This window comes from Carboxylicivirga sp. (genome assembly GCF_982718395.1).
In genome coordinates this window covers 1-42,333 of sequence record NZ_CEXQWX010000036.1, presented here as the reverse complement: position 1 = coordinate 42,333, position 42,333 = coordinate 1, and the positions used below count along the sequence as shown (strand labels likewise).

Below are 42,333 nucleotides of genomic sequence, written 5' to 3'. Positions count from 1 at the left end.
AATTCTTGGCAGTCGAAGACGAAGTGTATGAAACGATCCTCAACTTTGAATACCTTGATATGAAATCAAGAAAGAATCTATACAAATTCGTATCAATTTTTTATAAGGAGATAAAGAGGTCGGAAGCATTTGTTCGTATGCTGCAAAATAATTGCCTCGATAGATACTAAACTTTGCATTAACATACTTGTTTTAGGATTATGATGAAAAAGACAGTTAGTGTATTGGGATGTGGCTGGTTGGGGCTACCATTGGCTACTCATTTGACTCAAAATGGCTGGCAGGTAAAGGGTTCAACAACAAGTGATAGTAAATTGAAATTGTTAAAAGAGAAGGAGATTGATCCCTATTTAATTGATTTAACTAAAGAAGCGGATTTGCCTAAAGACTTCTTTGATTCGGATTACCAGGTTCTCAATATTCCTCCATCCAAGTTGATGCGCAAAACCGAATCATATCAACCTTTAATTGAATGTTTATCCGAAGTAATAAGTTCTAAAGTGGTTTTTATTAGTTCAACTTCAGTGTATAAAGAAAACAATGGTATTGTTAATGAGGATAATACTGATGCAATCATCAAGAGTGAAAATACTTTATTGGATATTGAACGAATGTTTCAAAAAGCAATCCCAGAGATAACAATCCTAAGATTTGGAGGATTGGTTGGAGGAGTAAGATATCCCAGTCGTTTTTTCACTCCCGATACACGCCTTGATGGTTATAATCAGCCGGTGAATTTGATTCATCTGGATGATTGTATACAAATAATTGATCGGATTTTGACAAAGGATATTTTTGGAGAGGTATTTAATGGAGTTGCGGATACCCATCCCGATAGAAAAACATTTTACACAAAAGCTGCCCGATTAAAAGGGCAGGAACCTCCCTCTTTTTCAGATAGGAGTTTGTCCTACAAAATTGTCAGTAATCAAAAGGTAAAAGACGTATTGGGAATAAAATTTATGCATCCTGATTTATTGTCGATGCTTGAAGATGTAGATTTGTGGAGTTAAAAATGACTTTTCGCATCAGTTTGGTAGTTTAACACCAATCTCCTATGTTTGCACAATAATCTGTGTCGTTTGGATGCAGATGTTTGAGTTTATTAAGAAGAGGGGAGAGACAGGCTCTGAGAACCTCTGGCAACCACCAATGGCAGGTGCCAAAACCTGATTCCTTATGGGAAGATGATGAATTTAAACAATTAAGTATGATGCAAAAATTTCACTTTCGAATGCCCGGCTGGGCATAAATTTTCTACCTCAAGCTTATAAAAGGCTGACAATCTTGTCAGAAAACTGTTTTTAATAAACGGTGTGACGCTATTATTATATCCATTACCACTTAAAAGCAAAAATTAACCACATGAAACGACCACGTAAATTTTAATTAAAAAGTTGCACGCAAGTGCATGATTAAAATTTACTTGAGAGTTCCATCTGACAAATGAAAATAAAATTTAAACAGATGAAAAAAGTAGTAGCCAAATTTGGAGGCTCCAATCTGAAAAAGAAGGAAGATATTCAGAAACTGGTTCGTGTAATAAAGACCTACAATCGTCCAATGGTGATTGTAGTTTCGGCATTTTATGGAATAACCAACCACTTAATTCAATCAATGGATGATGTTAAAGCGGATGAATCAAATATTGAGAAACTAGTCCGTTTCCTACGGGAGTTAAAAGAAGAGGCAATTCTTGAGAACTTTAGTGATGTTGAATGGCAGGAGAAGACCTTAAACGCTGTTCAGTCAAGAATTAAAGAGTTGAGCCGCTATCTCACAGGGATTCATTATATTGGTGATGTCCCTGAATTTGTTGAAGATGTGATATTAAGCTATGGAGAGCGTTTAAGTTCATTAGTGTTGACACACATATTACAGAGTCATGGTATTAATGCTGAAGAAGCATTACCTGAACAAATGCCATTGGTGACAGATGGTGAGTTTGGTAACGCAACCGTTAATTTCGATGTCTCGACGGACAATGTTAAGAAACGTTTGTCGAGAGATAAAATATATGTTGTTCCCGGATTTTATGGAGTGTCGGAACAGGGAAAAGTGACCTTATTAGGAAGAGGGGGCAGTGATTATTCAGCAGCAGCAATTGCGCGATGTCTGGAAGCGGAATCTTTGGATGTATGGAAGGATGTCAATGGCTTTATGAGTGCCGATCCGAAATTGGTTGAATCACCCAAACGTATTAAATATCTATCGTATGCAGAGGCTGCTGAGTTATCTTATTTTGGCGCAAGTATCCTGCATCCTCGTACTGTAGAGCCGCTGAAAGAAGTTGGTATTCCTATCCACATAGGTAACATTGATGCATTTGAAGGAAGTGTTGACCCACGAACTATAGTTCATGGAACCGAAACAGTAACTGAATGCATTATTAAAAGTGTTACTTACAGCGATGATTTTGGTATATTAAAACTACGCGGAGCAGGCGTTGGACTAAAAAAGGGAGTATTGGCAAAAGCGACCGTAGCACTTGACAAAGCAGGAATTAACATCAAGTCCGTAATAACATCTCAAATTGTAATTAACCTGTTACTTTCTGCAAAAGATATCAAACGAGCTTATAAAGTGGTAGAAGATCTGGAGCTTTCTGCTATTACTGAACTGATTGCCACAGAACAGATATCAACTATTGCAGTTGTTGGCGAAGGACTGCTTGACAGACCTGGAGTTGCAGGACGTTTATTTATGTCTTTGGCAAAGAAAAGCATCAACGTACAAATGATTGTATCAGGAGCTTCAGCAGTGGCCAGTTATTTTATGGTTGCTAAAGATGACCGGGATTTAGCTATTGAATCGATTCATAATGAATTCTTCAGTTGATAAAAAAAAGAATGGTCTATACACCGTTCGTATAGACCATTACTTTTCAATATAAATAAAACAACGCAACTTGTTATATCAGATTGGGTATGCTGGAATGATTCATCAGAATACCCAGTAGTTTGATTAATAATTGTAAGAGCTTTGGCCGTGCTCGTGAATGTCAAGGCCATCTCTTTCTTCCTGTTCTGATACACGAAGACCCATTGTTGCTTTCAGTGTTCTGAAAAGAATCAATCCAACACCAAAGGCCCAGGCTCCAATTGATAATACACCGAGGGCTTGTACTCCGAGAAGAGAAAAACCACCACCATAGAAAACACCACCGTCTGTTGCAAATAATCCAACCAGTAAAGTACCTACTGCACCACAAACTCCGTGAACAGAAATAGCGCCTACAGGATCATCTACTTTTAGTTTTTTATCGATGAATTCAACGGAGAAGACAACAACTAATCCGGCAATGGCACCAATGGCAACAGCTCCTGCAGGTGTTACAATATCGCATCCGGCTGTAATTCCAACAAGTCCGGCTAACGCACCGTTTAAAGTCATTGATAAGTCTGGTTTTTTATAACGGAACCAGGTGACAAACATGGTTACAACTGCACCTGCGGCAGCAGCCAGGTTGGTAGTAATAACAATTAATGCAACTGCATTGGCATTATCTCCACTGATGGCTAATTGCGAACCCGGATTAAAACCGAACCATCCAAGCCATAGAATAAATACACCCAATGCTCCCAATACCATGTTGTGACCTGGGATAGCATTTGCCTGACCATTGTATTTACCAATTCGAGGACCAATTGTCCATGCACCAGCTAAAGCAGCCCATCCACCAACAGAATGAACAACTGTTGAACCTGCAAAGTCGTGAAAGCCCATACCGCTGAGCCAGCCACCGCCCCAAACCCAATGACCTGAGATAGGATAAATGACAACTGTAATAATTAACGAGAATAACAGGTATGTGCTAAACTTGGTACGCTCAGCCATTGCACCTGAAACGATAGTGGCAGCTGTTGCTGCAAACACCGTCTGGAAAAATAAGTTGTGAAGATCAGTACCATCATTATAAAAGAAGTCAAAAGCTCCCAAAAAAGCACCTTCACCTCCGTACATGATACTATAACCAATAATCCAGAACATCAATGAACCAATTGAAAAGTCCATGAAGTTCTTCATAATTATATTACCCACATTCTTTGCGCGTGTAAATCCCGCTTCCACCATGGCAAAGCCTGCCTGCATAAAAAATACTAAAATACCGGCCAGTAAGACCCATAATATATCTAAAGCACCATTTGCATCCATAATTCTGATTTTTTTGTAAGATTTCGATTCAATTATTTCTCATAAAGTGTTTCCGGCCCCGATTCACCAGTGCGAATACGATAGGTATCGGCCACATCGGAAATGAAGATTCTGCCATCTCCTATTTCACCAGTCTTGGCTGCATTAATAATGGCTTCAATAGTCTTGTCCATATTTTCATCACGAACAATTATTGAAAGAATACGTCTCTCAATGATGCTGGTATCATATAGTGTTCCACGATATAGGTGTCCTTCGCGAGCAACGCCGGTCCCTCTTACATCCCAGTAAGAGAAGAATGTAATATCTTGTTCTTCAAGTGCTTTTTTTACAGCTTCAAATCGAGATAATCGAATAATGGCTTCAATTTTCTTCATTGTCTTTGATGTTTGTTGTTAATATTTCTTTTCAGTAACCTTTGCAATAACATGCAGTTTGGTTACTCATAGGCTTCGTTTTAGTGAAAAATAAGAGTAGCCTGTGATGGCGATAAAGGTTTAAGTCAATAGGACATTACTTAATTATTGGTAGACTACTCTTATTTTCTTTTATAGATTTGGTTTGAGTGTGTTATTAAAATGAGACCCCGACAACGATGTCATAAAATTCACTGTTGGGATTGACGAATACCATCCCGAACATTGGAATAGAAAATGAATCAGTGATTTTGATCTCTTTTTCAGTACTAATGCCAATATTTACTATTTGAAAGTCTCCCTTCTCACCGCTGACTACATGCCAGCCGTCACCGCCTCCAATAAAGAAGCTGAAATTTTTTAAGGCATAACCGGCCTCAAAGTAAACGACTCCATTCTCCTCACCTGCACCTGCTCTTGAGTCGTTCAGTGCCATATTGCCCGCAAAACTGAAGTTCCCAATGTCGTAACCAGCGTTTAATTCAATAGCATGGCTTGATATTTCATCATCCAACTCAAACCAACTACTGCCCGGATAATAATAATCAGTAATTCCTAAGCTTAGTCCAAAGTCAAATGAATATGAAGCATATAAATCAGCTTCCTGAAAAGCATCGGCTCCGGAGGAAGAGCTTGAAAAAGCATAGCTTCCCCATGCTCCGATAGCGAACCCGCCATTTGAATATTCTATTGTTGGTTGAAATGCCGGCGAATTACCATAGTCAACTCCCCTGAAAACATACCTTGAAACAAGGTCAGCCGAAACATCAAAGCTTCCCTTTTTACTCTCTTGTGCATTTGTGGTGGTTAATGCCAAGCCTAATCCCAAAATCAAAAAAATCCTTTTCATCGAATAACGGTTAATAGTTAATATTTGCTCTTACATCTTGTTGATTGGGGGGGTCGACCTTAAAAAATGCATTTTATCAATTGGTACCCTCTGTTTTTTTATAGGTTGACGATACAAACATAGATAAAAAATAATTTAACCCCCAAATAAAATAGGGGTAAAGTTTAAAATGTGATGAAATTTAATATTTACACCCCATTTGAATAAGGGGTATTTTTGTGAAAAGTGAAAAAAATGAAAGTTATGGGTGGTCTCAATAAGGGGTGCAATTAAAATTACGTAGGATTGTAGTTAAGTGTCCAATAAAATAGTCCTACTCAGCTAATGTTGATGCATTAACCTGTCAAAAAGGAACGATGTGGGTGAAGGACTTTATTAATTCTAACCATTAATTGGGATAAGGGATTGAATAATGTGAAAAAGTGAAAAGCAAGATGATTAATTTGGTGTATGTATAAATATACCCCTAAGTAGTTGTGAAACAATTATTAATGAATAAATATGCATTCAATAGGAATAAATATGCGATAGTAAAAACATGTCAAAAGTCATAAAAAAGTACACCTTTCGTCATGATTACTTGGTATATATAATTGAAAATTCTATTTTTGCTTTCGAATTATAATGCAAAATACAAATAAGACTTTCAGATAGAAAGAAGATGTTGCAAGTAATTCATCCGATCCAGCAACGAGAATGAGAATCCTTACGAAGGGGGTAATATTAGATTTTTCTCTAAAACAAAACAGTATGACAAAACGATTTCCAAATCCTCAGGGGTTGTATGACCCTGCTAACGAACGTGACAATTGTGGGATAGGATTTGTAGCCAATATAAAGGGGCAACAGTCCAATGAGATAGTGATGAGAGGCTTGGAGGTGCTTACAAATATGACTCACCGTGGAGCCGAAAGTTCAGATAATAAATCCGGAGATGGTGCTGGTATTCTTATGCAGATACCTCATGAGTATTATACCACGTTTGGTTTTAATTTACCAATGGCTGGTAAATATGGTACGGGATTGGTGTTCTTACCTCAGGACGAGAAAGAGGCGGCTTTTTGTCAGCAAACGCTTGATAAGTTTTTTGTTACAGAAGGACTTGAGTTGATAGGTTACAGAGATGTGCCTGTTGATAGCGATGTGATTGGTGAGATAGCCAAAGGTACTGAACCGAAAATTATGCAGGTGTTTGTTAAGGGTAATTACGAACAGGATGCGCTTGAGCGTCGTTTGTATTTAGCACGTAAGCAAGCAGAAAACGCAATCAGAGAATCAGACTTGAAAGAGAAGGAAGCATTTTATCTTCCAAGTTTATCCTCTAAGATATTTATATATAAAGGTATGCTTACACCGGCACAGTTAGGTCAGTATTTTCTGGATCTTAAAGATAGCCGGGTGAAAAGTGCCATCTCGTTGGTGCACTCGCGTTTTAGTACCAATACATTCCCAACCTGGGATTTGGCACAGCCATTCCGTATTATGGCCCATAACGGGGAGATCAATACCATTAAAGGTAACCGTTTGTGGATGCAGGCAAGAGAGAGTCTCTTAGAATCAGATTTGTTTGGTGATGACTTAAAGAAATTATTCCCGGTTATCACACCTAATATGAGTGATTCGGCCTCTTTGGACAATGTATTGGAATTCTTGTTCCTAACAGGTCGTTCATTGCCACATGCCTTGAGTATGTTGGTTCCTGAATCGTGGAATAGTAAAAACCCGATACCAAAAAGTTTAAAGGCCTATTACGAGTATCACTCAACAATTATGGAGCCTTGGGATGGACCTGCATCAATTGTTTTCTCTGATGGACGTTATGTTGGAGGAACTCTTGATAGAAATGGTTTGCGTCCTTCACGTTATGTCATCACTAAGGATGATATGATTGTGATGGGTTCAGAGGTTGGATGTCAGGTTTTTCCTGCTGAAGAAATTAAAGAGAAAGGACGATTGAAGCCTGGTAAACTTCTCTTGGTAGATACCCAGTTAGGAGTAATAATTCCTGATGAAGAAATAAAATCACAACTGTCGAAGCGTCATCCATATGGCAACTGGTTGAATGAGAACCGTATTCGCATGCGCGAAATTGAAGTTCAGCAACGTGTGCCATCAGGATTGGGTGAAAAATACGATGCTTATTTAAAAGCCTTTGGTTACAACCGTGAGGATTTTGAGCAAATTATTGCGCCAATGGCCAAAACTGGTGGAGAGCCAATTGGTTCAATGGGCAATGATACGCCAATAGCGGTGTTATCTGACAAGCCTCAAAGGTTTTTCTCTTATTTCCGTCAGTTGTTTGCTCAGGTAACGAACCCGCCAATTGACCCGATTCGCGAAGGTTTGGTAATGGCATTAACTAATTATATTGGTTCTGTTTCTAAAAACCTGTTACGCGAAGAACCATCGCAGTGTCGTTCCATCAAGTTCGAGAGTCCTTTAATGACGAATACCGACCTTGGAAAGATTAAGGATTACATGCGTGAAGAATTTACGCACGTAAAGATTCCAATGATGTTTCCGGTTGATAAAGGTGGAGCTGGTTTAGAAGAAGCAATCGAAAATATCTGCAAGGCGGCTGAAAAAGCTGTAGATGATGGTATGAATTATATTATCCTGAGTGATCGTGATATAGATGAAAACCATGCACCTGTTCCTTCTTTACTGGCTGTTGCTGCAACGCATCACCACCTGATTAAGGCAAAAAAGCGTATGCAGGTTGGACTGGTTGTTGAAACCGGTGAAGCTCGTGAAGTGATGCACTTTGCCTTATTACTTGGTTTTGGTGCTAGTGTAATTAACCCTTATGTATGTTTTGCTGCCATCAATGAGATGGTGAAAGAAGGTAAAATTGATATGGATTATGCCTCTGCAAGGGAGAATTACATCAAAGCAGTGGATAAGGGCTTATTGAAAGTCTTATCAAAAATGGGTATTAGTACACTTCGTTCATACCATGGTGCTCAAATTTTTGAAGCCATCGGTGTGTCTGAGGATGTAGTGAATAAATATTTTATCGGAACACCAACTAAAATTGGTGGTGTTGGTTTGGAAGAAATTGCCAAAGAAAGTATTCTGGATCATAAAAAAGCCTTTAAGCCGGCTTTCCAAAGTAATCCATTTGATACAAAAGGTAGTTACTCGTACCGTAAATATGGTGAAAAACACGGTTGGAACCCCGAAACAATTGGATTGCTTCAATGGGCTACTTCAGAAGGAGATTATAATAAATATAAAGAATATAGTAGTCAGGTTAATAAGGATAACCAAACACCGTTGTTTATCCGTGGCTTGATGAAGCTTAAGAAACAGAAGCCAATTAATATCAGTGAGGTAGAGCCAGCTTCCGAAATTATGAAGCGTTTTGTTACCGGAGCGATGTCTTATGGTTCGATCTCGAAAGAAGCCCACGAGGCCATGGCCTTGGCGATGAATGCAGTTGGAGGCCGAAGCAATACCGGTGAAGGTGGTGAGGACGCTGAGCGTTTTAAGAGTCCGGCACGAAGCTCCATCAAGCAAATTGCTTCAGGGCGTTTTGGTGTAACCAATAATTACCTGACCAATGCAGATGAGCTGCAGATTAAAATAGCACAAGGAGCCAAGCCAGGTGAAGGTGGTCAGTTGCCAGGCTTTAAAGTAGATAAGATTATTGCGCGCCTGCGTAATTCAACGCCAGGTATTACTTTAATTTCACCACCGCCGCACCACGATATTTATTCGATTGAGGATTTGGCTCAGCTAATATATGATTTGAAGAGTACCAATCCTTCCGCACGTGTGAGTGTGAAGTTAGTATCGGAAAATGGAGTTGGTACAGTTGCTGCCGGTGTGGCTAAAGCACATGCCGATTTAATTGTAATCAGCGGTACTGAAGGTGGTACAGGTGCGAGCCCGACCAGCTCCATCAAGCATGCCGGATTACCGGTTGAGATTGGTTTATCTGAGACACAGCAGACACTAGTGATGAACAACCTTCGGGGGCGTGTGAAACTGCAAACAGATGGTCAGCTAAAGACAGGTCTCGATGTGATTAAAATGGCCTTATTAGGTGCTGAGGAATATGGTTTTGCTACTTCTGCATTGGTGACTCTTGGATGTGTGATGATGCGTAAGTGTCATTTGAATACGTGTCCGGCAGGTATAGCCACTCAAGACGAAGACTTAAGAAAGCGCTTTATAGGTAAATATAAATATGTGGTTAACTTCTTCAATTTTATCGCAGAGGAAGTACGTGAATATTTAGCTGAACTTGGATATAAATCATTGGATGAGATTATTGGTCGTACAGACCTGTTAGATCAAAATAAAGAAGTGGCCAATTGGAAGTCCACAGGTGTTGATTTGAGTCGCCTGTTATATTTCCCAAAAGAGGGTAAAAAATATCCGATTCGTAACACAACCGAGCAAGATCATAAGCTGGAAGAAGTGTTGGATCGTAGCCTGATCAAACAAGCGCAACCTGCGCTGATTAACCAGCAGAAAGTATGGATGGCCAGCGAGATAATTAACACAGACCGTACGGTAGGAGCTATGTTGTCGGGTGAAGTATCTAAGATATATGGCGAAGCTGGTTTACCGAAGAATACCATCAACTGTACCTTCCATGGTTCAGCGGGTCAGAGTTTCGGAGCTTTCTTAACAAAAGGTGTAAGTTTCCGCCTTGAAGGAGATGCTAACGATTACCTGGGCAAAGGTTTATCCGGTGGTAAAGTAATTGTTGTTCCACCATTGGGAACAACCTTTAAGCCGGAAGAAAATATCATTATTGGTAATACTGTGTTATACGGAGCAACCAGTGGATTCCTTTATGTCCGCGGAGTAGCAGGTGAACGTTTTGCAGTTCGTAACTCAGGAGCACATGCCGTTGTTGAGGGTGTAGGTGACCACTGTTGTGAATATATGACTGGAGGTCGGGTAGCTGTACTGGGGCCAACAGGTCGTAACTTCGCCGCTGGTATGAGTGGAGGTATTGCTTATGTACTGGACGAATCAGGTAACCTGGACTATTATTGCAACAAAGGACTGGTTGATTTAACACCAGTTGAAGATGCAGCAGATGTTCAGGAGCTTCAGTTCATGTTGAATAAGCACTTGTTGCATACTAATAGTAATAAGGCCCAGGAGATTTTGGTAAACTGGACTACCTATCTGCCGAAGTTTGTGAAAGTGATTCCGTTTGAATATAAGAAAGTGTTGCAGGAGCAGAAGATTAAAGAGTTGGAGCAAAAGCTTCGTGAAACAGAGGATGCACCACACCTTAGAGAGTAGGAATAACGAACATTGCGGGTCTGATGGTTATACCAGAAGACAGGCAGATATTATAGAGAAGAAAAAAATATTTGCCATTAGCTATAAGCCAAAAGCTAATGGCTTTAACAGAAAGAAAATCGGGGATTTAGGAGAATGAGTGAAAAAGGCTCAAAGGAGCCACCCCGGTTTCTTTAAAACTGAAGATTATGGCAGATCCAAAAGGTTTTATAAAATATGGGCGTAAAGAAGGAGGCTATCGCCCGGTGACTGAGCGTGTTGATGACTACGGTGAAGTAGAACAAACACTTAATGTTGCCGATCGTACCATCCAGGCGTCGCGTTGTATGGATTGCGGCATCCCGTTTTGTCACTGGGCATGTCCGGTCGGAAGTAAGATACCCGAATGGCAGGATGCTGTTTATAAAGGAGAGTGGAAGTTAGCCAGTGAAATATTACATTCAACCAATAGCTTCCCTGAATTTACAGGTCGTATTTGTCCGAATCCATGTGAGAAATCGTGTGTGTTGGCCATTCATGATGAGGCAGTAACCATTCGTGAAAATGAATGTTCGGTAGTTGAACGTGCCTTTAGTGAAGGGTATATTCAACCACGTGTTCCGGCACACCGAACAGGTAAAAAAGTAGCTGTAGTAGGTTCAGGTCCGGCAGGATTGTCGGTAGCTGATTTGCTGAATCAGGCAGGACATGAAGTAACTGTATTTGAAAAGGATGACGCCGTTGGCGGATTGTTACGTTATGGTATTCCTGATTTTAAACTGAATAAAAAGGTTATTGATCGTCGTATTATCATCTTCGAACAGGAAGGCATCATCTTTAAAACCAACGTAACCGTTGGTGAAGATGTAAAAGGTGAAGAGCTGATGAAAGAATACGATGCTGTGATCTTAACCATTGGAGCGATGAAGCCTCGTGACTTACCGGTTGAAGGTCGCGACTTACATGGAGTTCATTTTGCAATGGATTTTCTAAAGCAGCAGAATAAAATTAACCGGGGTGAAGTTTATACCAATGGTCAGCAAATATATGCCAAAGGTAAAAATGTATTAGTGATTGGTGGTGGAGATACAGGAAGCGACTGTGTAGGTACATCTAACCGTCAGAATGCAAAAAGTGTTACCCAGATAGAGATATTACCAAAGCCACCCGCCAAACGAGGAGCAGGTAACCCATGGCCTTACTGGCCCAATACCCTCAAAACTTCTACATCACACGCCGAAGGTTGTGAACGTAAGTGGAGTTTGAATACCAAGCGCTTTATTGGTGAAAAAGGTCAGTTAAAGCAAGTTGAGTTGGTTGAGGTTGAGTGGAACAAAGATGATAAGGGACAGTGGCAGATGACTGAGAAGCCAGAAACAACTTACATCATGGATGCTGAATTGGTTTTATTGTCGATGGGTTTTGTAAGCCCTGTGCATGAAGGCCTCGTAAACGAATTTGGTTTAGATCTGGACGCCCGTGGTAATATTAAAGTTGGTGATAACTATCAAACCAGCAAAGATAATGTGTTTGCGGCCGGAGATGCGGCCAGCGGAGCCAGTTTAGTTGTGACGGCCATAGCTAAAGGTCGCGAAGCGGCTAAAAATGTACATGAGTTCTTAATGGAAGATTAAAAACTATTATTTCAGCAGATGCTGAGTAAATAGGGTTGTTATAGATGAGAGTCATTCCGGTTGGAGTGACTTTTTTCTTTTGGGGCAAATACGGATCGCATCTTTATAACCGTAATGCAAATAAAGATGCGATCCGTAACAGAATGCTTTACCTTTTCCAAAGTTCCAAAACTTTGGAAAAGGTAATGTCTGTGTAGTCAGAGATTTGAATGCTTGTGGGTCTCTTTGAGCTTGCCCGGTGCACTGAGCACAATAGTTGGTTATTCTTTGAGTCACAGATTACAAATCTGAGATAACATTAGCAATGCCAAATTCTTTTCAATTTAACCGCTGATCTCAGAAAGAGTATTCAATTAGAATATTTTCGGGGGATTGAATTTTGTGTAATAACACACTTTCCGTTTTTACTGGAAAATACAAAACCTATCATGGTAGAGTTAAATCCAACTTAATTTGGAATTTCTATGGATTGCATCTTTAATATCCATAATGCAAATAAAGATGCATTCCATAACAGAATCTTTTATTTTTTTCCAAAGTTCTTTTGTATAAAGAGGCTTTCCCCCTTGGCGAAGGGGGCTACAAAAAGATTATTCAATAAGAGTGTTTTCGGGGGGATTGAATTTAAAAGAAAGGGCTGTCCTTAACCTCATAAAAGAACAGCCCCCACCTCATTTTCACAAAATGATGAACGAATCAAACTAATCAATCGTTAATTTCTTCTGACTCCTGGCGAGTCCTGCGTGCCTTCGCACTGGATGTAACACTTGTAATAACTTCGTTAATCGTTCCAATGGTATCATCTAATTCTACATTCGAATTAAATGATGCCTGGCTATCCATATAATTCAAAGTTGATTGTAGATCATTATATACTTTCTTGCGAGTTGATACAATAGTAGGTTTCTCTACGGCATCCAATTCTTCGCGTTGTACACTTATGGTTTGATATTCTTGCTGGCTTTGTATGAGTTGTGAAAGCCATTCTCCCGCGCCTGCTTTAGTTACATGCGTTGTTGCTGGCTCTTTCTGTAATTCACCAAATAATGAATTAAGGCTTGCTGATTGAGCCGTATTACCTTTGCGATGCAGCGACCAGCCATGACGACGGATGACCTCCAAAATAAAGTCGGCTGCGGCTTTTATCTCTTCATCCCAGTGATAGCTCATGGCTTCATTATAAGTTCTAAAACCAATAAATAGACCATCACGTTTTTGATCCAATTGGCCAGAGCGGACTGTTAAAGGATTAGTCTTTTGGTGATGGATTGCCTCATTGAAAGCTGAAAAATGTTGTTTGATTCGCGTAAGAATAGCAGTTTTAAAATTCTCTTCGAGCGAAGAGTTTTCAATTACCTCGATTATACGTTGACAGAGTGTGTAAAACTCTTCTGAGCTTAATAGCTGATACAAGATTGGTTTAATCATAGTGAAAGGTTAATTAATTTAGTTCACTGAAAATATATAAAATGAAACAAACAAAAAAATTGCTCTTCATCACTTAATCATAATAAATGAGTGTTTAATACTGTAAAGTATAACGTTTGTCTATTAAATACGGACTTTTGTCAATAATTATCAATTTTGTTTTCTGATAATAAGGCGTATGATTCACATGATTCAAGTTTGTGAAGCGTTTTTCTTATGGCATAATAATATTCCTAATAAATGTGGAGCCTCGATATGCTCCCATAATAGCACTCCGCCAAAGTGTGTAGTTGTATTATGCCTATATAGTGTCATTCCGCAGATTTGAGTAGTCAAATTATGCCACCATAATGACGCTCCGCAGAAGTGTGCAGCCAAATTATACCCTCATAATGATGCTCCCCAAAAGTGCGCGGTCAAATTATGCCCCTATAATATTATTACGCAGATATGTAAAGCCAAATTATGATTCCATAATGACACTCCGCCAAAGTGTGGAGTTAAATTGTGACCCTAAAATAATGCTCCGCCAAAGTGTGTAATCGTATTAAATCCACATAATTTAATTCCACAGAAATGTGTAGTCGAGGTATTGGACAATAATGGCACATCGTTGAATATCTTATGACAGATGTAGTTGCATTATGTCAATATTTCATTGAAATCATACTCGTTTTCCGGCTAAATAGATTTAATGTCTGATGGCAGGATGACCTGATGCTGTAATTCTGAATCATTGTACAAGTATAATCTCGGTATTACCCTGTTTTTTTATTAAGTATAAAAAATACGTGTAACCTTCCACTTCGTTGTCCCATATACAGGAAAGAAATTAGGTGGGTGTTCACCTGAAAGAAAATTGACGGATGAAGTATTTAGAATTAGTAGTAGTGTTGGTAATTGCTTCTATATCATTTGTATCGTGTACTAACGATGAGGCAGGTGATATGTATAGCAATCGTGGGGTTGAAGCAGATAAGGCGATTCTAAACTTAAGCATGCAAAAGGTTGATGAGGAAATTTTGCAATTAGGGCAAACCGATTTTGCACAAATCAGTCATTCTATGAGTCAGCAATTGAATGGACAAGTATTAGAAGGTAATGGCCGCTTTGTTGAAAAGGTTATTAAGGTAGGTGAATTAATGTATCAGGCCGAATGCTCAGATTGTTGCTTCGAAGAGCTGATAGACTTATCCTTTGCCAGTTCTTATTATTGTCAGCCTTTGTTAGATGAGGGTTATGGTGTTTGGAACTGGGATCAGGAAACGGGTATGTTTTTAAAGGATGAAGAACATGATTCAGAATACATCTTTAGATTTCCGGTTGAAAGGGATGCGACGGCAGATACCGCCGTGTTAGTGATTTATGATATTGTTGTATACGATGGTCAGTTTCCGGATAAGGGCAATGACCTGGAAGATGGGACAAAAGTTGAAAAGATCATCGAAAAGTTGAATTTTAATTTAAAATGGGGCGATCAGCTGGCGCTTTCCGGTAACATACAGGCAAATTTTTCTGAAGCCGGATATTATGAAGACTTGGCATTAACCTTTAATCCGCAGCCATATAATCTTAGTTACGATCTTGGAAAAAGTGAATCTATAGGATATTGGTTCTCCTCTTTTGGTCGTGATTCGTATGCAATTATTGATGAAATCATGGAGCTGGAAATTGATGAAAGCCAGGTGGATATGCCTGTAAGTAGTGTGGTGAATGAGTCCTTTATTCATGATATTGTTATTGAAACCAGAACACTCACAGGCTACCTATATAATGAATTGCTAAAGCTGGATGCTTTGGATGAAGGTTCTGAACAGTATGCCCGGGATTATGCTGCGGCCTTAAATTCGCATGCACTGATGACGGTTAAATATGCGGATGACAGGAGTATTATTGCAGAAGTTGAAGCAGTGCCCAAGAGGGATGATGAAGAGAATACCTGGTGGGTTGACCTGGAATTGGAGTTTAATGATGGATCGCGGGTAAGTTGCGATGAGTATTTTACTAACTTCCTGACAGAATTTAAAGTTAACCTTGAAGAATTAGTAAATCAATTTGAAAATAAGTTTGGTATTTGACTCTTGATGCCTGATTATATAATCTGATAAAGTAAAGAAGGTGCAGTAATTGCACCTTTTTTATTCTTCCTTCTCACCTGTTGACTATAAGCAGTGTGTAAATGTCAGCGTGTGAGTACAAAAGCAACCCAACTCCCTTTTCTTTTCCCGCTGATTCCTACAGATTTTCATTCACCTAAATGAATGAAACTAATTTCAGCGAAAATCTGCGCTATCTGCAGGCAGCAAAATTCCACTTACGGAATTAATGGATATCTTAAAACTCGTAATCAACGCAGGATCTTGACTCCAATACTTCTCTGATAATTTTTCCCACAGCTAAATGTTCAGGGTGTTTGGCATATGCTTCAAGTCCCTCCATACTCTCAAAGGTGGTTGTTAAAGCAATATCAAAGTCTTCATTAACGTTGCAGTTAAGACCAACTTTAATCGATATTAAAGATTCAACCGTATTACTCAAGGCCAATAATCCATTTTTTATCTCCAGAAGTTTTGTTTCTTTTTCTTCCTTATTTTCAAAGCTTTTTAACTTAAACAGAACAATGTGCTTAATCATTACCAAATTATTTCCTTATTTTAGACATAAAATTTTAGCAAAATTAATAAAATGCTCATAATAGGAATTGCAGGAGGAACAGGTTCGGGTAAAACCACGGTTGTAAGAAAGATAATCGAACAATTGCCACACGGAGAGGTGGCTGTGTTGCCTCAGGACTCATATTATAAAGATAGCAGACATTTGCCTTTGGAAGAGAGACAAAAAATAAACTTTGACCATCCTAATGCCATTGAATGGGAGTTGTTGACCCGTCATATTGAGCAGTTAAAAGCGGGAGAATCGGTTCGAATGCCACAATACTCATACCTTACCTGCACCCGCTCAGAAGAAACGGTTGAGATTATACCACGTGATGTTGTTATTATTGAGGGGATCTTAATATTAGGGCATCCACAGCTTCGTAGTCTGATGGATTTAAGGGTATTTGTCCATGCCGATGCTGATGATCGCTTATCAAGGGTTATACAACGGGATATTCAGGAGAGAGGGAGAACAGTTGAGAAAGTGTTGGAACGTTACAACGAAACGGTCAAGCCAAGTCATCTTCAATTTATAGAACCCACAAAGCGTTATGCTGATCTGATTGTACCACAGGGAGGTAATAATAAAATTGCTATTAATATTCTTACCCATTTTATCGAACGGAATTTGACCAGCCTAAATTAACCGCTATGCTTGATAATATTAAGGTAGAAGATATTTTGTTTCTTGATGTAGAAACTGTACCGCAAGAATCATGTTTCGATAATGTTAGTCCTGAAATTCAGTCCTTATGGGAGAAGAAGTCGGAGTACTTCAGGAAAGAAGAACAGACACCGGCAGATGTATATGGAAGGGCTGGTATTTATGCCGAATTTGGTAAGATTGTTTGTATTTCTGTTGGTATTATTTCAGCGAGAGGCGGACGAAGAATATTCAGACTTAAGTCCTTTGCAGGTGATAATGAAAAGGTATTACTCGAAGATTTTGGTCAGATGCTGAATCATTTTGCCCGTGATGTTCATAAAAACATATGCGGGCATAATGCTAAAGAATTCGACTTTCCATTTATTGCCCGTCGTATGTTGATAAATGGCGTGAAGCTGCCACTTATATTAGATGTGGCTGGCAAAAAACCTTGGGAAGTGAAGTTTCTGGATACAATGGATATGTGGAAGTTCGGTGACTATAAGCACTACACATCTCTTAACTTGTTAACGACTATTTTTAATATTCCGTCACCTAAAGACGATATTGACGGTAGCCAGGTGGCATCTGTTTTTTATGAAGAAAGAGACATTGAACGGATAGCGCGTTATTGTGAGAAAGATGTTTTGGCCACAGCCCAGTTATTTCTTCGTTTTAAGGGAGAAGAGTTGATAGATGAAGATGCGGTAGAATATGCGTAAAGTGTTGTTGATTTGCAGAATTGTTAATTTGTTGAACTGTAAATGGTTGTCAAGTCTCTTCATGCTGGCGCAGATTTGTAATCTGTGCTTATATTGACAAGAATGGTAATTCCCAAATATGCCAAAAAAATCAATCCAATAGAAAGTATGCCAATGTCTTGATCAAAAGCTCAGGTTGTTCGGCATGCAACCAGTGTCCTGCATTAGGGATACTTACTAATTCAGCATTCTTAAAGAACTTTCGAATGATAAGAGAATCCTCATCTATAATATAGCCCGAGTTCTCACCGCGAATAAAAATGGCTGGCAAGGTTGATCGATTCGTTTCAGGATTTAACATTGAGAAACCATCCATGACCAGTTCAAGCGTACTTTTTATGACTTCCAGATTCAGTCGCCAGCGGTAAGAGCCATTTTTTTGCCGTTCGACATTTTTAAGTAAAAATTGCCTTAGTTTATCATCAGGTAAGTTCTTCTCCAATTGTCTGTCAATATCTTGCCGGCTGGTAACTTTTTCAAACTGCACATTCAACATGGTGTTGATAATCAATTGATGATTGTTTGTAATCTGTGCATAGTTACTAAACGATGCATAAGATTTTGGAGCAATATCCAGAACAACCAGTTTGTTAATGCGCTTGGGATGTTCAAGGGCAAAGCGCATCGCCGTTTTACCCCCCATCGAATGTCCAACCAGATGTGCCCGGTCAATGCCTTGTTTGTTTAAGAATTCTAAAAGGTCTTTTGACATGCTTTCAAAATCGTGAACATTGCTGTGTGGCGACTGTCCATGATTGCGCTGATCGATCAGATAGATATGATAATCTTTTTCCAATTGACGCGCAATAGAAACCCAGTTATCCGAAGCACCATATAAGCCGTGCAGGATAATTAAGGCGGGACCATCGTTCCCATATTCACGATGAAAGAGTTGCATTTGATATTATTTAATCAGTTGCTGCTGATATATTTGTATTGTTTTTTCTAATCCAATGTATAAGGCATCACTAATTAAAGCATGTCCGATCGAAACTTCTTTTAAAAATGGGATTCGTTCGTTAAAGTATTTAAGGTTATCCAGGTTCAGATCATGACCGGCATTAATTTTTAAACCAATTTTATTGGCAAGGTTAGCCGCTTCAACAAATGGAGCTATGGCTTCCTCCCGATCTTTCGCAAAATTACTTGCATATGGTTCGGTATATAACTCAATGCGATCGGTGTTTGTTTTTACCGCTCCTTCAATATTTTTTAAGTCAGTATCAATAAATATAGATGTGCGAACACCTGCTTCACTAAAACGACCGATAACATCCTGAAGAAAGGTGAGATTATTAACCGTATCCCAACCTGCATTCGAAGTAAGCGCTTCAGGTGGATCGGGTACTAAGGTTACCTGATGTGGCTTCACAGCCAATACTAAATCAATAAACTCTTTTGAAGGATAGCCTTCGATATTAAATTCTGTTTTAATCACAGGACGGATATCATGTACATCTTTATAGCGTATATGTCTTTCGTCTGGTCGAGGATGCACTGTTACACCATCTCCGCCAAATTCCTGCACATCAATGGCTGCTTTTAATACATTAGGAGTATCTCCGCCTCTTGAATTTCGAAGCGTGGCAACCTTATTTATGTTAACACTAAGTTTTGTCATTTTTGATTAATTGATGAACACCCAATTATGAGTGATTAAATACAAAATAAACTATCCCTTATTTTTGTTTGTTATAATGTTTGACAGTAATTTTAATACTCAAACAATTACATTGACAAAGGGTTTTTATTGTCGCGCAAAATTATAAAGTATTTCCAAAAGTAATCTATGTTGGCAAAAGAATTAATATCAGAAGTGGTACCTACCTTAAAAACATCAGACACTGGTTTAGATGCGCTGAACTGGATGGAGGTGTTTCGGGTGTCACATTTGCCAATAGTCAACAATCAGTCGTTTTTAGGTTTGATCAGCGATGTGGATATCTATGATTTAAATAAAGCCGAAGAGGCTTTAGGTAACCATTCCTTGTCATTTTCAAGGCCATTCGTTTTTTCGCATCAGCATATTTTTGATGTGATTGAGGTTGCTTCCCGTCTTAAATTAACAGTTGTTCCAGTGCTGGATAAAGAAGAAAACTATTTGGGCTTGATTACGCAAAGTGATTTATTGCAAATATTTGCTGATTTAATAGCGGCGCATGCTCCTGGTGGAATTATTGAACTGGAACTTTTGCCGCAAGATTATTCTTTAGCTGAGATTTCGCGCATTGTAGAAGATGCAGATGCAAAGATATTAAGTTTGTATGTGTCACAACCGTCAGGTTCTGAGAGGTTATGTATTGCCATTAAATTGAACCGTACCGATGTCAGACCTGTATTGAATGCTTTTGATCGCTACGATTACTCGGTTAAAACAACATATGTTGGAGATGATTCCTACGATGATACTGTGAAAAAAAACTACGACGCCCTTATGCGGTATCTGAATATGTAGTAGTTAAAAGGTGTGTATGACGAAATCTTATGGGAGTGCCATCAAAATATTTTATTTGTGCATAGGCCTTTTGCTTTTTTACTTACAGGCTAATGCTTTAGTTCCATCTGATGAGGAGAATGCTCAATCTGTAGAGCACTATGTTGTGGTGCAGCAAATCGTTATATCCAATAATAAAATCACAAAGCCTCGGGTCATCCTTAATGAATTAATATTTAAGCAGGGAGATAAAATTCTGGTTGATAAACTGGGACAGGTGGTAAAACGAAGCCGGCACAACCTGCTGAATACCTCTTTGTTTAATTTTGTCTCCATACGATACACATTGCAATCTGATAATACAGTGATATTTCATATTCATGTTGATGAGCGATGGTATTGGTGGGTTTTTCCAATCTTTGAAGTAGCCGATCGTAATCTCAGTGCCTTCTTTAATAGTAGGGATTGGTCAAGGGTTAATTATGGGGTTTATCTTAAACGTGATAATTTTCGCGGACGGAATGAAAAGATAATTGCTCGAATTCGTCTGGGGTTTACAACACAGATACTACTTGGATATTCATCACCAGAGTATAATAAAAGAGGAGGTTGGGGAACATACTTTAACTTTAGCATGCAAGATCAATTGCCGTATATGACAATTGATAACCAACAAATTTTTAAAAGTCTTGAATCAGAGATGGCGCAGGTCAGTTATATAGGTTCATTGTATTATTCATTGCGATCCGGTTTGTATCAGCGACATCGGTTGGAAGTGATGTACAATCAATTTAGCGTCAGCGATTCAATTGTTGACTTAAACCCTAATTATCTTACGCCTGATGATGATAAGCTTAGGTTTTTGGAATTAAAATACGAGTATGTGTATGACAACCGGGATTCAAAAGTATATCCATTAAAGGGGACACGACTTAAAGCGGTTGCTTCACAAACTGGTTTTGGTATTTGGCAAGACGATCTCAACAATCTGAAGATTGGAGCGCAGTTGGATAAACATTTTCGTTTGAATGATCGATGGAATTGGGCAAGTCTGGTTTATGGTGAATACAATACAAGTAATCAGTTGCCTTATGTATTAAATGCCGGAAGTGGCTATAATCGGTTTCTTAATGGTTATGAACTATATGTAATTGACGGAACACGGCAAGCTTCTGTTAAAAATCAGGTGTTGTTTACCTTATTAAAGCCTCGTGTTAAAAACATCGGTTTTATGCCATTAACCCAGTTTGCAAAAGTTAATTATGCGTTATACCTCAAGTCCTATTATGATTTTGGTTATGTATGGCAAGATAATCCACCAATATCTAATACCTTTGTTAACGAATGGCAGTACGGTTATGGGTTGGGTGTAGACTTTGTTACATTTTATGACATGGTTTGGAGCTTTAACTATTCTGTTAATAAACAAAAAAAACATGGCTTTTTTGTACATTTCAATCTGGCCATATAGATATAAGGATATAGATTAACTGAATGTTATGCGGATAGCTGTTTTTGGAAAACAATTCGGAGAGGTTTTTTACAATGCTTGTAAAAGTCTGTTTCAAATACTGAAAGAGAATGATGTAGATGTGATCATTCATAAACCTTTTTACGATTTTCTGCTTACCAATGTGAAAGTGAAGCCTGAAATTAGTGCATTCTTTGAGCAAAAGTCGGAGTTAACAGATGTAGACTTAGTGTTTAGTATTGGAGGAGACGGAACATTTCTGGAAGCAGTCACATATGTGCAGGATAAAGGAATTCCAATTGTTGGGATTAATAGTGGTCGTTTAGGGTTCCTGGCAGATATTTCACAGGGAGAAATGCGGGCAGCTATTAATAAAATACTTGAAGGTAAGTATAGTGTGCGACAGTTAGATCTGTTAGCGCTGGAGACCATGGGTGATCATTTTGGTGGATGTAATTTTGCATTGAATGAATTGGCTGTGTCGAAACGAGATAGTTCTGCCATGATAACCGTACATACCTTTGTAAACGATGAGTTTCTGAATTCCTTTTGGGCCGATGGCCTGATTATATCAACTACTACAGGATCAACAGCTTATTCATTAAGTGTTGGTGGTCCGATTCTTCATCCTGATAGTAAGAGCTTCATTATAACACCAATTGCACCTCATAACCTGAATGTTCGTCCGATAGTGGTGCCCAATGACGTGGAAATAACCTTAAAAGTCAACGGACGTGATTCAAAGTTTTTAGCTTCCCTTGATTCTCGCAGCGAAGTATTTGAGAATAGTGTCAATCTAAAGGTCAAAAAGGCAGGGTTTAGCGTTAAGGTTATAGAGCTTGAAGGGCATTCTTTTTTCACAACATTACGTAATAAACTGATGTGGGGCGTTGATAAGCGCAATTAATCTTTATTTTAGTGCAATATTTTTTACGAATTGGTGTTTAAAAATGTATCACTTTGAATTGGGATAGTATACTTGCAGGTGCCATAAAAGACACATACTTTATAATGTTAAAATTAGCTCTGAAAAGATTTATCAATAGCAGCAAAAAGGCCTCAATAAGTTGTTTGTGCTTGTTGTTTGCAGTTGTAATCAGTAATTCAACTCAAGCTCAGGACCGATTGGAATTAGGTGGTTTTGTTGGTGCTTCCTATTATTTCGGAGATTTGGCAAAGGGGGTTCCTTTTGCTAATGCACATCCGGCGGTTGGTGGAATCGCAAGGTATGTATTTACAGACCGAATCGCTTTGAAAGGAATGGCGTTAATGGGTAATATCAGCGGGAGCTATCATGGACAGGATTTAAAATACCTTGAGTCAAGTACTGAAGATTATTCCTTTAGCCGGAATATAGGCGATATATCAGCTCAAGTCGAGTTTAATTTTCGATCATACGATCATAAATTTATATCAACAACTACATTTACCCCATACCTTTCAATTGGCCTTGCTACAACTATTTATAGCAGAATTGATACAGAATCTGAAAATTCTGCGGGCAAACCAAGTTTTATATTATCTTTGCCGTTCGGTATAGGTGCAAAGTACAAGATTAACAAATATATTCGAGTGGGTGCCGAGTGGACTTTTCGAAAAACATTTGTTGATGACTTGGACTATGTTGGAGATGGAAGTATTGACCCTTCTGACCCATACGGATTTGGAGAGAGCACTTTTACCCATAACAACGATTGGATATCGTTTGCTGGTGTGTACGTTACAATAAGTATGTTGAAACGGAAAACCAAATGTAATGATGGTATAAAAAAATAGACAGGTTGAAAGTATGTCGTTAAAAGACGAACTGATACAGGATAGACTACCAGCTCACGTGGCAATAATCATGGATGGTAATGGGCGCTGGGCTAAAAAAAGAGGTAATTCCCGTATGTTTGGACATAAACATGGTGTAACCGCAGTTCGGGAAGTTACTGAAGCAGCGGCTGAATTGGGAGTGAAATACCTGACACTTTACGCTTTTAGTACTGAAAATTGGAGCCGACCTAAAACAGAGGTGGATGCGTTAATGAGTTTGCTTGTTTCAACAATTAGTTCAGAAACAGCAACATTAATGAAAAACAATGTCAGGCTGAATGCCATTGGCTGTAAAGAGTCATTACCAAAAGGTGTACAAGCAAAATTAAATTCCTGTATCGAAAAAACCTCGTCAAATACCGGATTGACATTAACCTTGGCACTTAGTTACAGCTCAAGATGGGAGATCATTGAAGCTGTTAAGCAAGTTGCTCAAGATGTAAAAGATAACCAATTAGATATTGAAAACATCGATGCAGATGTTATATCTGGTAAAATGGCTACTGCCGGAATTCCTGATCCTGAACTAATGATCAGAACAAGCGGTGAACACCGAATAAGTAATTTTTTACTTTGGCAGTTAGCATATTCTGAGCTATATTTCTGCGATATTTTATGGCCCGACTTTAGGAGAGATGATTTTTACCGGGCTCTACTTGATTTTCAAGGGCGTGAGAGACGTTTTGGAAAAACAGGTGATCAAATAAAAAAATAAGGTTTTTGCATGAAGAGGGAGATGTGTGAGATGATAATGCAAACCAAAAAACGAACAAACTATTAAATTGCATGGAAGGTAATATGCGTTATAAGTTATTATTTGTTTTCGTATTTATATTATCCATTTTAAATATAAACGGACAAACGGCCGAAGTTCCTAATATATCCTATTCCGGTACACCACGTAAATACATTATTGCTGATATAGAAGTAACAGGTGTTCAGAATCTGGATCCAAAAATATTAGTGAACATCAGTGGATTAAAAGTCGGGCAGCAAATTACCGTACCTGGTGATGAGGTGTCAGAGGCTATCAGACGATATTGGCAACATGGACTTTTTTCTGATGCAAAGATTAAAGCTAAAAAGATTGAAGGGCGACAGATTTATTTAGAGATTTATCTTCAGGAACGACCCCGCTTATCGGAAATGTATTTCTCGGGTCTGAAGAAAAATGAAATCGAAACAGTTGAGGAAAAGGTTGCTATGATGAAAGGCTCTCAGGTGACGCCATTTATGGTAGACCGGGCCGAAAAGTACATTACTGATTATTTTGTAAGTAAAGGGTTTTATAATACTGAAGTTAATATTGTTCAGAAAGATGATCCTGCAAAACCAAATCATGTTACTCTTGATATCAATGTTGATAAAAAGGATAAAGTTAAAGTTAGCTCTTTAAGCTTTGAAGGGAACAGTGTTCTTAGTGACGGTAAATTAAACCGTACTATGAAAAAGACTAATGAGAAAGGTAAGATTCTCAACTTTTTCAGGACTAAAAAATTCGTTGTTGAAAAATATGAGGAAGATCTGGCTGCTGTTATTGGTAAGTACAATGAATTGGGATACCGTGATGCCCGGATTGTGAGTGAAGAAGTAAGTAAAAATCTTGAGGACAACACAGTTGATGTAAAACTGGTTGTAGAAGAAGGTAACAAATATTACTTCGGTGATATCACATGGGTTGGTAACACAATTTATCCATCCGAATTGCTGGCTTATGATTTACGCATCAAAAAAGGTGACATTTTTAATCAAACATATCTGGATGAAAGATTGATAAGCGACGAAGATGCTGTGCATAACAGGTATATGGATAATGGTTACCTGTTTTCAAATATTACACCTGTTGAAACAGGGGTTCGCGGTGATACGATTGATATCGAAATGCGAATATTTGAGGGCCAGCAAGCTACTATTAATAAAGTAATCATTCGCGGTAACACAAAAACGCACGAGCATGTCGTGCGTCGTGAAGTGCGAACAAAACCCGGACAGTTATTTAGTAAATCAGAATTGATCCGTACGGTTCGCGAGTTAGCGCAGTTAGGGCATTTTGACCCTGAAAATATTTCTCCCGATGTTCAACCAAATCAGGATAACGGAACGGTTGATCTTGTTTATCAACTAGAAGAAAAGGCAAATGACCAGATTGAGTTATCAGGAGGTTGGGGTGCAGGTATGTTTGTTGGTTCTTTAGGATTAAAGTTTACCAACTTCTCAATGCGTAACATCTTTAATAAAGAAGCTTGGCGTCCATTGCCAACAGGTGACGGACAAACACTGGCTTTAAGAGCACAAACCAATGGTAAATTTTATCAGTCATATAGTTTATCATTTACTGAGCCTTGGCTTGGTGGTAAAAAACCAAACTCTTTAAGTTTCTCAATCTATCACTCGATTCAAACAGGTGTGAGCTCAAGTTATTACGATCCACGCTTTGGTTATGGTGGTGGATATGGTTACGGTGGCGGATATGGCTACGGTGGTGGATATGGAGGAATAACAGATCCGGAGGCCATTGACCAGCATATGAAAATCACAGGTATGTCATTAGGTTTTGGTAAGCGTTTACGTTGGCCTGATGATTTCTTCTCACTTTACACTGAAGTAAGTTACCAACGATATAACCTTTTGGATTGGAACTATTTTATCATGCAGAATGGTATTTCCAACAACCTGAACTTTAAGGTAATGTTGAGTCGTCGTTCAATTGATAATCCAATTTATACCCGCCAGGGTTCAGATTTTTCTGTAGGTTTAGAATTTACACCGCCTTGGTCGATGTTCCAGGAAGATAAAGATTGGGCTAGTGCATCCGACGAAGAAAAGTACCAAAGGATTGAATATCATAAGTGGACATTCAAAGGAGCAGTCTATAAACCAATTGACAATGCCAGTAAATTGGTTGTGATGGGTAAAATGGAAATGGGTTTCTTAGGCTATTATAATAAAGATCTTCAATCGCCATTCGAGAAATTCGTATTAGGTGGTGATGGTATGGCTGGCTTTAGTATGTATGGTAGCGAAACAATCGGATTACGTGGTTACGAAAACTCATCGCTAACACCATTTAATGCGCAAGGTTCATATGATGGTAATATTTATAATAAGCTGACAATGGAAGTTCGCTATCCATTGGCACTGCAACCATCGGCCACTGTTTTTGCCTTGGCATTCCTTGAAGCCGGTAATGCATGGAGCCGATATGAAAATTATAATCCTTTTGAGCTGAAACGTTCGGCTGGTGTAGGTTTACGTATCTTCTTACCTATTTTCGGATTGATGGGTATTGATTGGGGATACGGATTTGATGAAAGTCTTTATAGAAGCAATGCGGGCGGTAGTCAATTCCACTTTGTTATCGGTCAAAGCTTCTAATTTACAGAGAGATAATTGTTTGGTTTGATTTTTGTTTAGGTTAGGTGTACTAAAAATTTGAGCTATGAGAAATATCGTATTATTATCATTGTTATTTGTTGGGCAACTTGCGTTTGCTCAAAAGTATGCCTTTGTTGATTCAGAATATATCTTGCGCAATGTACCTGCTTATGAAGCTGCCAATGAGCAACTGTCTCAGTTATCTGGGAAATGGCAGGAAGAAGTTGAACAGCGTTTTGAAGAGATTGCTCAGTTGTATAAGAATTATCAGGCGGAGAATGTATTTTTATCTAACGAGATGAAAGTTAAGCGTGAGAATGAAATTGTTGAAAAGGAAAAGCAAGCCAAACAATTACAACAGAATTATTTTGGACAGAATGGTGAATTATTCAAACGTCGTGAGGCCTTGGTAAAGCCAATTCAGGACGAAATATATAATGCAATTGCTGATATTGCAGCTGAAGAGAATATTGCTGCTGTTTTCGACAAAGCATCTGGCATGGGTATTATGTTTGTGGATACTAAATATGATATCAGTGATGACGTTTTAGTAGAATTGGGGTATAAAAGTGAATAACTAAAAAACTAGATATGAAAGTTTACTACTCGCTGTTAGCGATTATATTACTCGCTGTTGGGACAGTTAACGGCCAGCAGCCAATGAAATTCGGTCACGTTAATAGTGCTGAAATATTGCAAGCTATGCCTGAACTAAAGGCTGTAGAACAGCAAATGGAAGCTGAATTCGATGAGAAAGAAGCTCAGTTGGTAACAATGCAGGAAGAATTACAAAGTAAGCAGCAAGCTTATCAGGCAGAAGCTCCGGGGTTAAGTGCTGAAGCACGTACGGCTAAAGAAACTGAATTGATGGAGTTAAACCAGAAAGTGCAGAACTACTACTTACTTTCTCAACAACAAATTCAGGCCAAGCAAAATGAGTTGCAAGCTCCAATTATTCAGAAGTTAAAAGCTGCTATCCAAGAGGTTGGTGATGAAGAAGGTTTTTTGTATATCTTTGAAATGACAAGCAGAGTCCCTGTTTTTGCTTCAGAAAAGAGTATAGATGTGGGATCACTTGTTAAGGCTAAACTAGGAATTCAGTAAAAACGAAAATAAAGAAATAAGATATGAAATTTTTAAAAGTAATAGTTGTATTAGTTGTCTTCGCCTTTGTTGGAAAGGTAGAGGCGCAGGAATTAAAATTTGGTCATGTAAATATTCAGGAGCTTGTTGGTCAATTACCTGATAAAATTGCTGCAGATAAAGAGCTTCAGGACGAAGCAACTAAACTGCAGGAACAATTACAGGTTATGGAACAAGATTTGGCCAAAAAATATGAAGAATACATGGCACAACGTGATACTTTGCCTGATTTGATTCGTGCCACTAAAGAAAAGGAAATTCAGGATTACCAGCAACGTATGCAGCAATACAGCCAAATGGCGCAACAGTCGTTAGGAACAAAAGAGCAGCAATTATTACAGCCAATTATTACTAAAGTGCAGAAAGCTATCGATGAAGTTGGGCAAGAGCAAGGCTTGATTTATATCTTCGATATCAGCACTCAGGTTATTGTTTACCATTCAGATAAAAGTGTTGATTGTGCACCACTTGTAAAAACAAAATTAGGAGTACAATAAAGATATATTAGATTTTTTAAGCGGGTGACTAATAATTAGTCACCCGCTTTTGGATATTTAAAGGTCTGTAAAACATTAGTATGGAAAAGACTGGGCCAATTGCTGTTTTTGATTCAGGGTATGGCGGATTAACCGTTTTAAATAAAATTATTCAACACCTGCCCAACTATGATTATATCTATCTGGGAGATAATGCACGTACGCCATATGGTACACGCTCATTCGAAGTTGTATATGAGTACACACTCGAGGCAGTTAAGAAATTATTCGAAATGGGTGCACACTTGGTTATATTGGCCTGTAATACAGCCTCAGCTAAGGCCTTGAGAAATATACAGCAGAAAGATTTACCAGGAATTGATCCAGAGAGGCGTGTGTTAGGTGTTATTAGACCAAGTGTTGAAGTCATTGATCAAATTAGCCATACAAAGCATGTTGGCATATTCGGCACTATGGGGACTGTCCAATCAGAGTCTTATTCTATCGAGATTAATAAAATGTATCCTCATGTTAGTGTCACTCAGGAAGCATGTCCGATGTGGGTGCCCTTAGTAGAGAATAATGAGTTTACGAATATGGGAGCAGATTACTTTGTTAAGCAACATGTAAACAATCTATTAACTAAAGACCCCAATATTGATAGCTTGATTTTAGGATGTACCCATTACCCATTACTAAGTGATAAAATCAGGAAGTATTTGCCTAAAGGAATAAGATTAGTGGAGCAGGGCGATATTGTCGGTGATAGTTTAAAGGACTACTTGAAGCGGCACGTAGAAATGGAGCGAAAATGTTCAAAGGGAGGAAAGGTAAATTTCTACACCACTGAGCAGGTATCGAAATTTAAGCAAACGGCAGGAATCTTTTTCCAGGGTGATTTAAATGTTGCGCATATTAGTTTGTAATAAGCTATCAGCATAAAGCTGATAGCTCAAAGTTTACTTTTCTTTAAACCAACCTGCGTACATCAAATAATTGTCAGCTATTTTTTGTACCATTTCACGCGATTGTTCCGGTTCAATATCCTTTACCTTTTTAGCCGGTACTCCAGCGTAAATGCTATTGGGTTCAACTATAGTACCAGTAAGAACAAGCGAATTTGCTGCAATAATGGAGTTGCTTCCAATAACCGCATGATCTAATACGGTTGCTCCGATACCTATTAGTACATTGTCCTCGATCTTAGCACCGTGAATCGTTACATTATGGCCAACGGAGACATTATCGCCAATTTCAACGACCGATTTCTGATATAAGGTGTGCAAAACTGAACCATCCTGAATATTTACCTTATTACCTATTCGTATCGAATTAACATCTCCTCTTAGGACAGCATTAAACCAAATACTACAGTCATCTCCAATTTCAACATCACCTATTATGGTTGCATTCTCTGCCAGATATGCATTTTTACCAATCTTTGGGGTGAATCCCCTAACTGTTTTTATTAGCGCCATGTATTGATTTGTTATTTTATTGTGTCGATATTTATACAAGTACTTGAACCTAAATAATGTTTACGGTAATTCACTTTAAGGGAGCAAATTTACAATCATCTTTTCTAAGTTGGGATACCAAAATTGTTAATGTTAAGATATAATTAATCCAATACAGGTGAATTAATGAAATGTGTTGTATAACACAAGGTGTATATAGGCGGAACATGACAAATGTCAACAAGTCGATATAGTCATATCTCTACCTTTACTCCGTATTTCAGAGGAAATTAATGTTGATAGCAACGGGCTTATTTACATTGATTTCCTTTTTATTGATTGCTTAACTTTGTTTTAATATAGATACAAAATCAGAACCTTATCAATCATGGGTAAAAGGTCAAAAGTTATTGAAAGAGATGAAGTAGTAGTTAGGTTTTCTGGCGATTCTGGTGACGGGATGCAGTTAACAGGAACTCTCTTCTCTTACACCTCCGCTATTTTTGGAAACGATATATCAACGTTTCCCGATTATCCATCTGAAATTCGTGCTCCACAAGGTACTATTAGTGGGGTATCTGGTTTTCAGGTACATTTTGGACATACAGAAGTATTCACCCCTGGTGATTATTGTGATGTATTAGTTGCAATGAATCCGGCCGCACTAAAAGCGAACGCCAAATGGATGAAGCCGGGCGGAACAGTTATCTTAGATGTGGATAATTGTGATGAAAAAAATCTGCGTAAGGCAGGTTATGAAACTAACGATCCGATTACAGAAAGCAAGCTTGGAGATTATAATATTGTTAAAGCACCTATCACAACGCTCACAAAAGAGAGCTTAAAAGATATGGGACTTGATAATAAGAGTATTCTTCGAAGTAAGAATATGTATGCACTTGGATTGGTATATTGGTTGTTCGACAGACCTTTAGATCACACCAAGGACTATATAAAGAAGAAATTTGCGAAGAACCAATTGGTGGTTGAAGCCAATATTAAGGTTTTGGAAGATGGTTATAACTATGGTAACATCATTCAGGCATTAACACCTTCTTATCATATTCACCCAGCCGATATTAAGAAAGGAAAGTATCGGAATTTAAGTGGAAACGTTGCCGTAGCATGGGGATTTCTTGCTGCTGCTGAGAAAAGTGGATTGGAATTGTTCCTTGGATCATATCCTATTACACCTGCCACCGAAATACTTCAGGAACTTAGTGCCCGTAAAGATTTAGGTGTGAAGGTATTTCAGGCAGAGGATGAGATAGCAGGTATTTGTACTACAATAGGAGCAAGTTTTGCTGGTAGTTTAGCTGTAACTACCACTTCAGGCCCTGGTTTAGCATTAAAAGGTGAAGCTATCGGCCTTGCTGTGATTGCTGAATTGCCAATAGTTATTGTAAATGTTCAACGTGGAGGACCTTCAACCGGTTTGCCTACAAAAACGGAACAATCGGATCTTATGCAGGCGCTTTATGGCCGAAATGGAGAAAGTCCGGCTGTAGTTATTGCTGCAAGTTCACCAACCAACTGCTTTGATTACGCGTTTTACGCGGCTAAAATTGCTGTTGAACACATGACACCAGTTATTTTATTAACTGACGGTTTTTTGGCAAATGGTACACAGCCTTGGCGTTTGCCAGATATGGAAGAATGGCCAAAAATTGAAGTGCCAACGGCCGATGTAAATGAGAAAGACTGGCATCCGTATAAACGTGATTTAGAAAAAATGTCGCGTCAATGGGCTAAACCAGGTGTTGCTGGTTTAGAGCATCGTATTGGAGGCTTGGAAAAGGACGAGCACACTGGTGCTGTTTCACATGATGCCTTTAACCACCAGCGTATGGTTGAGATTCGTGAGGAAAAAGTACAGAAAATAGCTAATGTTGTACCTGAGTTAGAATTGTTAGGCGACGAAGACGCTGATACACTTATTGTTGGTTGGGGTGGAACTTTTGGCCATTTGTTTACAGCCGTTGATGAGTTGCATAACGAAGGACATAAGTTGGCTTTAGCACATTTTAACTACATTAAGCCATTGCCACGTAATACATACGATATATTAAAGCGCTACAAGAAAATTGTAGTGTGTGAATTAAACCTTGGTCAATTTGCCGATTACCTGACAATGAACTTCCCTGATATTCAAACTTTGCGTTTTAACAAAGTACAGGGACAACCATTTACGGTAGTAGAATTAAAAGAACACTTTAAAACATTGCTGGAGGAATAAATGATGGCTGAAAATTGTCAAGTAAAATTTACTGAATTTAAAAGCGACCAAAGTGTAAAGTGGTGTCCTGGTTGTGGAGACCACGCCATTCTTAATTCTGTGCAGAAAGCAATGGCGGCTTTGGGATATAAAAAGGAAGAAGTAGCAGTTATATCTGGTATTGGTTGTTCGTCACGTTTCCCATATTATATGGAAACTTATGGTTTTCATACCATTCATGGTCGTGGTTCAGCTGTAGCATCAGGTGTTAAGGTAGCTAATCCTGAGTTAAAGGTTTGGCAGATAACGGGTGATGGTGATGCGCTCGCAATTGGGGGTAATCATTTTATTCACTCCATTCGTCGTAATATTGATATTAATGTGATCCTTTTTAATAACCAGATTTATGGTTTAACAAAAGGTCAGTATTCACCAACCTCAAAACGAGGTTTTATTTCGAAAACTTCTCCATTTGGAACGGTTGAGGCACCATTCCGTCCGGGTGAGCTTTGTATTGGTGCTCGTGGTCAGTTTTTTGCTCGCTGTATCGATAAAGATGTGAAGCATTCGGTTGTGATGATGGAAGAAGCAGCTAAGCATGAAGGAACATCGATTGTGGAGGTATTACAGAACTGTGTGATCTACAACGATAAAACTCACAATGCTATTACGGATAAAGCGCATTCACTTGATCGAACAATTAAGCTGGAACATGGAAAACCAATGATCTTTGGTAAAGAGCAAGACAAAGGTTTAATGTTGGATGGCCTGGAACTTAAGGTAGTTACCATTGGTGAGAACGGCATTACTGAAGATGATATTCTGGTGCACAATGCTCATTGTGATGATATAACGCTTCACCTTAAACTGGCTGATATGGAATACCCCGAGTATCCTGTTGCTTTAGGAGTTATCCGCTCTGTTAAAGCTCCTGTATATGATCAATGCGTTGAGGATCAATTAGAGGCGGTACAAGAAAAATCAAACATCAAATCGTTTAGTGACCTGATTCATTCAGGTGATGTTTGGGACGTTGAATAATTATTTTTTATTGAGTTAGCAAAAAAAGCCGTTCCGGAAATATCTGGAACGGCTTTTATATTTTGTTACTCTAAACTTACTTATTAAGTAGCAATGAATCAGTAAAATGTTGAAGCATATCCTTAACTTCTTCGTAATTCTCGTTTTTCACTTTTACGTCCGTCAATCGAGGCAGATGAATGGCAAAATAACTGTGGCTATTTGCCATTTCGAATAAATTACTTGCTAAAGCACGAGGATATGGAAAATCAGGATTCACTTCAGTTATCACTTTAGCAACCTTTTCACAAAGCATTTTATAGTTAGAGAAAAATCCTTCTGTATTTTCCTTGTCAACCTCTTTGGTGTAATAAGCTTTAGTTCCTTCAGCAATGATTACGCGATGTAAAACACTTTCATTAACGTAGTCAATTGCAGGGTTTTCCTTATAAGCATAAACCAATGTGCCAATAATGATTTTTAATCGCTCCTCGGGTGATTTTATATTCATGGTATTGATATCAATTAAATAGCTTACCCATTCCCAGTACCACGAAACCAAATAGAGCAGCAACAAGTGTTTATTTTCAAAATAACGGTAAACAGATGCTTCTGTTGATTTCATTATAGTAGCTAACTTTTTGAAAGTAAAAGCTTCAAATCCAATTTCATCAATCAGGAGAATGCTGTGCTTAATAATTTTTTGTCCTAATGCTGTTTCTTGCGGATCACGCAGGTAAAGCTTGTCATTTAAGCTGATTTTGATTCCAATAGACATAGTGGCAAATCTAATTTACAACAAAAGTAAAATTTTTTCTGAACAAGTTTTAATGTTTGATGTTATAGTATTGGCAATTTAAAAAGATAGTATTGCTATTGTGGGAAAAAGTAATAGATTTGCATCGAAAATGATTATGCAATTTGAATGCAAACAACATAACAGGTCGATGTGTAGTGTTAAAATGATTTAATTAGATTTTAAGATGATTGGTAAGAGTAAGAGTGGTTTGTTAAGTTACCTAAAGCAGGATATTCCTGCTTCAATAGTTGTATTCCTGGTTGCAGTTCCTCTATGTTTAGGAATAGCATTAGCGTCCGGCGCACCTCTTTTTTCAGGAGTTATAGCTGGAATTATAGGAGGTATAGTGGTTGGAGCTTTAAGTGGCTCTCAGTTAGGAGTTAGCGGTCCTGCAGCAGGATTGGCAGTTATAGTTTTGTCAGCGATTACTGAATTAGGTTCATTCGAAATCTTTTTAACAGCAGTTGTAATTGGTGGCATCCTCCAACTTATTTTGGGTTATGCTAAAGCTGGTATTATTGGATATTACTTCCCTTCATCAGTAATTAAAGGAATGTTGTCGGGTATCGGTATTATCATTATCCTAAAGCAAATTCCACACAGTTTAGGATATGATAAAGATTACCAAGGAAGCTTGTCATTTACCCAACCAGATGGTCATAACACCTTATCGGAGCTATATCATATGTTTGAAGCCATTAGTCCGGGAGCAGCACTAATAACAATTATTTCAATGGCTATTCTGATATTATGGGAACGCCCTTTCATCAAAAAGATTAAGTTATTTAATATCGTTCAAGGACCATTAGTTGTAGTGGCTATTGGAATCTTCTTAAACCTGGTTTTTCAATCCATTCCATCCTTATTATTAAAAAATGATATGGTTGTGGCCATTCCGGTACCAGAAAGTATATCAGGTTTCTTTGGGCAATTTACTACCCCTGATTTTAGCCAGATCTTGAATCCGACCGTTTGGATAATAGGTGCAACTATTGCGATTGTTGCAAGTCTTGAAACATTATTGTGCTTAGAGGCTACAGATAAATTAGATCCACAAAAACGTGTAACGCCAACGAATCGTGAGTTAAAGGCACAGGGAGTTGGTAACATTATATCGGGGCTAATTGGAGGATTGCCAATTACGCAGGTTATTGTAAGAAGTTCCACCAATATTCAATCGGGAGGAAAAACCAAAATATCAGCTATTTTGCACGGCGTTATAATGTTGTTATGCGCTTTGGCAATACCAAGAGTACTTAATCTTATTCCATTGGCAAGTTTGGCTGCTATTCTTTTTGTTGTTGGTTACAAATTAGCAAAACCTGTTTTGTTCAAGCAGATGTATGGTTTAGGAAAGGAGCATTTTGCACCGTTTATGGTAACGATTTTAGGCATCGTATTTACCGACTTGCTGGTAGGTATCGTAATGGGCTTGGTTGTTGCAGTGATGTATATTCTTTATAACAATTATAAAAAGCCATTCTTATTTGAGACAGATAAGCATTTAAAGAGTAAAGAATTACATCTGGAGCTGGCTGAAGATGTTACTTTTATTAACAAAGCAAGCATACTAAATACCTTGGGACAAGTACCAAATGACTCAAAAGTCATTATTGATGCTTCAAAATCAATAAATATCTGCCACGATGTAATTGAGATAATAGATGAGTTTAAAACCAGTGCAGATTATCGTAATATAAAGGTTGAAATTAGAGAGCGGGAGAAAAAGGGAATTCGCAATCAGCGTAAAGCTGTGGAATTTGCTTTAAGTGAGGTTTAAGTATTAACAATTAAAAATTAGTGCTATGAATGCAATTACACAAAATGCTCAAACGCAGGCTGATATTACGCCAGGTAAAGCAGTTGATTTACTAAAAGAAGGTAATATTCGTTTTGTTGAAAAAAAACAGCTAAACCGTGATCTGATAAAGCAAGTTGAAGAAACAGCAGGAGGTCAGTACCCTTTTGCTGCCGTTGTAAGTTGTATTGACTCCCGTATTCCTACAGAGGTGGTTTTTGACCAGGGAATTGGAGATATATTTAATGGACGGGTAGCTGGTAATATTGTTAATGAAGATATACTTGGTAGCCTGGAATTTGCATGTAAGCTGGCAGGTGCAAAAGCAATAGTTGTTTTGGGGCACACATCCTGTGGAGCAGTTAAAGGCGCATGTGATGATGCTAAACTTGGCAATCTGACTCAAATGCTTGATAAGATCAAACCGGCTGTTGAACAAACACATTCAGCCGAAGGTGAGGCTCGTAATTCAGGCAATATAGATTTTGTAAATAAAGTAGCCGATAAAAATGTCGAGCTAACAATTGAAAATATAAAGTCGAAAAGTACTGTTTTGAATGAAATGGTTAGCAATGGTGAATTAACTGTTGTTGGTGCCATGTATGATGTCAAAACAGGAAAAGTAACCTTTAGTTAGTTATGTTCCCCGGGTTGAGTTATTTATGTTCCTGAGTTTAGTAAGTGCTCAGCCCTTTAAATTTTTACCTGAATAATGGTGATTTGGATTTTGTCATGAATCCGAATTACCATTTTTCATGAATAAATTAAAAACAATTGTGTTGTATCGCTGATAATCTGACATAATAAATTCCTAATTTGTGTCAATCTTTTGTTTGAAAATAAAAAAAACTCAAACTAGGTTTGCTTTTTATAAAAATTATTCCAAATCTTTGTAGCGTACAATTGCAAAAGCAAGAAATGAATTTGATTTTAACACATAAAGGCTGGTGGCATTACACTTATCTTTCAACCGAGAGTTAAGGGCAACCGTCGTATATGTAAAAGATATGAACAAAAGGCTTACCGAGACTCTCGGTAAGCCTTTTTTAATTCATTAAATTTAACCATACCATGGAAATAATAAATATCAAAAGTGTAGTAACACCAATTCCGGCCAATGTGGCCGATATCGCAACGCCCGTTAGTCTATACTTAAAGCTTAGGGATGCCTACCCTAATACCATATTATTGGAGAGTAGTGATTATCATAGTAATAGGAATTCGTTATCGTTTATTTGTTTCAATCCATTGTATGAATTTATTGCTGATAATGGACAAGTAATGCAAGGCGAGGCCCATAAAGAACTGCAACTGATTGAGATAACTAAAGAAAACAATGTTCCTGAACTTCTGGATGCTTTTATTAATAGCTTTCAGGTCGAAGAGGGAGAATGCCCAATTAAAGTAAATGGTTTGTTTGGTTATTCTACGTTTGATGCAGTACAGTATTTTGATACGCTAAGATTTGAAGCTGAAAAGAAGGATTTGCATACCATACCAGAGCTGCGTTACACATTCTACAAGTACATTGTCGCTTTTAACCATTTTACCAACCAGCTTTACCTCATTGAAAACTTGAGAAAAGATGAAGTTTCACAAAGCCAAAATTTAATTGAACAGTTTTATAATCGAACCATCCCCAACTTTCAATTCAAACCATCAAACAATGAGATTTCTAACCTGACCGACGAAGAATTTATGTCCATGGTTAGTAAGGGCAAAGAGCATTGTTTCCGAGGTGATGTATTCCAAATTGTATTATCCCGACAGTTTCAGCAGCAGTTTGCCGGTGATGAATTTAATGTATACCGGGCACTTCGTAATATCAATCCATCACCATATTTATTCTACTTTGATTATGGAAGTTACAAGATTTTTGGTTCATCACCGGAGGCTCAATTAGTGATCGAAGAAAATATGGCCACTATCAATCCAATTGCGGGAACATTTAAACGTACCGGTGACGATAGTAAAGATCAGGAGTTGGCCATACAACTGAGTAAGGATGAAAAAGAGAATGCAGAACATGTGATGTTGGTTGATTTGGCACGAAACGACTTAAGTCGTAATTGCGAGAATGTAACTGTTAATACATATAAAGAGGTTCAGTTTTATTCACATGTGATTCACCTTGTTTCAGATGTGAGCGGTGAATTACAGGAAGGATCAATTGCATCGAGAGTAATGGCCGATACCTTTCCGGCTGGTACTTTATCAGGAGCACCTAAATACAAGGCCATGCAATTGATCGATTCAATTGAGAATCAAAACCGCGGTTATTACGGTGGATGTATTGGTAACATTGGTTTAGACGGATCTTTTAATCAAGCCATTATGATTCGATCTTTCCTAAGTAAGAATAATACCTTATTTTATCAGGCAGGGGCCGGTGTGGTCAGTGAATCAAAAGAGGAAAACGAACTGCAAGAGGTAAATAATAAGTTAGGAGCTTTAAAGAAAGCCATCCATTTGGCGGAAGAATTTTAAAAAATAACATGCTTCTAGAGGCTAGAGATAGCCACTAGCAAAATAAAAACCAAAGCTAGAAGCGAGTTTCTAGCAACTAACAGCTAAATAAAATGAAAATACTAGTTTTAGATAATTACGATTCATTCACATACAACCTTGTGCATTATGTAGAGGAGATTGTTGATGATAAAGTAGATGTGTTTCGCAACGACGAAATAAGTGTTGACGATGTGGCCAGGTATGACAAGATTCTTTTATCGCCCGGGCCGGGAATACCTGATGAGGCAGGTATTCTAAAAGAGGTAATAAAAACCTATGCACCAAGCAAAAGTATCTTGGGGGTGTGCCTTGGTTGTCAGGCTATTGCAGAGGTGTTTGGGGGAAGTATCCGCAATTTGAATAAAGTGTACCATGGTGTTGCTACACCTGTTAGCATTACTAATAAAGATGAGTACATTTTTAAAGGCTTACCCGAAAATTTCAAAGCAGGGCGTTACCATAGTTGGGTGGTGAATGAAGAGGATTTACCCGATGAACTACTGATTACGTCCAAAGAAACCGGCGGACAAATTATGGGTTTAATGCATAAAGAATATGACCTTCATGGTGTTCAGTTTCATCCGGAATCTGTTTTGACTGAGCATGGCAAGGAGATGATAAGGAACTGGTTAGAGAGTTAGTTAGAAGTTAGAGGATAATAAATTAACCAAGCTGTAAATAGCTATTAGTTAATAGCCAACAGCCAGAAACTTTACACTATGAATATCAAAACAACCATAAAACAACTGCTCAACCATAAAACGCTCTCACGGCAGGAGGCGAAAGAAGTGTTGGTGAACATTGCTAAAGAGAGCTATAATAAATCGGAGGTGGTGGCCTTTCTAACTGTTTTTATGATGCGGCCTGTTACGGTTGAAGAATTATCGGGTTTCCGTGACGCATTGCTTGAACTGTGTTTACGCATTGATCTAGATGGTTATCCAACCATTGATATGTGTGGAACGGGTGGCGACGGACAAAACACCTTTAACATATCAACTTTAGCGTCGCTTGTGGTAGCTGGAGCTGGCGCCAAAGTCTCGAAACATGGTAATTATGGCGTGTCTTCTTCTTGTGGATCATCGAATGTAATGGAACATCTGGGGTACCAGTTTACAAATAACGAGGACAAGCTAAAAGAACAACTGGAGAAAGCCAACATCTGCTTTTTACATGCGCCTTTGTTTCACCCTGCCATGAAGGCGGTGGGGCCAATTCGTAAGGAGTTGGGGTTAAAAACTTTCTTTAATATGTTGGGGCCAATGGTTAATCCGTCGTTTCCCAAGTATCAGCTGGTAGGAGTGTTTAGCCTGGAACTTGCCCGTGTGTATCAGTATATTTATCAGCAAACAGATAAGCAATACAGTATAGTTCATGCTTTGGATGGTTATGACGAAGTATCGCTTACAGGTGATTTTAAAGCCATCACTAATAGTGGTGAACAAATTTATTCTCCAATGGATTTTAATATGAACCAGATTCAACCCGCCGAGATTTTTGGAGGAGATACAGTTCCTGAAGCAGCCCAGATTTTCAAAACCGTGGTGGATGGAAATGGAACCGAAGCACAGAATAACGTGGTGATTGCCAATGCAGCCCTGGCCTTGCAATGTTACTTTAAAGAGAAAAGCTTGGAGCATTGCATCGATGAGGCTCGTCAATCTTTATTGGAAGGAAAGGCAGCTAAGGTTCTGTCAACCTTGTTAAGCCTTTCTTAAATGGAATAATGTCTTATATCTTGATTCTTTTGTCTTAAGTCTTTAAAAAATGAATATTCTCGATAAAATTGTCGCTCAAAAGAAAATTGAAGTGGCCGAGGCCATCAAAGTTACTCCAGTGGAGCAATTGATGAATCAACCTTTATTTAATGAGGCTGTACCATCTTTAAAAAACTCCATTGTCAATCCAGAGCGAACAGGTATCATTACCGAATTTAAACGTCAATCACCATCTAAAGGTGTTATTAACGGAAAAGCCAAGGTGGAAGATGTGGCTAAAGGTTATGAACAAGCAGGTTCTTCGGCTTTGTCGGTATTAACCGATACACAGTTCTTTGGAGGTTGTAAAGAAGATTTGACAACAGCTCGCCATGTAACTGCAATCCCTATTTTACGCAAGGATTTTATCATTGATCCTTACCAGGTATATGAAGCCAAAGCAATAGGTGCCAGTGCCATACTGTTGATAGCCGCCATCCTGGATAAGAATCAGGCGAAAGAGCTTGGGGCGTTGGCTAATTATTTGGGTATGGAAGTGTTAATAGAGTTGCATGCGCCTGAGGAAACGAATGTACTTAACCCTTTTGTTGATGTGGTGGGTATTAATAATCGTAACCTTAAGACATTTGAAGTAGACCTTGATCAATCCATTAAATTGGCGGCATTCTTGCCAAGTGATAAATTGAAAATTTCAGAGAGCGGTATTCACTCACCAGAGGATGTATTTTATCTGAGAAAGAATGGCTTTGATGGTTTTCTTATTGGTGAGAACTTTATGAAGACCGATAATCCGGCAGAGGCTTTCGCGGAATTTGCCAAAGTGATCAACGTTAAATCAAATGCAACATTTTAGAGATTAGTTTTCATGAATCAGACTCCTGAAATAAAGGTATGTGGTATGCGTGATAGTTCGAATATTAAGGAGCTGATGCTTTTAAAGCCCGATTACATAGGCTTTATCTTTTATGAAAAATCACCACGTTACATCGATCAAAAGCCGGATGTTGAGATTGATGCAAACATCCGGAAAGTTGGTGTTTTTGTCAACGCAAGTGAACGAACCATCAATGAGAAGTGCATACATTTTGGGTTGGATATGATTCAACTGCATGGAGATGAATCGCCTGAGTTGTGTTATATGTTGAAACAGTCTGGAGCACAGGTTATGAAAGTATTTCGGGTGGATGAAGATTTTAACTTTCAGCAAACACGGTGTTATCAGGATTATTGTGACTATTTTTTGTTTGATACGCAAACAAAGGCCTTCGGTGGGAGTGGTAAAAAATTTGACTGGCGTTTACTCAAGCAATATAACAATGCCCTTCCAGTGTTTCTGAGTGGAGGTATTGGACCTGATGACGTTGAAGAAATAAAAAAAATAGAAGGTTTGAATCTCAAGGCGATTGATGTGAATAGCAAATTTGAACTTGAACCGGGGATGAAAAACATCGAATCCTTAGATCATTTTATCAAAGAATTAAGAAAATAGTAAGAATAATGAGCAATAGGAATAAATACCAGGTGGATGAAAAGGGAATGTATGGTCGTTTTGGAGGCGCCTATATCCCCGAAATGCTCTATCCCAATATTGAAAACCTGAAAGCGGTTTATAAAGATATTATTGATTCACCAGCTTTTCAGAAAGAGTATAAGGCTTTGCTCAAAGATTACGTAGGGCGGCCATCACCTTTGTATTATGCCACGCGATTATCAGAAAAGTACCAGACCAATGTTTACCTAAAGCGCGAAGACCTGAATCATACCGGTGCGCATAAGATCAACAACACAGTTGGACAGATTTTAATTGCCAGGCACATGGGTAAAGAGCGTATTATTGCTGAAACAGGTGCTGGTCAACATGGAGTGGCTACAGCAACGGCTTGTGCGTTGATGGGGCTGAAGTGTGTGGTGTATATGGGTGAAGTGGATATTAAGCGCCAAGCTCCCAATGTGGCACGCATGAAAATGTTGGGTGCTGAAGTGATTGCAGCTACATCTGGTAGTCGCACATTAAAGGATGCTACCAATGAGGCTTTACGTGATTGGATTTGTAACCCTGAAGATACCTTTTACCTGATTGGTTCGGTGGTAGGACCGCACCCTTACCCTGATATGGTGGCACGCTTACAGGCAGTAATCAGTGAAGAAATTAAACAGCAAATCAAGGAGAAGACCGAAAAGGATTATCCCGATTATGTGATTGCCTGTGTGGGTGGTGGCAGTAACGCAGCCGGTTCGTTTTATCACTTTCTGGATGACGAGCGCGTGAAACTGGTAGCAGTCGAGGCATCGGGCATGGGTGTTGAA

Annotated in this window: 36 protein-coding genes and 1 riboswitch; of the genes, 27 read left to right on the top strand and 9 right to left on the bottom strand. The window is 38.5% G+C overall.

Annotated features, from left to right (window positions below):
• Positions 1-200: 200 nt before the first annotated feature.
• Together AC4MRQ_RS09080 and AC4MRQ_RS09075 are read left to right on the top strand one after the other, a co-directional pair.
• Positions 201-1,013, top strand: a complete 813-nt coding sequence (locus AC4MRQ_RS09080) for a Rossmann-fold NAD(P)-binding domain-containing protein (RefSeq protein WP_491197352.1) — start codon at positions 201-203, stop codon at positions 1,011-1,013.
• Between the two features lie 86 nt (positions 1,014-1,099).
• Positions 1,100-1,197: riboswitch (SAM riboswitch) on the top strand.
• Positions 1,198-1,467: 270 nt separating this feature from the next.
• Entirely contained in the window at positions 1,468-2,838 is a 1,371-nt protein-coding gene (locus AC4MRQ_RS09075; protein ID WP_491197351.1) for an aspartate kinase, read from the top strand.
• A gap of 126 nt (positions 2,839-2,964) precedes the next feature.
• Here AC4MRQ_RS09075 and AC4MRQ_RS09070 read toward each other — a convergent pair whose 3' ends face one another.
• The 3 genes from AC4MRQ_RS09070 to AC4MRQ_RS09060 form a co-directional block, all read right to left on the bottom strand.
• The gene (locus AC4MRQ_RS09070) at positions 2,965-4,155 is read right to left on the bottom strand and encodes an ammonium transporter (protein ID WP_491197350.1); all 1,191 of its coding nucleotides are present in this window, start codon (positions 4,153-4,155) and stop codon (positions 2,965-2,967) included.
• A gap of 32 nt (positions 4,156-4,187) precedes the next feature.
• A complete protein-coding gene (locus AC4MRQ_RS09065) occupies positions 4,188-4,532 on the bottom strand; it encodes a P-II family nitrogen regulator (protein WP_491197349.1) in 345 nt (114 codons plus the stop codon).
• Positions 4,533-4,728: 196 nt separating this feature from the next.
• Positions 4,729-5,421, bottom strand: coding sequence for a TorF family putative porin (locus AC4MRQ_RS09060; protein ID WP_491197348.1), 693 nt, complete (start codon positions 5,419-5,421; stop codon positions 4,729-4,731).
• A gap of 750 nt (positions 5,422-6,171) precedes the next feature.
• On the opposite strand from AC4MRQ_RS09060, the gene gltB reads away from it, so the two are divergent.
• A complete protein-coding gene (gene gltB, locus AC4MRQ_RS09055; protein ID WP_491197347.1) occupies positions 6,172-10,689 on the top strand; it encodes a glutamate synthase large subunit in 4,518 nt (1,505 codons plus the stop codon).
• A 188-nt stretch (positions 10,690-10,877) separates the two neighbouring features.
• On the top strand, positions 10,878-12,302 hold the full coding sequence (locus AC4MRQ_RS09050) for a glutamate synthase subunit beta (RefSeq protein WP_491197346.1): 1,425 nt from the start codon (positions 10,878-10,880) through the stop codon (positions 12,300-12,302).
• A 705-nt stretch (positions 12,303-13,007) separates the two neighbouring features.
• Here AC4MRQ_RS09050 and AC4MRQ_RS09045 read toward each other — a convergent pair.
• Positions 13,008-13,730, bottom strand: a complete 723-nt coding sequence (locus AC4MRQ_RS09045) for a DUF6261 family protein (RefSeq protein WP_491197345.1) — start codon at positions 13,728-13,730, stop codon at positions 13,008-13,010.
• Positions 13,731-14,596: 866 nt separating this feature from the next.
• Between AC4MRQ_RS09045 and AC4MRQ_RS09040 the strand changes: the two genes are divergently transcribed.
• Complete coding sequence (locus tag AC4MRQ_RS09040; protein WP_491197344.1) at positions 14,597-15,808, top strand: hypothetical protein; 1,212 nt, start codon at positions 14,597-14,599, stop codon at positions 15,806-15,808.
• Between the two features lie 256 nt (positions 15,809-16,064).
• Here the strand turns inward: AC4MRQ_RS09040 and AC4MRQ_RS09035 are convergent, their stop codons facing one another.
• Complete coding sequence (locus AC4MRQ_RS09035) at positions 16,065-16,364, bottom strand: Dabb family protein (protein ID WP_491197343.1); 300 nt, start codon at positions 16,362-16,364, stop codon at positions 16,065-16,067.
• Between the two features lie 51 nt (positions 16,365-16,415).
• Between AC4MRQ_RS09035 and udk the strand changes: the two genes are divergently transcribed.
• Together udk and AC4MRQ_RS09025 are read left to right on the top strand one after the other, a co-directional pair.
• The gene (gene udk, locus AC4MRQ_RS09030; protein ID WP_491197342.1) at positions 16,416-17,033 is read left to right on the top strand and encodes a uridine kinase; all 618 of its coding nucleotides are present in this window, start codon (positions 16,416-16,418) and stop codon (positions 17,031-17,033) included.
• A gap of 5 nt (positions 17,034-17,038) precedes the next feature.
• Entirely contained in the window at positions 17,039-17,755 is a 717-nt protein-coding gene (locus AC4MRQ_RS09025; RefSeq protein ID WP_491197341.1) for a 3'-5' exonuclease, read from the top strand.
• Between the two features lie 130 nt (positions 17,756-17,885).
• On the opposite strand, the gene AC4MRQ_RS09020 is transcribed toward AC4MRQ_RS09025, so the two are convergent.
• Positions 17,886-18,692, bottom strand: a complete 807-nt coding sequence (locus AC4MRQ_RS09020) for an alpha/beta fold hydrolase (RefSeq protein WP_491197340.1) — start codon at positions 18,690-18,692, stop codon at positions 17,886-17,888.
• A gap of 6 nt (positions 18,693-18,698) precedes the next feature.
• Positions 18,699-19,415 (bottom strand): pyridoxine 5'-phosphate synthase, encoded by a 717-nt coding sequence (locus AC4MRQ_RS09015; RefSeq protein WP_491197339.1) that lies wholly within the window; start codon positions 19,413-19,415, stop codon positions 18,699-18,701.
• A gap of 168 nt (positions 19,416-19,583) precedes the next feature.
• On the opposite strand from AC4MRQ_RS09015, the gene AC4MRQ_RS09010 reads away from it, so the two are divergent.
• From AC4MRQ_RS09010 to murI, 10 genes are all read left to right on the top strand, one after another.
• Positions 19,584-20,249 carry a CBS domain-containing protein gene (locus AC4MRQ_RS09010; protein ID WP_491197338.1) on the top strand — a complete coding sequence of 222 codons (666 nt, stop codon included), beginning with the start codon at positions 19,584-19,586 and terminating at the stop codon, positions 20,247-20,249.
• 16 nt (positions 20,250-20,265) lie between these two features.
• A complete protein-coding gene (locus AC4MRQ_RS09005) occupies positions 20,266-21,699 on the top strand; it encodes a BamA/TamA family outer membrane protein (protein ID WP_491197337.1) in 1,434 nt (477 codons plus the stop codon).
• A 28-nt stretch (positions 21,700-21,727) separates the two neighbouring features.
• Positions 21,728-22,606, top strand: a complete 879-nt coding sequence (locus tag AC4MRQ_RS09000) for an NAD kinase (RefSeq protein ID WP_491197336.1) — start codon at positions 21,728-21,730, stop codon at positions 22,604-22,606.
• Between the two features lie 53 nt (positions 22,607-22,659).
• Positions 22,660-23,475: a type IX secretion system protein PorG gene (gene porG / locus AC4MRQ_RS08995; protein ID WP_491197335.1), complete on the top strand. Its 816-nt coding sequence runs from the start codon at positions 22,660-22,662 to the stop codon at positions 23,473-23,475.
• Positions 23,476-23,488: 13 nt separating this feature from the next.
• Positions 23,489-24,232 (top strand): undecaprenyl pyrophosphate synthase, encoded by a 744-nt coding sequence (gene uppS / locus AC4MRQ_RS08990; RefSeq protein ID WP_491197334.1) that lies wholly within the window; start codon positions 23,489-23,491, stop codon positions 24,230-24,232.
• A gap of 71 nt (positions 24,233-24,303) precedes the next feature.
• Complete coding sequence (bamA, locus tag AC4MRQ_RS08985) at positions 24,304-26,892, top strand: outer membrane protein assembly factor BamA (RefSeq protein WP_491197333.1); 2,589 nt, start codon at positions 24,304-24,306, stop codon at positions 26,890-26,892.
• A gap of 64 nt (positions 26,893-26,956) precedes the next feature.
• On the top strand, positions 26,957-27,469 hold the full coding sequence (locus AC4MRQ_RS08980) for an OmpH/Skp family outer membrane protein (RefSeq protein WP_491197332.1): 513 nt from the start codon (positions 26,957-26,959) through the stop codon (positions 27,467-27,469).
• A 14-nt stretch (positions 27,470-27,483) separates the two neighbouring features.
• The gene (locus tag AC4MRQ_RS08975; RefSeq protein WP_491197331.1) at positions 27,484-27,996 is read left to right on the top strand and encodes an OmpH/Skp family outer membrane protein; all 513 of its coding nucleotides are present in this window, start codon (positions 27,484-27,486) and stop codon (positions 27,994-27,996) included.
• Positions 27,997-28,019: 23 nt separating this feature from the next.
• Positions 28,020-28,532 (top strand): OmpH/Skp family outer membrane protein, encoded by a 513-nt coding sequence (locus tag AC4MRQ_RS08970; RefSeq protein WP_491197330.1) that lies wholly within the window; start codon positions 28,020-28,022, stop codon positions 28,530-28,532.
• An 80-nt stretch (positions 28,533-28,612) separates the two neighbouring features.
• Positions 28,613-29,437: a glutamate racemase gene (gene murI / locus AC4MRQ_RS08965; protein WP_491197329.1), complete on the top strand. Its 825-nt coding sequence runs from the start codon at positions 28,613-28,615 to the stop codon at positions 29,435-29,437.
• 33 nt (positions 29,438-29,470) lie between these two features.
• Here murI and AC4MRQ_RS08960 read toward each other — a convergent pair whose 3' ends face one another.
• Positions 29,471-29,989: a gamma carbonic anhydrase family protein gene (locus AC4MRQ_RS08960; RefSeq protein WP_491197328.1), complete on the bottom strand. Its 519-nt coding sequence runs from the start codon at positions 29,987-29,989 to the stop codon at positions 29,471-29,473.
• Positions 29,990-30,356: 367 nt separating this feature from the next.
• Here AC4MRQ_RS08960 and AC4MRQ_RS08955 point away from each other — a divergent pair, with 367 nt between their 5' ends.
• A complete protein-coding gene (locus AC4MRQ_RS08955) occupies positions 30,357-32,204 on the top strand; it encodes a 2-oxoacid:acceptor oxidoreductase subunit alpha (protein ID WP_491197327.1) in 1,848 nt (615 codons plus the stop codon).
• Between the two features lie 3 nt (positions 32,205-32,207).
• On the top strand, positions 32,208-33,224 hold the full coding sequence (locus AC4MRQ_RS08950; protein WP_491197326.1) for a 2-oxoacid:ferredoxin oxidoreductase subunit beta: 1,017 nt from the start codon (positions 32,208-32,210) through the stop codon (positions 33,222-33,224).
• Positions 33,225-33,300: 76 nt separating this feature from the next.
• On the opposite strand, the gene AC4MRQ_RS08945 is transcribed toward AC4MRQ_RS08950, so the two are convergent.
• Positions 33,301-33,981 carry a TetR/AcrR family transcriptional regulator gene (locus AC4MRQ_RS08945; RefSeq protein ID WP_491197325.1) on the bottom strand — a complete coding sequence of 227 codons (681 nt, stop codon included), beginning with the start codon at positions 33,979-33,981 and terminating at the stop codon, positions 33,301-33,303.
• Positions 33,982-34,186: 205 nt separating this feature from the next.
• Between AC4MRQ_RS08945 and AC4MRQ_RS08940 the strand changes: the two genes are divergently transcribed.
• The 8 genes from AC4MRQ_RS08940 to trpB all read left to right on the top strand — a co-directional run.
• Positions 34,187-35,782 carry a SulP family inorganic anion transporter gene (locus AC4MRQ_RS08940; protein ID WP_491197324.1) on the top strand — a complete coding sequence of 532 codons (1,596 nt, stop codon included), beginning with the start codon at positions 34,187-34,189 and terminating at the stop codon, positions 35,780-35,782.
• Between the two features lie 25 nt (positions 35,783-35,807).
• Positions 35,808-36,437, top strand: a complete 630-nt coding sequence (locus tag AC4MRQ_RS08935) for a carbonic anhydrase family protein (RefSeq protein ID WP_491197323.1) — start codon at positions 35,808-35,810, stop codon at positions 36,435-36,437.
• A 434-nt stretch (positions 36,438-36,871) separates the two neighbouring features.
• Positions 36,872-38,287 carry an anthranilate synthase component I family protein gene (locus tag AC4MRQ_RS08930; RefSeq protein ID WP_491197322.1) on the top strand — a complete coding sequence of 472 codons (1,416 nt, stop codon included), beginning with the start codon at positions 36,872-36,874 and terminating at the stop codon, positions 38,285-38,287.
• Between the two features lie 92 nt (positions 38,288-38,379).
• Positions 38,380-38,949 (top strand): anthranilate synthase component II, encoded by a 570-nt coding sequence (locus AC4MRQ_RS08925; protein ID WP_491197321.1) that lies wholly within the window; start codon positions 38,380-38,382, stop codon positions 38,947-38,949.
• A 78-nt stretch (positions 38,950-39,027) separates the two neighbouring features.
• Positions 39,028-40,026 carry an anthranilate phosphoribosyltransferase gene (gene trpD, locus AC4MRQ_RS08920; protein ID WP_491197320.1) on the top strand — a complete coding sequence of 333 codons (999 nt, stop codon included), beginning with the start codon at positions 39,028-39,030 and terminating at the stop codon, positions 40,024-40,026.
• A 49-nt stretch (positions 40,027-40,075) separates the two neighbouring features.
• Positions 40,076-40,879 carry an indole-3-glycerol phosphate synthase TrpC gene (gene trpC, locus AC4MRQ_RS08915; protein ID WP_491197319.1) on the top strand — a complete coding sequence of 268 codons (804 nt, stop codon included), beginning with the start codon at positions 40,076-40,078 and terminating at the stop codon, positions 40,877-40,879.
• Between the two features lie 12 nt (positions 40,880-40,891).
• Positions 40,892-41,515: a phosphoribosylanthranilate isomerase gene (locus tag AC4MRQ_RS08910; protein WP_491197318.1), complete on the top strand. Its 624-nt coding sequence runs from the start codon at positions 40,892-40,894 to the stop codon at positions 41,513-41,515.
• An 8-nt stretch (positions 41,516-41,523) separates the two neighbouring features.
• Positions 41,524-42,333 (top strand): tryptophan synthase subunit beta (gene trpB, locus AC4MRQ_RS08905; RefSeq protein ID WP_491197317.1); only part of this gene is annotated, 810 nt, incomplete at its 3' end.

Excerpts from the sequence above, each read along its gene's own strand:
- AC4MRQ_RS09080 (WP_491197352.1), top strand. The coding sequence starts at position 201 with ATGATGAAAAAGACAGTTAGTGTATTGGGATGTGGCTGGTTGGGGCTA.
- AC4MRQ_RS09075 (WP_491197351.1), top strand. The coding sequence starts at position 1,468 with ATGAAAAAAGTAGTAGCCAAATTTGGAGGCTCCAATCTGAAAAAGAAG.
- AC4MRQ_RS09070 (WP_491197350.1), bottom strand. The coding sequence starts at position 4,155 with ATGGATGCAAATGGTGCTTTAGATATATTATGGGTCTTACTGGCCGGT.
- AC4MRQ_RS09065 (WP_491197349.1), bottom strand. The coding sequence starts at position 4,532 with ATGAAGAAAATTGAAGCCATTATTCGATTATCTCGATTTGAAGCTGTA.
- AC4MRQ_RS09060 (WP_491197348.1), bottom strand. The coding sequence starts at position 5,421 with ATGAAAAGGATTTTTTTGATTTTGGGATTAGGCTTGGCATTAACCACC.
- gltB (WP_491197347.1), top strand. The coding sequence starts at position 6,172 with ATGACAAAACGATTTCCAAATCCTCAGGGGTTGTATGACCCTGCTAAC.
- AC4MRQ_RS09050 (WP_491197346.1), top strand. The coding sequence starts at position 10,878 with ATGGCAGATCCAAAAGGTTTTATAAAATATGGGCGTAAAGAAGGAGGC.
- AC4MRQ_RS09045 (WP_491197345.1), bottom strand. The coding sequence starts at position 13,730 with ATGATTAAACCAATCTTGTATCAGCTATTAAGCTCAGAAGAGTTTTAC.
- AC4MRQ_RS09040 (WP_491197344.1), top strand. The coding sequence starts at position 14,597 with ATGAAGTATTTAGAATTAGTAGTAGTGTTGGTAATTGCTTCTATATCA.
- AC4MRQ_RS09035 (WP_491197343.1), bottom strand. The coding sequence starts at position 16,364 with ATGATTAAGCACATTGTTCTGTTTAAGTTAAAAAGCTTTGAAAATAAG.
- udk (WP_491197342.1), top strand. The coding sequence starts at position 16,416 with ATGCTCATAATAGGAATTGCAGGAGGAACAGGTTCGGGTAAAACCACG.
- AC4MRQ_RS09025 (WP_491197341.1), top strand. The coding sequence starts at position 17,039 with ATGCTTGATAATATTAAGGTAGAAGATATTTTGTTTCTTGATGTAGAA.
- AC4MRQ_RS09020 (WP_491197340.1), bottom strand. The coding sequence starts at position 18,692 with ATGCAACTCTTTCATCGTGAATATGGGAACGATGGTCCCGCCTTAATT.
- AC4MRQ_RS09015 (WP_491197339.1), bottom strand. The coding sequence starts at position 19,415 with ATGACAAAACTTAGTGTTAACATAAATAAGGTTGCCACGCTTCGAAAT.
- AC4MRQ_RS09010 (WP_491197338.1), top strand. The coding sequence starts at position 19,584 with ATGTTGGCAAAAGAATTAATATCAGAAGTGGTACCTACCTTAAAAACA.
- AC4MRQ_RS09005 (WP_491197337.1), top strand. The coding sequence starts at position 20,266 with ATGACGAAATCTTATGGGAGTGCCATCAAAATATTTTATTTGTGCATA.
- AC4MRQ_RS09000 (WP_491197336.1), top strand. The coding sequence starts at position 21,728 with ATGCGGATAGCTGTTTTTGGAAAACAATTCGGAGAGGTTTTTTACAAT.
- uppS (WP_491197334.1), top strand. The coding sequence starts at position 23,489 with ATGTCGTTAAAAGACGAACTGATACAGGATAGACTACCAGCTCACGTG.
- bamA (WP_491197333.1), top strand. The coding sequence starts at position 24,304 with ATGGAAGGTAATATGCGTTATAAGTTATTATTTGTTTTCGTATTTATA.
- AC4MRQ_RS08980 (WP_491197332.1), top strand. The coding sequence starts at position 26,957 with ATGAGAAATATCGTATTATTATCATTGTTATTTGTTGGGCAACTTGCG.
- AC4MRQ_RS08975 (WP_491197331.1), top strand. The coding sequence starts at position 27,484 with ATGAAAGTTTACTACTCGCTGTTAGCGATTATATTACTCGCTGTTGGG.
- AC4MRQ_RS08970 (WP_491197330.1), top strand. The coding sequence starts at position 28,020 with ATGAAATTTTTAAAAGTAATAGTTGTATTAGTTGTCTTCGCCTTTGTT.
- murI (WP_491197329.1), top strand. The coding sequence starts at position 28,613 with ATGGAAAAGACTGGGCCAATTGCTGTTTTTGATTCAGGGTATGGCGGA.
- AC4MRQ_RS08960 (WP_491197328.1), bottom strand. The coding sequence starts at position 29,989 with ATGGCGCTAATAAAAACAGTTAGGGGATTCACCCCAAAGATTGGTAAA.
- AC4MRQ_RS08955 (WP_491197327.1), top strand. The coding sequence starts at position 30,357 with ATGGGTAAAAGGTCAAAAGTTATTGAAAGAGATGAAGTAGTAGTTAGG.
- AC4MRQ_RS08950 (WP_491197326.1), top strand. The coding sequence starts at position 32,208 with ATGGCTGAAAATTGTCAAGTAAAATTTACTGAATTTAAAAGCGACCAA.
- AC4MRQ_RS08945 (WP_491197325.1), bottom strand. The coding sequence starts at position 33,981 with ATGTCTATTGGAATCAAAATCAGCTTAAATGACAAGCTTTACCTGCGT.
- AC4MRQ_RS08940 (WP_491197324.1), top strand. The coding sequence starts at position 34,187 with ATGATTGGTAAGAGTAAGAGTGGTTTGTTAAGTTACCTAAAGCAGGAT.
- AC4MRQ_RS08935 (WP_491197323.1), top strand. The coding sequence starts at position 35,808 with ATGAATGCAATTACACAAAATGCTCAAACGCAGGCTGATATTACGCCA.
- AC4MRQ_RS08930 (WP_491197322.1), top strand. The coding sequence starts at position 36,872 with ATGGAAATAATAAATATCAAAAGTGTAGTAACACCAATTCCGGCCAAT.
- AC4MRQ_RS08925 (WP_491197321.1), top strand. The coding sequence starts at position 38,380 with ATGAAAATACTAGTTTTAGATAATTACGATTCATTCACATACAACCTT.
- trpD (WP_491197320.1), top strand. The coding sequence starts at position 39,028 with ATGAATATCAAAACAACCATAAAACAACTGCTCAACCATAAAACGCTC.
- trpC (WP_491197319.1), top strand. The coding sequence starts at position 40,076 with ATGAATATTCTCGATAAAATTGTCGCTCAAAAGAAAATTGAAGTGGCC.
- AC4MRQ_RS08910 (WP_491197318.1), top strand. The coding sequence starts at position 40,892 with ATGAATCAGACTCCTGAAATAAAGGTATGTGGTATGCGTGATAGTTCG.